The organism is Arenimonas maotaiensis, assembly GCF_014638745.1.
Classification (GTDB): domain Bacteria; phylum Pseudomonadota; class Gammaproteobacteria; order Xanthomonadales; family Xanthomonadaceae; genus Arenimonas; species Arenimonas maotaiensis.
Map to the genome: position 1 here is coordinate 1 of NZ_BMFO01000002.1, position 53,627 is coordinate 53,627.

Consider the following 53,627-nt stretch of genomic DNA (forward strand, 5'->3'; position numbering starts at 1 on the left):
GCTGACGTATCAAATTAACCGCTTCGCGTTTAAACTCTTCGCTGTACTTCTTTCGTTTTGCCATGACACTCCTCCTGCCCCATTTTGAGGCTTTTTTGAAGTGTCCGCATTAACGGGGTAGAACCCACCTAATGATCCACATGCAGAGCACGTAGTGCTCCACATGTCGGGCTCGGTGCCACCCCTTATTCCCTGCACGTTCAATTGGTTCGCCACAACTCTTGTCAACTATTTGCGCTTAGTAGCCCTAGTTGACCTAATGGCCACGCAGAAATGGAAGTCAGCAGCCCTTACAGATCCGTCTAATCGCCAATCCATTAAGACCCATTGCTCCAATTTCGTAAAAAACTCCACTCCTGAGGTATACCGCTGGCGCAACAAAGTTGCTGCACACTTTGCTGCAACTGACCCATTCCACGATGACAACCTCGGAACTATCGAGCAGTCCATCATGAACCCTGTGACGTACCGCTATCCGCACTACTACGTGGGGCTGATGCAATGGAACACTCAGGGGCAAACTTCAGATTTACCCGCTTGGGCACTCACGAAGACCTACGAGGACCTCGCTCCACGCTTCTGGCCAGAGTTCAAGCTCAAGCCGGTCAAGGATGAGGTCTAGCAAATCATTCAAGCCGAACCCGCTTCGCGGCGCGGCTTAATTCTGGTGTTACGGCCACACGGCGTGCTTGGAAACGTTTCCTTACCCAATCCTCCGGCAACTCCTGATATTCCACCGGCTTGATCCGCGGCATCGTGGGGCATGGCCTTCCATCCCGACCTCCACCATCGCCGCAGCATCCGGCTCAAAGGCCACGATTACGGCCAGGGCACGTATTTCATCACCGTCTGCACGCACCGCCGCGCGCCGGTATTCGGACATATCGCCGCCGGCCAGATGCAATTGAGCGATGCTGGCCGGATGGTGCAATCCGTTTGGGAGCAGATGGACGCGTTCTACCCCAACATCCGCACCGACGCCTTCATCGTCATGCCCGACCATATCCATGGCATCCTGCATGTACGGGCGGCCCCCCGTGGCCGCCCGGCCCCCATCGTCGATTCCATGGTCGGCCGTCCGGCTTCAATGATTTATTCCCTCGTCGGTCGTCCGGATTCCATCATCGATTCTATGGTCGGTCGTCCGGATTCCATCATCGATTCTATGGTCGGTCGTCCGGATTCCATCATCGATTCTATGGTCGGTCGTCCGGATTCCATCATCGATTCAATGGTCGGTCGTCCGGATTCCATCATCGATTCAATGGTCGGTCGTCCGGATTCCATCATCGATTCAATGGTCGGCGGCCCGGATCCTGTAATCGATTCCCCCATCAGCCGTCCGTATTCCATGTTCGGTTCCCCGGATCCCATGATTGACCGCCCGAATCGAAACGCGGAGGATTTGTCGTTGCCGGATACGGGGCAATCGCAAGGTTCGGGGCAACCACAGGGGGTTGCCCCTTCGGTTGCCCCTGCCCCGGGGTTGTCGTTGCCGGATGCCGTGCACCGGTTCAAATCACTCACGTGCAAACGCTACCGGGATGCCGCGTCGTGCGGCCGCTTGTGGCAACGTAATTATTGGGAGCGGATCGTGCGCGACGCGGCGGCCTTGCATGCCATCCGCCGCTATATCCGCGATAACCCGATGAACGGATAGCGTGCTGTCCTTCCCGGGATTCTTGCACTATTATGGTGCAATGAGCGTCATCGAAACCGCCGCCTTCGATCATCTCGCCACGCCAATCCTGTGGCTGGACGGACAGGCCCGCGTGCGCGATTGCAACGTCGCGTTCAGCGGTTGGCTGTCGGTCGGCAAGCGCCGCCTGCAGGGCGTCGACATCGACGTGCTCGACCGCGAAGCGCCGCGCCTGCGCGATCTGTGCGGCCAATGCCGGTTGCCGGAAGAGCGCATGCAGGCGTTGCGTCTGCAGCTCGGTTTCGCCGGCGTCAAAGACCGCTTCGCCGACGCCATCGTGGTGCGCGAGGCCGAGGGTTGGCGCATCGAATGGCATCCGCGCGCCGAGTTCGAGGGCGAGGATCCGGCGCTGGCCTTGCCGGCGGCGTTGTCGGTGGCGTTCAAAGGTCTGGCGCACGAGCTGCGCAATCCGTTGGCCGGGCTGAAAGGCGCGGCCCAACTGTTGCAGAAGAAGTTGGCCGACCAATCCGGCACCTTGCCGTTGGCGCGCCTCATCGAAAACGAAGTGGACCGCCTGACCCAGCTGATCGACCAGTTCATGCATCCGGCGCCGCCGAAGGCGCATGTGCCGGTCAACATCCATGGCGTGCTGGAAACCGTGCGCCAGTTGGCCGATGCCGAAGCCGGCTGGTCGGTGAAGCTGGTGCGCGACTACGACCCGAGCCTGCCGGAAGTGATGGGCGACGCCGATCGCCTGACCCAGGCCGTGCTCAACCTGGTGCGCAACGCGTTGCAGTCCGGCGCCGGTCAGGTGGTGCTGCGCACGCGCGCCGAGCACCAGGTGCTGATCGCCGACCAGCTGTCGCGTCTGGCCATCCGGGTCGAGATCGCCGACGACGGCCGCGGCGTGCCGGACGACTTGCAGGAGAACATCTTCCTGCCGCTGGTGTCCGGCCGCGCCGAGGGCACCGGCCTGGGCCTGCCGCTGGCGATGCGCATCGCGCGTGAGCACGGCGGTTCGCTCGGGTTCCGTTCGCGTCCCGGCCATACCGTATTCACCCTGCTGTTGCCGGCGCCGGAGGAAACCGCATGAGCGCACACGAAATCTGGCTGGTCGACGACGACGCCAGCATCCGCTATGTGATGGCCGAAGCCCTGCAGGACGCCGGCTACTGCGCGCGCGGCTTCGAGTCGGCCGCGGCCGCGATGGCCGAATTGCGCGCCGGCGCGTTGCCGGCGCTGCTGTTCACCGACATCCGCATGCCCGGTGCCAGCGGCATCGAATTCCTGGATACGCTCAAGCAGGCGCACCCGCAGTTGCCGGTGATCGTGATGTCGGCGTTCACCGATATCGCCGCCACTGCCGGCGCCTACCGCGGCGGCGCGTTCGACTACGTGGCCAAGCCGTTCGACCTGGACGAGGTGTTGGCGTTGGTGGCCAAGGCGCTGCCGAAACCGGCGGCGCCGGAGCCGGCGCCGGAAGCGCCCGTACCGGAGGCGACCTTGCTGGGCGATACGCCGGTGATGCGCGAGCTGTTCCGCCAGATCGGGCGCATGGCGCAGTTGCCGCTGGGCGTGTTGATCACCGGCGAGACCGGCACCGGCAAGGAGCTGGTGGCGCGCGCCCTGCATGCCGAATCGCCGCGTGCGCGCAAGCCGTTCGTGGCGCTGAACACCGCCGCCATTCCGTCCGAGCTGCTGGAGTCGGAGCTGTTCGGCCACGAGGCCGGCGCCTTCACCGGCGCTACCGCGCGCCGTCTCGGCCGCTTCGAGCAGGCCGACGGCGGCACGCTGTTCCTGGACGAGATCGGCGATATGCCGGCGGCGCTGCAGACGCGTCTGCTGCGGGTCTTGGCCGAGGGCGAGTTCTACCGCGTCGGCGGCCGCGAATTGATCAAGGTCGACGTGCGCGTGATCGCCGCCACGCACCAGCCGCTGGAGGCGCTGGTGGCCGACAAACGCTTCCGCGAAGATCTGCTGCACCGGCTGAACGTGTTGCGTCTGCGTCTGCCGCCGCTGCGCGAACGCCCGGCCGACATCCCGCTGTTGGCCGCGCACTTCTTCGCCCGCGCCGCCGCACAGCTGGGTGCGCCGGCCAAGCGCGCCAGCCCGCGCCTGTTGGCCGCGATGCAGGCCTATGCCTGGCCGGGCAATGTGCGCGAGCTGGAGAACGCGTGCTGGCGTCTGGCCTCGGGCACCGCGCACAACCGGCTCGATCTCGAGGATTGGCAACCGGCGACGGCGGCGCCTGCGCCGGCCATGGCCGGCGGCGGATGGGAATCGCAGTTGGCGCACGAGGCCCTAGCGCTGCTGCAGCAGGGTCGCAGCGAAATCCATCCGGAGCTGAAGGCCCGTTTCGAACAGGCTCTGCTCGAGGCCGCCCTGCAGTTCACCCGCGGCCGCCGGCAGCAGGCCGCGCAGCTACTCGGCCTGGGCCGCAACACCCTCACCCGCAAACTGGGCGCCAAACGCGCGCCGAAGGACGAGACATGAGCATCCGCATCCGGGACGCCGCCGCCGCCGATGCGCCCTTGCTGGCGCGCTGGGCGCAGGCGATGGCGTTCGAGACCGAAGGCAAGCGGCTGCCCGACGGCGACATCCTGCCCGGCGTGGCGCGCGGTATCGCCGAGCCGGGGCTGGCGCGCTATTTCGTGGCCGAGATCGACGGCAAGCCGGTCGGTACCCTGATGCTGACCACGGAATGGAGCGACTGGCGCAACGGCCTGTGGTGGTGGATCCAGAGCGTGTACGTGGCGCCGGAAGCGCGCCGCCGCGGCGTGTACCGCGCGCTGTACGCGCACGTGCGCGCCTTGGCCGAGGTCGATCCGGGCGTGTGCGGCCTGCGCCTGTACGTGGAGAAGGAGAACCTGGCGGCGCAGCGCACCTACGCCGCGCTCGGCATGCGCGACGCGCATTACCTGATCTACGAGGACGGCCTCGCGCGCGGCTGAATCAGCCGCGCAGCACGGTACGCGCGGTGTCCGCGTCCGGGCAGAAATCGAATTCGACCGTAAGGCCGTGCGCGGTCAGCAGCGCGGCGATCTGCCGTTGGCGCATTTCGAACATCTGGAAACGGCGCTCGAGCTGTTCGCAGTCCACGCCATCCAGCGCCGGTTGCAGACGCGCCCACTGATGCGCGTCCAGCAGCGCGATGTGCGCGGTGCCGCGCGCCAGATACACCAGCGGCTCCGGCGCGGAATCCAGCCAAGCTTCGCGTTCGGGCGCGAACAGCGCGGTTTCGATCAGTGGCCAGACCGGTTCCAGGCCGTTGTGGCCGTACTGCATGGCCATCATCGCCACGCCGTCGTGCAGGGTCATCAGCCGCGCGTGTTCGATGGCGGTGTCGAATGCTTCCTGCGCGAACAGCGCGGTGCCGGCGCCGGCCATGCCGCGCTCCATCAGCTCGGCTTCCATCCGGTCCTGCACCGGACCGAGCGCCGAGGCCGGGCCCGACAGCACGTAGGGAATCCAGCGCAGCGGGCCGTGCAGGAAGTCCGGATCCGGTTGCAGGCCGGGCGGCATGGCGCCGTCGTGGCTGCCCAGGCACAGCAGGCGCGACTCCGGCGACTTCGGTGCCAGATGCGCCAAGCGCGCGATTTCGGCGTGCAGCGGCCAGCCCGGACGCAGCACCTCGGTCGGGTCGAAGGCGGCCGCGGCCAGGCTGATGTCGATGTCGGTGCGCGCGCCCAGCCAGGGCTTCAGATCGGCCGCCAACAGCTCGCCCAGGCGGCCGGCAGCGGCCACATCCAGGGCCGGACGGCCCAGATGCCGGCCGGGGCAGAGTTCCAGGGCCAACAGGCCGTAGCTGTAAATGGTCTCAGGCATGCGTTACCATACTCGGGAGTTTGGAGAGATTCCAGCGCCAGGCCGGCGCGGCCTATGCCGCGTTCGCCGATTTTACACCCTTAAGGAGCCGTTCTATGTCCGCACCGCGTCGCGTCGCCATCCTCGGCGGCATCCGAATCCCGTTCTGCCGAAACAACACCGCGTACTACGACCTCGGCAACCTGGGCCTGTCCACGCTGGTGCTCGGCGGTCTGGTCGAGAAATTCCAGCTGCAGGGCCAGACCTTGGGCGAAGTGGCGATGGGCGCCGTGCTCAAGCACTCCAGCGACTTCAACCTGGCGCGCGAAGCCACGCTGTCGTCCGGGCTGTCGCCGTACACGCCCGGCATCACCATCACCCGCGCCTGCGGCACCGGCCTGGACGCGCTGATCACCGTCGCCAACAAGATCGCGCTCGGCCAGATCGAGGCCGGCATCGGCGGCGGTTCCGACACCACCTCGGACGTGCCGATCGCGGTCAACAAGAAACTGCGCCGCCGGCTGCTCGACCTCAACCGCGCGCGCAGCCTGGGCGAGCGCATCAAGGCCGCGCTGAAAGGCTTCTCCTTCGGCGAATTCAAGCCCGAATTTCCGGGCGTGGCCGAGCCGCGCACCGGCAAGAGCATGGGCCAGAGCTGCGAGGACATGGCCAAGCAGTGGCAGATTCCGCGCGAGGCGCAGGACCAGCTGGCCTTCGAATCGCACCAGAAGGCCGCCGCCGCCTATGCGCGCGGTTTCTACAGCGACCTGGTGATGCCGATCCGCGGCCTGGAACGCGACAACATCCTGCGCCCGGACACCAGCTTGGAAAAATTGGCGACGCTGAAGCCGGCGTTCGACAAGCGTTCCGGCAAGGGCACGCTGACCGCCGGCAACTCCACCAACCTGAGCGACGGTGCCTCGGCCGCGCTGTTATCTTCGGAAGACTGGGCCAAGGCCAACGGCAAGGAGATCCAGGCCTATCTGGTCGACGCGCAGGTGGCCGCGGTCGATTTCGTCGGCGGCGACGGCCTGCTGATGGCGCCGGCCTGGGCGGTGGCGCAGCTGCTGAAGCGCAACAACCTGAAACTGCAGGATTTCGATTTCTACGAAATCCACGAAGCGTTCGCGGCGCAGGTGCTGTGTACGCTGAAGGCCTGGGAGTCGGAGGAGTTCTGCAAAACGAAGCTCGGCCTGGACGGCGCGCTCGGCAGCATCGACCGCAGCAAGCTCAACGTGGTCGGCTCCTCGCTGGCGCTCGGCCATCCGTTCGCCGCCACCGGCGCGCGCATCGTGGCCACCGCCGCCAAGCTGCTGAAGGAAAAAGGCCAGGGCCGCGCGCTGATCTCGATCTGCACCGCCGGCGGCATGGGCGTGGCGGCCATCGTCGAACGCTGAGTTCCCGTTCCCGGCAAGAAAAAAGCGGCCATTCGGCCGCTTTTTTCATTCCCGGCAGGTGCTGGGCAGGTATTTCTTTTCGATGTCGGGGCTGAAGCAGGTCCACTCGATGCCGCCGTCGGCGCCTTCGGACGGTTCCAGCACGAGGGCGCCGCCGTCGATCGGATCGACCGCCATCTGCACGCGCACCACGCCGCCCTGTTCGACGCGGATGTCGCGTACTTCCGGCAATGCGGCGTCGAACACGTAGCCGGCCTGGGCATTGTCGGCCGGCACGGCGCCGGTCGCGGCGTAGGTTTCGGCTACCGCCAGTTTGGCGTCCGATGCGGCGTCCATGCCCTGCGCGATCTTGGCGCGCACGGTGTAGTCCTGATAAGCCGGAACGGCGATGGCGACCAGGATGGCGAGCATCATCAGCACGCCGAAGCCGAGCAGGATGAAGATCGCCACGTTGCTGGTGCCGCCCTTGCCGGCCAGTTCGCCGAGTTGGCGTTCGGGGCTGCCGCCGGCCTGCTTGGCTTCCGCGATCTTGGCCTTGCAGTGCCGGTAATACAGGGCGTTGCCGAACAGCGGTGGCAGCAGCATGAACGCCGCGATGTACAGCAGATAACCCGTCGCGAACACCGCCACGCCGGCGTCCTCATTGCCGGCCAGCACCATCGCGGCCACCAGCGGCACCATCAGCACGTACGGCGAGAGCCAGTACAGGAAGGCGTTCAGCCACATCTTGCGGTACAGCAACCAATAGAAGGTGATGAAGAACGCCGGCCAGTGCCAGCCGATGCCGGCCTTACCGCGGCGGTCGAATTCGGCGAAGCGCTGCAGGTAATACGTGGTGTTGTTCGGGCCGATCGCGGCCTTGTAGAAATCGGCGTCGCCGATGACGGACGCCTCGAGCGGCTGCCCGCAGTCGCGGCAGAAGCGGGCCTCGGTACCGGCCTCGTGGCCGCAGTGCGTGCAATGCATGGGGTGTCCTTCAGGTGGGCGTGCGGCTCATTCCGGCAACAGCGGAATGCCGTGTTCGTTGCGTTGCTCGGGCACCGCCTGCGCGGCGATCTTCTGCTGCAGGCTGATGCCGGTCATCGGCAGCGGCGTATCGCCGTTCAGCACGCGGCGGGCGTTGTTCTCGGCGATGTAGGCCGGCTCGAATTCGCCGCGCGCGGCATGCGCCATGCCCAAGCGGTTCCAGCTTTCGGCGCCGCCGCCCTGGGCCACGGCGCGTTGCCAGAAGCCGATCGCCTGCTCCGGCTTGCCGCAGGCCTCGTGCCAGGCGCCGAGCGCGTGCAGCAGGTCGGCGTCGGCCGGATGCGCCGGCAGCAGGGCCGAGAGCCGCGCGAGCAGGGCCTCGTCGCGGTGCGCCAGCACGGCCAGTGCCTGCGCGGTATCGGCCTGGTAGCGCGACTCCAATGATTCAAGCAGCGCGGCCGCGGCCGAGGCCTGCATGCCGAGCGCGTAGGCGCGCGCGGCGAAGGCGGCCGACGACGCCATGCCCTGGCCGTCGCCGTTCAGCTCCTGCCAACGCTGCCAGAGGGTGTCGGCGGAATCGGCGGCCTCCAGATAACGGCTTTGGTACAGCGCGCGCAGCTGCGCCGATTGCTTCGCGCTCAAGCCGCTGCCGCGGGCGTTCAGCCAGTTGCGCGCCAAGTCGAACTGGCCGAGCGCGACCGCGGCTTCGATGGCGATGCCGCGCGCCACCGGCGACCATTCCGTGGCCGGCCGGGTCAGCATCACGTCCAAGGCCTGTTGCGGTTTGCCGTCCTTCAGCAACAGGCGCGCGTTGTTGGAGGCCGCCAAGGTCGGGTTCGACTGGTTCAGCCGTTCCAGCAACTGCGCCGCATCGACCCAGTCCTCCAGCGCCAAGGCCGCCTGGCGCGCGCCGAGCAGGGCCAGGTCGCGCACGTTGCGGTCTTCGGCGGCCTTCAGCAGCAAGATCCGCGCCCGCGCGTGGCGGCCTTCGTAGAACGCAGTCAGGCCGTTGGCCAAGCGGTTGCGCGCCTGCCGCTGCGCATAATCCTGCCAGGCCCGTACCGGCAGGCGCAGCAGGGTCCACAGCAGCCAGAGCGCGAACAGCAGCAGCACGCAGCCGAACAGGAACACCGCCACGCTGGTGGTGACGGTGGTGCCATGCCAGCGGATGACGACCTCGCCGAAATCGGGTTGCAGCAGATCCCAGGCCAACGCGCCGAGCGCGGCCAACAGCAGCCACCACAGGAAGCTGCGGTACAGGCTCACGGCGCGGCCCCTTGTTTCAGGCGCTGCAGTTCCGACAGCGTGCTGCCGGCCAGCGGCAGGGCCGGCGTCAGCGGCGCGTCGGCGGCCATCTGCAGGCGTTGGCGCCGCTCGCGTAGCTGCGGCGTGTCGGCGTACAGGCGCTGCAGCCACTGTCCGATGCGGCCGACGCTGGCCTTGAATTCCGCGCCTTGGCGCAATTGCAGCGCGATGCGGGCGTTGGCGATTTCCAGCGCCAGCGCGGTCTTGGCCGCCTGCCGTTCGCCGGGCGCGATCAGGGTCTGCTGGCCGGTCGGCTGGATCTGCACCAGAGCTTCGAGCAGGCGCTGCAGGCCGCTGGCCGAGGGCTTGCTCGACGCGGCGGCGTCGGCCGCCGGCAATTGCGGCAACAGGGCTTCCAGAGCGTCCAGCTCGCCGCGTGCGATGGCGCCCGGATCGGCTTCGACGGCCCGGTAGGCCGCCAGTTCGCGGGTCACGGTCTGGCGCAGGTCCAGCCATTGCGGATCGGTCAGGCCGCCGAGCGCGGTGGCGGCCAGTTCGGTCGCTTGGATGGCGCCCGACAGGTCGCCCGACAGCGTCCAGCGTTCGCGCGCGATGATCAGCATCAGTTCCGCTTCGTGGATACGCAGGCCGTCCTGGGCGCTGCGGCCGGTGCGGCCGAGTTCGCGCACGCTGTCCTCGATCAAGGCCGCGCGCTCGCCGATGCCGAGCACTTCGTCGCGCAGTAGATTGGTGCGGTTGGCCGATTCGTTCAGGCGCTGCTGCCAGGCGGCGCGTTCGCGCGTCAGCTTGGCCAGTTCCTGTTCGGTCGACAGTAGCCGGCGGTCCAGCGCCTGCGGACTCAGGTCGGGCGCCGCGTCCGCCAGCGTCGGCGCCGCCGGCGTGCGGACGAATTGCCAGTAGGCCAGACCGGCGATGGCGGCCAACCCGGCGATCGCCAGGATCAGCGTGCCACGGCGCGCGGGTGCGGGACTCGGGTTTGCGTTCATGGTCTGCTCCTCGTGCGGTCCGTGCCGGCGCAGGCCGCCAGCGCCGCCAGCATGGCCGGCGGGTGCGTGCTCTCGGCTTGCGCCAGCTGCCGGAAGCCCTGTTGCCGCAGGTATTGTAGCAAGCGCGCGCTGCTGGCGATGCAGGGCCGTCCGCGCCAGACCGCGCGCGTTTTTTCGTCGAGTTGGCGCCAGAATTGGCCGAATGCCGATTGGCTGCTGACCAGCAGGGCCGCGCGCGGACCGAGCGCGGCCAGCGCCTGCAGGCGCGCCGGCGCCAGCGGAACCGGTTCGCGCACATAGACATGGGCGACGTGCAGCCGCGCGCCGCGGGCCGGCAGTTCGCGCTCCATCAGGCCGCGGCCGTCCGGCGCGGTCACCAGGCCGACCGCTTGGCCGCGCAGGTCGCGCAGGGACGGCAACGCCAGCAGGCCGTCGGCGTTCTGCGGTTCGGCGATTTCGATGCGCGTGGCGCCGGCCGCGCGCAAGGCGCGGGCCGTGCCGTGGCCGACCGCCCACCACGATCCGCGCAGCGGCCGCAGCGCGGCGGCGAAGCGGACCGCTTCCGGCGAGCTGACGATACGGATCGGGCAGGCCAGGGCCGCATCCAGGGCGGCGCGGTCGCCGGTCGCGCGCAGGCGGAACGGCGAGGCCGCGAACATCCGCGCACCCTGCGCCGCGGCCGCGCGGCGCAGGGCATCGTGGCGGTTCTGCGGACGCAGGGAAACCACGGTCCAGCCGGCGAGGGAGGGCGTTGGAGGCATCGGAATCGTCGGTAACGGCCGTTTATGGCAGAATCCAGTGTAACTGAGCGATTCGGGAAAGAAAGCATGTCGATCAACGCATTCGCCCTGGGCTTGCTCCTGGCGCTCCTTCCCGGCTTGGCCGATGCGCGCGCCGACAAGGCCGACAAGGCGCTGCAGGCCAGCCTGAAAATGTACGCGCAGGCCGTGCGTTGGAACGACTTCGCCGCCGCCGCGGAGTCGTTGGATCCGGCCCTGCGCGCGCCGGAAGGCTTCAGCGAAGACGACGAGGCCTATTACACGCGCTTCCAGATCAGCGGCTACAGCCTGAAATCCGGCGTCCGCAGCGGTCCGGCCGATTACAGCCAGCGCGTCGAGCTGCGCATCATCGACGTCGCCTCGCAGACCGAGCGGGTCAAGACCGACCGCCAGATTTGGCGCTACGATGCCGCCGCCAAGCGCTGGTGGCTGACCTCGGGCCTGCCGCGCCTGGAGTGAGTGGCGCAAAGCGGGCCGGCGCGCGATAATACCGGCTTTCCCCGAGTTGGATCCTGCATGTCCCTTGCCGAATTGCTGGCTTTCGCCGGCCAAAGTCCGCTGCTGTCGGCCCTGTTCGTGGTGCTGACCGCGGCCATCGTCTATACCGAGATCGCCCGCCTGTTCACCGGCTACAAGCGCGTCACCCCGGCGCAGCTGACCGACCTGATCAACCGCGAGTCGGCCCTGGTGGTCGACGTCAGCGCCATCGCCGACTTCGAGAAAGGCCATATCCTCGGCTCCAAGCATGTGGCGATGAGCCAGTTCGATCCGGAAAACAAGCTGTTGGCCAAAGCCAAAGAGCTGCCGGTGGCGGTGGTCTGCCGCAGCGGCCAGACCGCCGGCGGCGCCGCGGCGCGCCTGCACAAAGCCGGTTTCACGCGCGTGTATCTGCTCGAGGGCGGCATCAACGCCTGGACCCAGGCCGACCTGCCGCTCACCAAGGGCCGCTAGGACTTGATATCATGGCCCATGGCCCCACTTAAACAGGGTTAGTCCCTGAATTTCCGCGGATTTCCGCATCCTTTTCCGGAGTTTTCCATGTCTGCCAATCTGACCGAAGGTGCCGCGCAAGACGGCGCGCAAGCCGCCGCTTCCTTCAGCGTGCAAAAGATCTACCTGAAGGACGCCTCCTTCGAAGCCCCGAACGCCCCGATGGCGTTCAACGAGCAGGGTCAGCCCGAGCTCAACATGAACCTGAACCAGAAGGTCGGCAAGTTGGCTGACGGCGTGTTCGAAGTGGTGTTGGGCGTGACCCTGACCTGCACCATCGAAGACAAGACCATCTACCTGGCGGAAGTGGCCCAGGCCGGCCTGTTCGGCCTGGCCGGTTTCGACGACGCCACGCTGGACGCCATGCTCGGCATCCACTGCCCGAACGTGCTGTTCCCGTACGCGCGCCAAGCCGTGTCCGACCTGATCGGCCAAGGCGGTTTCCCGCCGTTCTATCTGCAGCCGATCAACTTCGAGGCCATCTACGCCGAAGGCCTGCGCCGCCGTGCCGAACAGGTCGCCGGCGCCAGCGACGGCAGCACGATGGTGGCCGAGGGCGGCAACGCCTGAATCCGGCCATGACGGACGCGCCGATCACGGTCGCGGTCCTCGGTGCCGGTTCCTGGGGCACCGCCTTGGCTTCGCTGTTGGCCCGCAACGGTCACCGCACGGTGATCTGGGGCCGCGACGCCGAACAGGTCCGCGCCATCAACGAGCGGCATGAGAATACCCGGTACCTGCCGGGTATTCCTTTGCCCGAAAGCCTAGGCGCCAGCACCGATCTGCCCGCCACCGTGCGCGCGGCCAACGTGGTGCTGGTGGTGACGCCCAGCCATGCCTTCGGCGACACGGTACGCGCGCTGGCGCCGCATCGTCGACCCGGCACCGGCGTGGCTTGGGCCACCAAGGGCTTCGAGCCCGGTTCCGGCCGGTTCCTGCATGAGGTGGCGGCCGAGCTGCTCGGCGATGACGTGCCGTTGGCGGTGGTTACCGGTCCGTCCTTCGCCAAGGAAGTGACCCAAGGCCTGCCGACCGCGGTGACCGTGCATTCGGACGATCCCGATTTCGCCCAGACGGTGGCCGAAGCCCTGCATGGCCCGGCCTTCCGCGCCTATACCGGCAACGACATGCTCGGCGCCGAGCTCGGCGGCGCGATGAAGAACGTGCTGGCGGTGGCCACCGGCGTCGCCGACGGCATGAATCTGGGCCTGAACGCCCGCGCCGGCCTGATCACCCGCGGCCTGAACGAGATGCTGCGGCTGAACCAGGCGCTCGGCGGCCGTGCCGAGACCCTGATGGGCCTGGCCGGCTTGGGCGACCTGGTGCTGACCTGCACCGGCGATCTGTCGCGCAACCGCCGTCTGGGTCTGGCGCTCGGCCAAGGCCAATCCATCAAGGACGCGGTGGCGGCGATCGGTCAGGTGGTGGAATCGATCCAGACCTGCGATGAAGTGATGCGCCTGGCCGGGCGTTTCGGCATCGATCTGCCGATTTCCGCCTTGGTGCGGCGCGTGCTGCACGAGGAAATCACGCCGCAGGAAGGCCTGAAGCTGCTGCTGGCGCGCGAGCAGAAGCCGGAATATCCGCAAGGCCTGTTCCACTGAGATGCAAAAACCCCCGCCGAAGCGGGGGTTTTTGTTTGTCGCGTAACCGCGGCTTCTCAGAAGCTGATGCGGGCGCCGACGTTCCAGCCGTTCAGGTCGCTGTTGTCGCGGTCGGCGTAGTCGTAGCCGGCGGTGATGCCGAAGGTGTCGTTGACGTGGTACACGGCGCCGACCGAGGCGCCGAAGCCGTTGCCGAAGTCGCCCACGTCGGTGTAGTTGACCTTGCCGTTCAGTTCGAACTTGTCGGACACCATGCCGCGCAGGCCGGTGGCGACGCGGTAGCCGTTGTCGCTGAAGCCGCCCAGGCCGGAGTCGACCTTGTTGCGCACGAACGACAGTTCGCTGACCCAGTCGGTCTTGTCGTTGACCGACTTGATGAAGCCGGCACCGGCGGTGGTTTCGCTCAGTTCGACGCCGTTGCTGTCGTACTTCTCGTAACCGGCGATGCCGTAGAAGCTGTCGTTGAACTTGATCGAGCCGTCGATGCCGAAGCCGTCCAGGTCGGCGCCGTCGAGGTCGACTTCGCCGTAGGTGCCCTGCACGTAGTTGTAGTTGATGTCGGACGCCTGGGCGGACAGCGCGGCGGCGGACAGGACGATGGCCAGTACGGTACGTTTCATAGGATTCTCCAATGGTTTTTCATGTGTGTGCGGAAATGCATTTCGCATTCCTTCCTGCATTCCAGCAGACGCATTCTGCATTTCGCAGATGCACGACTTGGAGTGCCGATGGTCACGCAAGTTCCGCGACGGACATGCCGCGTTAACCTTTGGTTAAGTTTCCGGATCCGTCGGCGGACTCAGGCCGCGCCGTCATACGCGCGCTGGCGCCAGACTTCGAATACCGCCACCGCCACCGCGTTCGACAGGTTCAGACTGCGCTGCCCGGGCCGCATCGGCAGGCGCAGGCGCTGTGTTTCCGGCACCGTCGCCAACACCTCGGCCGGCAGGCCGCGGGTTTCCGGGCCGAACAGCAGCGCGTCGTTGTCCCGATACGCCGGCGCATCGAAGCGGATGCCCGCCTTCGAGCTGAACGAGAACACGCGCGGTTGCCCCAAGTGCGCCAGGCAGGCGGCGAAATCGGTGTGGCGTTTCACCTCGGCGAACTCGTGGTAATCCAGGCCGGCGCGCTTCACGCGCGCGTCGTCCCATTCGAAGCCGAGCGGTTCGACCAGATGCAGGCGCGCGCCGGTGTTGGCGCACAGGCGGATGACGTTGCCGGTGTTCGGCGGGATTTCCGGCTCGAACAGAATGACGTCGATCACGACGCGTCCCTGGATCAGCTGAGTTGGCAGGATTTTAGCAAAGTGCGGCGCGCGCGGTCTTCATCGTCGGCGCCGACCACGCGGTCGCTCACCGGAAATTCGATCAGTGTCTTCAGCGGTTTTTCGCCGGCGTCGTCCAGGATGTTGCTCAAGCCCTTGAAGCGCAGCAGGCGCCGGCTGTCGCGGCCGTAGGTGACTTCGATCTCCGGCGCGACCAATCCCGCCAGGCCGTCCAGGCCGAGCCGGAAGGTCTGCGCCGGCTGTTCGCGGTAGCGCACCGCCGCGCTGCGGCGCAGGTTGAAGCCGTAGCTGGACAGCCGCGACGGCACCGCGAAACGCAGGCTCTGCCGCTCACCGGCGCTCAACTGCGGCCAACGGCTGCGGATGAACACGTCGAAGCCGGCGTCGGCCACCAGGTCGGGCCGGTTGGCCAGCGTCTGCGCACGCTCGCCGTCGCGGCCGCTGGTCCACAGTTCCGGCCGGCCCTCGCGCCAACGCAGACCCTCTTGATAGCCGAGCCGGACGTCGGTGAAGCGGAACGTCGGCGCCAAGGGCGATGGCGCATACGAGATCTCCTTGCGCGCGAAGGCGGTGCCGTCGGGGCAGCGGTACAGCACGGTACGCCGTACCGGCGCCCCGGACTCGAGGCGCGTCCAGTGCGACTCGGTGTACAGCAGACGGCGGCTATCCGGGTCGCGGGCCTGGCCCTGTTCGTAGCGGATGCCGTCCGCGGCCGAGCCGCCGCCGGCGAACAGCAGCATAAACAGCGCAGGCAGCAGGCGGTGGACGGGGAATGTTTTCACGCCGCCACTATGACCTCCGGCCTAGTGTAGGGGGCGTCAATATGGCTTACCATTGGGTTCTTTTCTCCCGCAACCGTATAAGGAAGCACCATGCGTTCAGGTACTTACACCGCTCTCGCGCTCGCCCTCGGCCTGGCTTTGTCCGGCTCCGCCGCCTACGCCCCGACCGCCGCGGCCAAGGCGCCGGCCTCGCTGGCCGTCGACATCCCCTACGAGCAGTTCACCCTGCCCAACGGCCTGCGCGTGGTGGTGCACACCGACCGCAAGGCGCCGATCGTGGCGGTCAACATCTGGTACCACGTCGGCTCCAAGGACGAGACCCCGGGCCGCACCGGCTTCGCGCACCTGTTCGAACACTTGATGTTCCAAGGTTCGGAGAACTACCGCGACGAATTCTTCGGTCCGTTCGAGCGCGTCGGCGCCACCGACCAGAACGGCACCACCAACAGCGACCGCACCAACTACTTCCAGAACGTGCCGACCACCGCGCTCGACATGGCGCTGTGGATGGAATCCGACCGCATGGGCCACTTCCTGGGCGCCGTCGACCAGGCCCTGCTCGACGAGCAGCGCGGCGTGGTGCAGAACGAGAAGCGCCAGGGCGAGAACCAGCCGTACGGCGTGCTGCGCGAGCCGCTGTCGAAGGCGCTGTTCCCGAAAGGCCACCCGTACAGCTGGACCACCATCGGCTCGATGAACGACCTCAACGCCGCCTCGCTGGAGGACGTGAAGAGCTGGTTCCGCCGGGCCTACGGCCCGAACAACGCGGTGCTGGTGCTGGCCGGCGACATCGACCTGGCCACCGCCAAGGAAAAAGTCGCCAAGTATTTCGGCGACATCCCGGCCGCGCCCGACTTCAAGCAGCCGGCGGTCGACGTCGCGCCGCTGAAGGCCGATGCCCGCCTGGTGCTGACCGACAAGGTGCCGCAGGTGTCCTGGAACCGCCTCTGGAACGTGGCGCAGAGCGGCGCGCCGGAAGAGGACGACCTTGATCTGTTCGCCCAGGTGCTCGGCGGCAGCGGCAGCTCGCGCCTGGACCGCCGTCTGGTGCACGAGGAGAAGCTGGTCGACAGCATCTCCACCAGCTATTACGGCCAACAGCTGTCCGGCCGCTTCTCGATCAGCGCCGCCATCAAGCAGGGCGTCGATCCGAAGAGGGTCGAAGCCATCGTCGACGAGGAGCTGAAGAAGCTGCTGGCCGACGGCCCGACCCAGCAGGAGCTGGACCAGGCCAAGGTCGCCATCAAGTCCGGCTTCATCCGCCAGATCGAGCGCATCGGCGGCTTCGGCGGCAAGGCCGACGTGCTGGCCGCCTGCGCCGTGTACCGGAACGATCCGGGCTGCTTCCGCACATCGTTGGCCAATATCGAGAAGGCCACGGTCGCTTCGGTGAAGGCCGCCGGCAACAAGTGGCTGAACAACGCCAGCCTGTACGCCGTGGTCGAGCCGGGCGAGCGCAAGCCGGCCGCGGAAGAGCCGTCGGTCGCGCGTAGCGCGGCGCCGGCGGTCGGCGCAGTCGACACGAAATTCAAGACCCTGCCGGCCGGCGTCGACCGCAGTCTGGGCGTGCCGAAGACCGAAACCTTCCCGGACCTGAGCTTCCCGGCCCTGCAGCGCGCCACCCTGTCGAACGGCCTGAACGTGGTGCTGGCTTCCCGCCCGGGCATTCCGGTGGTGCAGATGAACATGCTGTTCGGCGGCGGCTTCAGCACCGATGCCGGCAAGAAGCTCGGCACCGCCAGCTTCGCCACCAATATGCTGACCCAGGGCGCCGGCGAGTACGACGCGCTGGCCTTCGCCGCCAAGCAGGAAAGCCTGGGCGCCAACATCGGCAGCGGCGCCGGCCTGGACGGCGCCAGCGCCTCGCTGTCGGCGATCAAGGAAAAACTCGAACCGTCGCTGGCGCTGTACGCCGACATGCTGCGCAAGCCGCGCTTCGACGCCAAGGAAATCGAGCGTGTGCGCGCCCAGTGGCTGGCCACCATCAAGCAGGAGAAGGTGCAGCCGCAGGGCGTGGTCAACCGGGTGTTGCCGGGCCTGATGTACGGCGCCGGCCATCCGTACGCGATTCCGTCCAGCGGCACCGGCACCGAAGCCGACATCGCCGCGCTGACCCGCGACGACCTGCTGGCCTACCACAACGCCTACATCCGTCCGGACGCCGCCACTTTGGTGGTGACCGGCGACACCACGCTGGCCGAGATCGTGCCGCTGCTGGAGAAGCACCTGGGCGATTGGAAAGGCGCGGGCGCCAAGCCGGCTGCGCCGGCCGTGGCCGCCGTGCCGCTGCCGAAAAAGCCGCGCGTGTTCCTGATCGACCAGCCCGGTTCGGTGCAGGCCAACATCTTCGCCGGCCAGCTGGTGCCGTCCAGCCGCGATCCGAACGTGGTCGATCTGGACGTGGCCAACGGCGTGTTCGGCGGCACCTTCACCTCGCGCTTGAACATGAACCTGCGCGAGAACAAGCGTTGGTCGTACGGCGCCCGTTCCGGCCTGCAGAACGCCCAGGGTCCGCGTCCGTGGATCGCGTCGGCCGGCGTGCAGATCGACAAGACCGCCGAGTCGATGGCCGAAATGGACCGTGAGATCCGCGAGTTCGCCTCCGGCAAGAACCCGACCAAGCCGGACGAGCTGGCCAAGATCCAGAACTCGTTCACCCTGCGCCTGCCGGGTTCGCTGGAAACCAACAGCGCGCTCGGCGGCTCGATCGCCGACATCGTGCGCTACGACCGTCCGGACGACTACGTGCTGCAGCGCAGCGCCCGCATCAAGTCGATCACCCTGGGCGACGTGCAGCGCGCCGCCGCCGGCATCCAGCCGGACTCCCTGACCTGGGTGGTGGTCGGCGACCTGTCCAAGATCAAGGACAAGATCGCGGCGCTGAACATCGGCCCGATCACCGTGCTCGACAACGACGGCAAGCCGGTCAAGGCGGACGGCAAGCAGGCCAAGTAAGCGCTGCCTTTGATGGCGGAGCGTGGAAGGGGCCCGGATGGGCCCCTTTCGCGTTTCAGTCCGGGATGTGGATGCGCGCCTTGATGTGCTTCAGGTTGGCCACGATGGTGAAAGTCATCACCACCAGCAGCGCCCAGGAGCTCCATTTGCCCAGATGCACCACCGACCAGGCGCCGAGCTGGTCGGGGTAGCGCCAGATGCCGAAGAAGGTGCTGATGTTCTCGGCCAGCCAGATGAAGAAGCCGGTCAGCACGAAGCCGAGCAGCAGCGGCATCCGGCGGTCGCGGTCGTACGGGCGGAACACCACCGTGGTGCGCGAGTACAGGCCGAGCACGCAGGCCGCCAGGTACCAGCGGTAGTCGCCGATGTAATGGTGGGTGAAGAAGTTGGCGTAGATCAGCAGCGCCACCAGGCCGGCCATCCAGTACGGCGGATGGTGCAGCACACGGATGTCGAGCAGGCGCCAGGCCTGGATGATGTAGCTGCCGACCGCGGCGTACATGAAGCCGGAGAACAACGGCACGCCCAGCACCTTGCTGAAGGCCGGATCGGGATAGCTCCAGGATTGGATGCTGCCGGACACCTTGAACGCCTCCAGCGCGAAGCCGACCGCATGGAACAGGCCGATGGCCTTGAACTCGTCCCAGGTCTCCAGCTTGGTCCACAGCATCAAGGCTTGCACCGCCAGCGCGAACAGCAGCAGCAGGTCGTAGCGCGGGATGCCGAACAGGCCGGCACGCGGGCACAGGAACACGGCCAGGAAGAACAGGCCGGCGAACAGGCAGGCGCGCGCTTCCTTCACGCCGAAGTACAGCAATTCGACCGCGAACCGGCGCATGCCGGTCAACGCCGGCGCTTCGGGCAGGGCGGTCAGGTGGCGGTCCAGCAGAGTGATCATGGCGCGCTCATCCGGCGAGGCATGCCCTGCCGGTGCATCGGCAGGGCGGATGGGAGGTGGATCATGCGGTGCTCCGGCGTAGAGGTCTAGTTGGCGATAGCATAAACGCAGTCCTGACAATCAGGACTAAGCCTTTGTTTCCGAAGCCGGCTTGCGCCGGAAAACGGCATTTGCGGGGCAGTTATGGCAGAATAACAGGCTTGGGCCGCGCCGTTCGGGCGCCGGCCGTTACCTTGGAATCCGTCATGCTCTTCAAAAACGTCGCCATCGCCGGTCTGGCCCACATCGATGCCCCGGTCACCCTGACTTCCGACCAGATCAATCTGGAGCTGAAACCGACCATGGATCGCCTCGGCATCCGCACCGACGTGCTGCAGGACATCGCCGGCATCAAGGCCCGCCGCCTGTGGGACGGCGACCTGCAGGCCTCCGACGTGGCCACCATGGCCGCCGAAAAGGCCCTGGCCGACGCCGGCATCGACCGCAGCAAGGTCGGCCTGCTGGTCAACACCTCGGTCAGCCGCGACTTCCTGGAGCCGTCCACCGCCAGCATCGTGTCCGGCAACCTGGGTTTGGCCGATACCTGCATGAACTTCGACATCGCCAACGCCTGCCTGGCCTTCCTGAACGGCATGGACGTGGCCAGCCGCATGCTGGAGCGCGGCGAGATCGACTACGCCCTGGTGGTCGACGGCGAGACCGCCAACATGGTCTATGAGAAGACCTTGGCGCGCATGAAAGCGCCCGATCTGACCGAAGAGCAGTTCCGCAGCGAGCTGGCCTCGCTGACCCTGGGCTGCGGCGCCGCCGCCATGGTGATGGCCCGCGCCGAACTGGTGCCGGACGCGCCGCGCTACCGCGGCGGCGTCTCGCGCGCGGCCACCGAATGGAACACCCTGTGCCGCGGCAACCTCGACCGCATGGTGACCGACACCCGCATGCTGCTGATCGAGGGCATGAAGCTGGCCGCCAAGACTTTCGCGGCCGCGCGCCTGGCCATGGGTTGGGCGGTCGAGGAGATCGACGAGTTCGTGGTGCACCAGGTCAGCCGCGTGCACACCGACACCATGATCAAGGCCTTCAACATCGACCCGAACAAGGTCATGACCATCTTCCACGAGCACGGCAACATCGGCCCGGCCTCGGTGCCGATCGTGCTCAGCAAGCTCAAGGAAATGGGCCGTCTGAAGAAGGGCCAGCGCATCGCGCTGCTCGGCATCGGTTCGGGCCTGAACTGCTCGATGGCCGAAGTGGTCTGGTAATCCGTGGCCGAGCTGCCGCTGTATCCGGATTATCCGTTCCTGCCGAAACGCTTCGACCGCGGCGGCGGCATCGGCCTCAGCTACCTCGACGAGGGCCCGGCCGACGCGCCGCCGGTCGTGATGCTGCACGGCAATCCGTCCTGGAGCTACTACTGGCGCCATCTGGTGGCCGGCCTGAAGGACGGCTACCGCTGCATCGTGCCCGACCACGTCGGCATGGGCCTGTCCGACAAACCCCGTGACGCCGACTACCGCTACACCTTGGCCTCCCGCGTCGAGGACCTCGACCGGCTGATCGCCTCGCTCGACCTGAAAGGCCCGATCACCCTGGCCGTGCACGACTGGGGCGGCATGATCGGCTTCGCCTGGGCGCTGCGGCATCCGGGCCGCGTAGCGCGTCTGGTGATTCTGAATACCTCGTCCTTCCCGTTGCCGGAAAGCCGGCGCTTGATGTGGCAGATCGCGGTCGGCCGCATCCCGCTGCTGGGCGCGGTACTGATCCGCGGCTTCAATTTCTTCGCCCGCGGCGCCGCCGATCTGGGCGTGGCGCGGCCGATTCCCTCGGCCAGCCGCAAGGCGCTGCTGGCGCCGTACGACAGCTGGGCCAACCGGCGTGCGGTGCACCGCTTCGTGCAGGACATCCCCCTCAAGGCCGGCGATGACGCCTGGGCGCTGGTCCAGCAGGCCGAGGCCGCGCTGCCGTCCTACCGCGACGTGCCGACCTTCATCGGCTGGGGCCTGCAGGATTTCGTGTTCGACCAGGACTTCCTGGCCCGTTTCGTCAAGGAACTGCCGAACGCCACCCAGAAGATCTATGGTGACGCCGGCCATTACGTGCTGGAAGACAAGCACGAGGAACTGGTGCCGGCGATCCGGCAGTTCCTCGACCGCCATCCCATCGGCTGAGGACCCGCCGCGATGCCCGAGTTGACCAACATCGCGGACATCCTGCCGTCGCGCGCGGCCGAGCTCGGCGATGCCGTCGCCATCCGCTGCCCCGGCGGCAAGTGTTCCGGCGGTTTCGCCCGTTACGACCAGACCATCAGCTACCGCGCGCTCGACGCGCGGGTGACCGAGCTGGCGCGCGGCCTGCAGGCCTACGGCATCGGCCGCGGCACGCGCGCGGTGGTGATGCTGAAGCCGTCCATCGACTTCTTCCTGGTGATGTTCGCCCTGCTGCGCAACGGCGCGGTGCCGGTGCTGATCGATCCGGGCATCGCGCGCTCCGCACTCAAGCAGTGCCTGCGCGAAGCCGAGCCGCAGGCCTTCATCGGCATTCCGCTGGCGCAGCTGGCGAAAGTGCTGCTGCGTTGGGCGCCGGGCGTGCGCCGCAAGGTCACCACCGGGCCGCTGCCCTGGTTCGGCGGCAAGACCCTGGCTGCCGTGGAGGCCCTCGGCCGCGCCAGCCGCGCCGAACTGCCGGTCGTCGACGGTGAGGACGAGGCCGCCATCCTGTTCACCTCCGGCTCCACCGGCGTGCCCAAGGGCGTGCTGTACCGGCACCGCCACTTCACCGCGCAGGTGCGTCTGCTGCAGCAGGCGTTCTCGGTCGAGCCCGGCGGCGTCAGCCTGCCGACCTTCCCGCCGTTCGCCCTGTTCGATCCGGCGCTCGGCCTGACCAGCGTAATCCCGGACATGGATCCGCGCCGCCCCGGCAGCGCCGATCCGCGCAAGCTGCTGCACGCCATCGAACGCTTCGGCGTCACCCAGCTGTTCGGTTCGCCGGCGTTGATGGCGGTGCTGGCCACGCACGGCCAGCCGATGCCCGGCCTGCGCTGCGTGATTTCCGCCGGCGCGCCGGTGCCGGCCGCCACGGTCGAACGCATCCGCGCCCTGTGCGCGCCCGAGGCCCGGTTCTGGACGCCGTACGGCGCCACCGAATGCCTGCCGGTGGCGGTGATCGACGGCGCGCAGCTGGAACTGACCCGCGCCGGCACCGAGCAGGGCTTCGGCACCTGCGTCGGCTGGGCCTTGCCGGAAAACCAGGTGCGCCTGATCCGCATCGACGATGACGCCATCGAGGCCTGGGACGACGCGCTGTGCGTGCCGCCGGGCGAGATCGGCGAAGTCACCGTGGCCGGGCCGAGCGCCACCGACAGCTATTTCCGCCGTGATGGCGCCAACCGGCTCGGCAAGATCCACGAAACCCTGCCCGACGGCGGCACGCGCGTCGTGCACCGCATGGGCGATCTGGCCTGGCAGGATTCGCAGGGCCGGCTGTGGTTCTGCGGCCGCAAATCGCAGCGTCTGCAGACCCTGCAGGGCCTGCTCGGCACCGAGAACGTCGAGCCGGTATTCAACCGCCATCCGGCGTTGAAGCGTAGCGCGCTGGTCGGTGTCGGCGAGTACGGCCGGCAGAAGCCGGTGCTGTGCCTCGAGCTCGATCCGGCGCAGCCGATGCCGCGCGAGATCCTGTTCGAGGAGCTGCGGCAGATCGCGCGTGCGCACCGGCATACCCAGCACATCGACACCTTCCTGGTGCATCCGGGCTTCCCGGTCGATATCCGCCACAACGCCAAGATCGGCCGCGAGCAGCTGACGGCTTGGGCCACGCAGCAGCTGGAGCGCACGCGGTGAAGGTGCTGGTCACCGGCGGTAGCGGCTTCCTCGGCCTGGCGCTGTGCCGGGCGCTGCGCGCGCGCGGCGATACGGTGGTCAGCCTGCAGCGCAATCACTCAGGGGCCTTGGACGCGCTCGGCGTGATCCAGGTGCTGGGCGCATTGGACGATGCCGAAGCCGTGCGCCGGGCCGTGGCCGGCGTGGACGCGGTGCTGCACAACGCCGCCAAGGCCAGCGGCTGGGGCGCGTGGGACGATTTCTACCGCACCAACGTCACCGGCACCGAGGTGCTGTTGGCCGAAGCCCGCGCCGCCGGCATCCGCCGTTTCGTGTATACCTCCACGCCGAGCGTGGTGCATGCCGGCCGCCGCGCGGTGGCCGGCGGAAACGAAATCGACACGCCCTACGGCACGCGCTTTTCCGCGCATTATCCGCACACCAAGATGCTGGCCGAACGCGCCGTGCTGGCCGCCGACGCGCCGGATTTCGCCACCGTGGCGCTGCGGCCGCGGTTGATCTGGGGTCCGGGCGACACCCAACTGCTGCCGCGTCTGGCCGAACGCGCGCGCGCCGGCCGTCTGCGTTTCATCGGCGACGGCGGCAACCGCATGGACTGCACCTACGTCGACAACGTGGTGCAGGCGCATCTGCAGGCGCTGGACGCGTTGGCCCCGGGCGTCGCCTGCGCCGGCAAGGCCTACTTCATCTCCAACGCCGAGCCCAAGCCGGTGCGCGAGATCGTCAACGGCCTGCTGGCTGCCGCCGGCGCGCCGCCGGTGACGCGCAGCCTGCCGTATCCGCTGGCCTACGGCTTGGGCGCGCTGTGCGAGGCGTTGTGGACCGTGCTGCGCCTGGGCGGCGAACCGCCGATGACGCGCTTCCTGGCCGAACAACTGTCGACCGAGCATTGGTATGATGTCTCGGCAGCCCGCCGCGATTTCGGTTACGTGCCGCAGGTGTCCTTCGCCGAAGGACTGCGCCGTCTGCAGGACAGCTGCCGGAAGCCCGAATCATGAATACGCCCGCTTCGCCCTTCGATGCCGTCAAACCGCTCGCCGGCCGTGTGCTGGAACAGGCCTTGAACCGCCTGCTCGCGCTCGACGAGGCCAGCCGCGACAAGCTGCGCACGCTCGACGGCCGCCGCATCGAGGCGCATCTGCAGTCGCCGGACATCGCCCTGGCCATCGACGTGCGCGAAGGCCATCTGCACATCGGCCCGGTCACGCCCGGTGTCGAAGCCGACGTCAGCGTCAAGAGCCGGTTGTCCGGCCTGCTGCAATCCCTGCCGCTGCTGGCGCAGGGCAAGACCGCCGTCGGCGCCATGCGCATCAGCGGCGACGTCGAGCTGGCGCGCGTCCTGCAGGATCTGGTCAAGGGCTTCGATCCCGACTGGCAGGCGCCGTTCGTCACCGCCTTCGGCCCGGTGCTCGGCCCGCAGGTGGCCAAAATGCTGCGCGAAGGCCTGCGCCACGCGCGCGTCAGCGCCGCCAATCTGGCGCGCTCCGGCGCCGAATACGCCACCGAGGAAGCGCGCGTGGTGGTCGGCCGCGCCGAGCTCGAGGCCTTCCACGCCGATGTCGACCGGCTGCGCCAGCGCGGCGACCGCCTGCAGGCGCGGGTCGATCGCCTGTTGGACGGCCTGCGATGAAACCGATGCTGCGCGCGTTGGCGATCGTGCGCACCGCCTCGCGCTACGGCCTGGACGAATGGCTGCCGGCTTCGCGCGCCACGCCGTTGGTGCGCCTGTTCAAGCTGTTTTCGCCGACCGCCAAGGCGCACCGCGAGCAGCCGCGCGGCGTGCGCCTGCGGCTGGCGCTGCAGGAGCTCGGCCCGCTGTTCGTCAAGCTCGGCCAGGTGCTGTCCACCCGGCGCGACCTGCTGCCGGGCGACATCGCCGATGAATTGGCCGGTCTGCGCGATCAGGTCAAACCCTTCGATTCCAGCGAGGCCAAGGCCATCGTGGCCGAGGCCTTGGGCAAACCCCTGGCCGAGCTGTTCGAGCGCTTCGACGACGAGCCGCTGGCCTCGGCCTCGATCGCGCAGGTGCATGCCGCCTGGCTGCCGGACGGCCGCGCGGTGGTGGTCAAGGTGCTGCGGCCGGGCATCGAAGACCGCATCGGCAAGGACATCGCGTTGATGCGCCTGCTGGCCGACGGTATCCGCCGCCTGCACCCGAACGCCGACAAGATCCGCCCGCACGACGTGGTGGCCGAACTGGAGACCACGCTGCTGGCCGAATGCGACCTGCAGCGCGAGGCCGCCAACGCCAGCCTGATGCGCCGGCTGTGGCAGGACGGCGCCGAACTGCAGGTGCCGGCCATCGAGTGGAACCTGACCCGCGAACGCGTGCTGGTGATGGAGCGCGTGTACGGCGTGCCGGCCGACAGCATCGACGAGCTCGACCGGCTCGGCGTCGACCGCCGCGCGCTGGCCGCGCAGGCCGTGCGCATCCTGTACCGGCAGGTGTTCCGCGACAACTACTTCCACGCCGACGCGCATGCCGGCAACATCTGGGTCGACGTCCGCGAGCCGGCCAAGGCCGGCTTCATCGCGCTCGATTTCGGCATCGTCGGCCAGCTCAGCGAGCAGGACCAATACTACCTGGCCGAGAACTTCATGGCCATCTTCCGCAAGGACTACCGCGCCATCGCGCGCCTGCACGTGCAGGCCGGCTGGATGCCGGCGCATCTGCGTCTGGACGAGCTGGAGGCGGCGGTGCGCGCGGTGTGCGAGCCGTACTTCACCCGGCCGCTGTCGGAGTTCTCGATCGCCGAGGTGATCGGCAAGCTGCTGCGCACCGCGCAGAAATACGAACTGACCCTGCAGCCGCAATTGATCCTGCTGCAGAAGACCCTGCTCAACACCGAAGGTCTGGCGCGCACGCTCGATCCGACGATCGACCTGTGGGCGGTGGCTCGGCCGGTGCTGGAGGACATCCTGCGCACGCGTTACAGCCCCAAATCCGTGGTCGAACGCCTGCGCGCGCGTTGGCCGGAACTGGCGCGCGACGCCGCCGACTTGCCGGCGCTGCTGCAGGCCTTTCTGGTCAAGCAGGTGCAGGGCGAATCCGATATCCGCATGCGCTCCGAGGACATCGCGCGCCTGGTCGCGGTCAGCCAGCGCAACCAGCGCCAGCTGTTCGCGTTGGTCTTGGGCGTGACCGCCGCGCTGGCCGCTGTGGCGTTGCATGTGTTCGGCGCCGAAGCGTCCTGGCGTTACGCCAGCATCGCCGTCGCCGTGCTGGCGTTCGCCGCCGCCTGGCCGCGCCGCCTGTGAGCGAAGCCGCCCTGGCGGTGCTGTACCGCGATGACGTGTGCGCGGTGGTCGACAAACCGGCCGGATTGATGGCGCATGCCAGCGGCCTGTCGCGCGGCGAAGACGATTTCCTGCTGCACCGCCTGCGCGAGCAGTTCGATTCGCGCGTGCACCTGATCCACCGGCTCGACCGCGCCACCAGCGGCTGCGTGCTGGTCGCGTTCGATTCCGGCACCGCCGCCGCGCTGGGCAAGGTGTTCATGGGCCGCGAGGTGCGCAAGGATTATTACGCGGTCTGCCGCGGATGGCCGGAAGCGGCCTTCACCGTCGACCACGCGCTGGACGGCGGCCCCGGCAAGCCGGAGAAGAAGCCGGCGGTCACCGAATTCGAGCGCCTGGCCACCGCCGAGCTGCCGGTGCCGAGCGCGGAGCATCCGACCTCGCGCTACGCGCTGCTGCGCTGCATGCCCATCACCGGCCGCTTCCGCCAGATCCGCCGGCACCTCAAGCATGTCTCGCATCACCTGATCGGCGACACCAGCCACGGCGACGGCCGGCACAACCGCGCGTTCCGCATGCTCGGCGTGCACCGCATGCTGCTGCATGCCGGCCGTTTACGCTTCGCTCACCCGGTATCGGGTGAACTGGTCGACGTGCGCGCGCCGTTGGACGCCGAGTTCTCCAAGGCACTGGCTCTACTCGGCATCGCGCCGCCGGCATGACCGATGGCACGCGCTGACGCGCGCCGCCGTGCGTAGGCTGTACCGCAATCCCCGCGAAGGAGTTTCCGCGATGAACCGTTTCCTGTTGATTGTCCTGTTCTGGTCCGCCACCGCCGGCGCGTCCGACGCACCGGCTCCGGCCTCGGCGCTGGACGGCCCCGACGACACCCGCTTCATCGTGCAGTCGCGCAGTTTCCTGGCCAGCCATCCGGATCTGCGCGCGCGCATCCTGGGCATGAAGAGCTACGCCAAGGGCGAACACCGCGAGGCGCTGCGCCAGTTCCGCAAAGGCGCCTACTACGCCGACAAGCCCTCGCAGGCGATGGTGGCCGAGATGCTGTGGAAGGGCGAGGGCGCGGCCACCGACCGCGCCGAGGCCTATGTCTGGATGGACATGGCGGCCGAGCGCCTGTACCGGGACCTGGTGGCCAAACGCGAACAGTATTGGGCCGCGTTGAACGCGCAGGAGCGCGCCCGCGCGCTGGCCATCGGTCCGGGCCTGTACGCGCGCTACGGCGACGCCGCCGCCAAACCGCGCATCGAGCATGTTTTGCAGCGCGACCGGCGCAACATCACCGGCAGCCGCACCGGTTTCGTCGGCACCTTGCGCATCGAAGTGCCGGGCCCCGGCGGCATGCCGATCACCATCAACGGCGAGGATTTCTACCAGGACCGCTTCTGGCAACCGGAAGACTACTGGAAATGGCAGAATGTCACGTGGAAGGCGTTGCCGACCGGCACCGTGAACGCCAGCGAACTGCAGGCGGTTCCGCCCAAGCCCTCCGAAACCGACAAGCCCTGAGGACCTCCGTTTGGCCAAGCTGTACTTCTACTACTCGACCATGAACGCCGGCAAGACCACGACCTTGCTGCAGAGCGCGTACAACTACCACGAGCGCGGCATGCGCACCTTGATCCTGACGCCGAAGCTGGACCACCGCGCCGGCGTCGGCGTGGTCGCCTCGCGCATCGGGCTGAAGGCCAACGCGATGACCTTCACCGGCGACGACGACCTGGCCACGCTCACCCGCCAGGCGCTGGCGGCCAAGGGCAAGATCGACTGCGTGCTGGTCGACGAAGCGCAGTTCCTGAGCAAGGCCCAGGTCTGGCAACTGACCGAAGTGGTCGACGCGCTCGGCATTCCGGTGCTGGCCTACGGCCTGCGCACCGATTTCCGCGGCGAGCTGTTCGAAGGCAGCCAGTACCTGCTGGCCTGGGCCGACAACCTGGTGGAGCTGAAGACCATCTGCCACACCGGCCGCAAGGCCAATATGGTGGTGCGCGTGGACGAACACGGCCGCGCGGTGACCGACGGCCCGCAGGTCGAGGTCGGCGGCAACGAGCGTTACGTGTCGGTGTCGCGCCCGGAGTTCAAGAAGATCATGGCCGGCGAAAGCGCCATCGAACTGCAGCAGGCGGTATTGCCGCTCGACCAGGGCGACTGAACCCGCTGCTGGCCGGTTCCGGCCGCCTGCGCCATAATCGGGCCGTATCCGCCTGCGGAGTGGCCGATGTTCCGAGACCGCCAAGACGCCGCCGAACGGCTGGCCGGCGCGCTGGCGCCGTACGCCGGCCGGCATCCGCTGATCCTGGCCATTCCGCGCGGCGCGGTGCCGATGGCGCGCATCCTAGCCGAGCGCCTGGGCGGCGAGTTCGATGTGGTGCTGGTGCGCAAGATCGGCTCGCCGTTCAATCCCGAAGTCGCGGTCGGTGCGGTCGATGAGGCCGGCCAGGTCTATGTGGCGCCGCACGCGGCGGCACACGGCGCCGACGCCGCCTATCTGGACGAGGAGGCGCGGGTGCAGCGCCGGCTGATGGCCGCACGCCGCGCGCGCTACACCCCGGCGCGCGCGCCGATCGAGCCCGCCGGCCGCACGGTGATCGTGGTCGACGACGGCTTGGCCACCGGCGCCACGATGATCGCGGCGTTGCGCGCGGTAAAGGCACGGCATCCGAAGGAATTGCTCGGCGCGGTGCCGGTGGCGGCCGCCGAGTCGCTGGCCGCGGTGCGCGCGATGGGCTTCACCTGCGTCTGCCTGCACACGCCCGAGGATTTCGGCAGCGTCGGCGCCTATTACCGGGCGTTTCCGCAGGTGGACGACGACGAGGTGGTGGCGCTGCTGTCGGGCTGAACGCTTACAGCCAGCGCCGCACGCGCGTGCGGTAGGCGTCGAACCCGGCGCCGAACAGGCGCGCGAGCATGCGTTCTTCCGGAATGATCTGGAAGCGGGTGATGAACGCCACGAACAGCGCCACCCCGAGCCAGGCCAGCGGCGCGTCCAGATACAGCGCCCACGCCGTCAGGAAGCAGGTCATGCCCACATACATCGGGTTGCGGGTGATGCGGTACACGCCGTCGCATACCAGCGCGCTGGCTTTCTCCGGATGCAGCGGATTGACCGTGGTGCGCCGGCGCCGGAAGGCGTACAGGCCGGCGAAATCGAAACCGATGCCGGCCAGCACCAACGCCGCGATCAGCGTCCAGTTCAGCGCCGCCGGCAAGGCCAGCTGCAGGGTGTTGGCGTCGATCCACGCCATCAGCGCGCCGCACAGCAAGGCCACCAACGGCGGCGGGACTTTCGTTTCCAGGCGCTGCATGGCGCGGGCCTTGACGGAGGCTTATTCGATGACGCCGCAGGCGATGCGCGCGCCGCCGCCGCCCAGCGGCGCCGGATGGTCGGCGTGGTTGTCGCCGCCGGCATGCACCATCAGCGCACGGCCGCTCAGGTCGGCGGCTTTCAGGCGCGGCGCCAACACCGGCTGCGTGGCCGAACCTTCGGCGTCCACGTACAGCGCCGGCAAATCGCCGCGGTGGCCGTCGCCCCAGGGCGAATCGTGGGTGCCGCTCTTGTCCGGATCCCAATGGCCGCCGGCGGCCAAGGCCGCGACCGGCTTGCCGTCTTTATCTTTCGGTGCGCAGCTCGGGTTTTCGTGCAGATGGAAGCCGTGCAGACCCGGTGGCAGACCGCGCAGCTGCGGCGTCAGCACCAGGCCGTAGGCGCTGTCCTGCGCGTTGACCTCGCCGATCCAGGCGTGCTTGCCGTCGGCGTCCACCAGATCCATCGGAACCACGCGTTCGGCGGCGTGCACGGCGGTGCCCGCGCTTGCGAGCAGGAAGGCGGTAAGCAGGGATTTCATGGGCGTCCTCCAAGCGGGAATTCACGTTCCCATAGCCTAACGGATTTGCCCGGCGCGCGCGTCAAGGACGCGTGCGGCTCAACCCATCGCCAGACCGAGCAGGATGATCGACATGCTGCCGACCAGAGTGACCGCCGAAAGCACGGTGCCGACGATGGCCAGGGTCTTGTTGCGGTTCTGCTGCACCAGGCCGCCGATGCCCAGGCCGAGGCCGAGCAGGGCCGCGCCCATGAAGCCGACCAGGAACAGGCCGATCAGAATCGCTTCCGGCGAGTTCTCGTCCATGCCGCCGGGCGTGGCCGATTCCACCATGCCGGCCAGCATGATCAGCACGAAGATGGCCAGGGCCGAGACGATGGACAGGATCAGGGAGGCGATGCCAAGGCCGGACTGGCCCGGCGCAACGGTCGGCGCGGTTTGGTTTTCCATGGGTTCTATTCTTGTAATGGTGGATGTATTCCCCTGCCGCCATTACAGCCCGAACCGGCAGGGCCGTCAATCCTGACTCAGAACGGAAGGCTGTCCTGCCATTCGTCCACCAGCTGCAGCCGGCCGTGCACGGATTCCGCCAGTGCATGCAAGGCCGCGCGCACCGCGGGCGATTCGACCAGCGCATCGCTGATCGAACCGGTGGCGCCGGTCAGGCTCAACACCCATTGCCCGTTGTCTTCGCGCAGGGCGGTCCAGAACGCGCCGACGGCGATCTTGCCGGGTGCAGCCGGCATATCCGGATGTTCGCGCCGGAAGGCGCGCAGCCAGTCGTCCGGTTCGAACGCAAGGCTCAGGCCGTGTTCGCTACCCAGTTCGGCTAGCAACCTCTGCAGATCCGCGCCGTCACTGGGCGCGCACAGCGCAGCCAAGGCCGCCGCCAGCGTCGGCAGTTCGGCGCCGTTGAAGCGCAATTCACAAGTGAGGATGCGTGACATGGTCCAGTATCGCCCGCCGCGTGTCGCGGCTCAATGCCCGGGTAGCGGCCTGATCATCAGCACGTCGCGCTGCGGGTCTTCGCCCAGCACGAACACATGCTCGCCGACCTCGGTGAAGCCGCATTTGCGGTAGAACGCGATGGCGCGCGGATTGTGCTCCCACACGCCGAGCCAGACCGCGTCGGCGTTTTGCCGGCGCAGCTCGCCGGTGCAGGCGTCCATCAATGCTTGCGCCAGGCCTTTGCCGTGCCAGTCGTCGGCCACATACAGGCGCTGGATCTCGCCCGCGCGCGTGGCCGTGATGCAGCCCGGCGCATGGCCCATGCGCAGCTGCGCGAACGCCACCAGCCGGCCGTTGTGCTCGGCCACCAGGATGTGCAGCGCCGGGTCTTCCAGCTCTTCGCGTTGGATGTGCTCGCCGTAGCTGAGCCGGCAGTGCATGTCCATGTTCTCGGCGCAGTTGCTGGCGCCGAAGGTGGAACGGAACGTGGCTTCCTGCAGCTCGGCCAGGGCTTTGGCGTCGGCGGCAACGGCGGGGCGGATATGGGACATGTCAGTGTCCGGCGCGTTCGCGGCTGTTGGGCGTGATGTGCGCGATATGACCGTCGCCGTAGGAGCGCAGCACCTCCGACACCACCACATGGTAGCCCGCGTACCAACGCGCGTACTGGCGCTTGGCCTCCTGGTGTGCCGGATGCGTCGAGAACGCGCGTAGCGTGTCCAGGTCGGTCCAGTAATAGTTGGCGCAGCGGCGCGAACCGTCCGCGTTCTGCCAGGACTCCACGCCCAGATAGCCCGGCAGGGCGACGGCCGCGGCTTCGATGAGGTCGTTGAGCCGGTGGAATTCGGCGTCGTAGGTGCCGGGCTCCCAGATGAACGATGCGCAATACATGGATTGTCCTCCGGCGGCCAAATCGGCGCCTCTCGCCATTAAATGCGAGCCGAGGCGCCCGGTCAATCCATGCTCAGCGTTTGGCGGCGCGGGCCTGCGGCCGGCGTTTGCCGAGCACATCGGCCATGCGCGTCTGCCAGCCCGGACCGCTGGCTTTCCAGGCCAGAAGCACCGACTCGGGCAAACGGATGGTGACTTGCCGGCGCGGATCGGCGGCGAGCGGCCGACCGGCGCGTTTGAAGCGGCCGCGCGCCAACATATCCTCGTCGAGTTCGGGCAGTTCGGCGTATTCGCCGGAACGGACGCGATGCACGTCCACGCGCCGCAGGTCAGACTTCAAGGAAGGCGCCGATGCGGTTTTTTTCACGTTCATTGGCTTTCCTCATGCTGAAGATATGACGAACCTCGCCGCGCTGCGTGTAGCCGACCACCACCAGGCGGCCGGCCAGCGAGCCAAAGCACAGCATGCGCGTTTCGCCGTAATCTCGGCGGGTGTCCTCGACCTCGAACGTCAGCCCCGCGAACACCTCGGGCGCATCCTTGAAATCGAGTCCGCGCTCGTCCAGCGTCTTCCGGCGTTTGGCCGGATCATAGCTGACGCGCATGGTTTATTGTAACTACAGAAAATGGCCGCATCAAGCCTCCGCAGACAAGTCGCCGGCCGGCGGATGCCGGCGCGGATCGTATCTGGGAATTTCAGGCCGGATGCGGGTTCCGGTCTATCGGAGAATTCGGATTCGGGGCTCGGTCAGGCCGCCAGCGCGGCGAATAGCAGTTGCCAGGCCCAGAACAGGCCGATGCCCATTTGCACTGCGAACGCGCTGAAGCGCACGGTGACCGCCACCGGGCTGACGGATGCCAGATGCACCAGCGATTGGATCATGCGGCTGGCCATGAACACATACGCCAGCGGGTCGGTGATGCGGGTTTGGTCGGTGGCGATGGCCACCAGCAACAGTCCGCCGAACACCGGCAGGCTTTCCACGCAGTTGGCGTGCGCCCGTGCCAGGCGTTGCATGAAGGGCGACAGGCCGGCGTTGTCGGACGTGAAGCCGTTGGCTGGCACTTTGCCGCGCACCACCAGTTGCGAACGGATGATTTCCATGAGCAGCAGAAGCAATAACGCCCAAGTTATAAAGCCGGTTAGGACGATTAGGCTTGAAGACATTGATTATTCCTGTCGAAACTATTTTTTCGAAAAATTATCGGGATACGGTGCTGACGCCACCGCTACCGCTTGAAAGACCGAGAATAAATCCTAAGTAATAGAAAAGTCCGGTATTTGGCCTGCCTATTATTTGAATGTCCTCAAATACATGGATATCAAAAAGTGACAGTACCCAAGAAATTATGTTTGCGGCCAATGAAAAGGGAAATATAAATCCATGCCAAATTCCCCAAAAGAATCCATATGGGTCATAGATTGCATCGGGTGTATAGTGACTAGCGCAGCCTGAGATAATGAGAATTGAGATAAGGATAGTAATTTGATACGAGTACGATTTTTTTAATTTGGGTGAATTATTTGAGCTGGACAGATCAGTAAAGGCCATTTGACTTACCCTCGGATTCCTTTGATGATTAATCATTCTGCTTTATGAACCATATTTTCTATACGAAATGTTGTGGATAAAATGCCTAAGGGTAAGCAAGCTCTAATCCTTGCCGGTGGTCATCAGAAATTGAATCAATCAAGGATTGTAGCCAAGATAGAAAATTAGGCCAGGTATTTAACGAATAGATTTTGGTTCCATAACGACTTGGAATGTTAATTCGTCCATCTGCAAGTATGGCTGCCATAGGTTGGTCTACTAACATTACATCTACAAATGGTGAGTAAATAGATACGTGTTTTACATCATTTAGAAATCCCGAAAGTCTTCGTTTAGATTCTTCCAGGTTCTGGTAAGCGCCATTTCTTACTTGCTCTCGAAGAACTGCAAAGATTCGCGAAGATAACCATTCATTTGGAATGTTTGCAAAGTGGTCAGATCTAAAGAAATCATCAATTTGTTTATATTTTTCACCAATCCCGATATTTTTGGGTAATGCTTGAAACAAATTCTGAACAACCATCGACGAAATTGGTGAATCAAATAATGCGTTGTGGTCGCCTCTCGCTATCCTGGTTAGGTATTCATAATAAGTGTTGAGATAAATCTTTGCCGAATCACGCCTTTCAATTTCAACGTGGTCATAGAAAGATTCTTTAGATTTTCGCCATGCAGGAAAAACAGATTTAATTAGGCTTTCTACGCTTTGATTTTTGAGATTACGAATTTGCTCAATATCTCCCCTGTACTCTCTAATGTCGATACGAAAGTAATCTTCCCAGTGATTAATGTCTGAACGAATTGCCAATCGTCGATCAGGATGAAAGTCGCTGGGTTGATTCTGAACAAATGATTCGAATGCTTTTAGAATTTGGTCATGCTCTACTCGATAACTTGGCTCGAACTGATGGCCGCGTGATGTTGCCTTAATAAATTGCATTAAATCATCTTTATTGCGACCATCAAATCCTCGCCATTGGTGTGTTTCATCTTCATGTATTGAAGAAAATGGGGCTATCAAAACTTGGCTTGAAGTGGCGCGTTTGATTAATTCTGCTGCCTCTAGAAATCTAGAGTCTCGCTCACGAAATGCGGCGCTAAAAAAGAATTGGTCTAGATAAATGATTTTCTTGCGTAGTGGTGGAAGAGGAATGTTTTCGGAGTAATCGCAAAACATACATCCTCGTAACAAATGATTTGACTGAACCATGACATTACCGAATGAATCTTGGTTTTTGCACTGTGGACAGGAGCCAATCACTCTTGTAACCAACATTTTTTGTATTCTCCGTTTAGATCTTAGGCGAGAGGCTATAACAGATAGTCTAGAAGGCCATTAAACCACCCCAAATGTTTGGGTCAACCAGAATAATTCTCAGTTGAATTAGATAATCCCACCAATCAACCCCGCCGCAATCAGCACTAACAACGTCGACACCACATTCTGCACGCCGCTATAGGTGACTTTGGGCAGCAGGTGCGTGCCGGCGATGGCGCCTAGCATGGCGGCCAGCATAGCCGCCAACACCAGCGGCCAACGTTCTCAAATAGGGACCGCAATAGGGACGGAGGTGCCTCCATCCCCGATGTGTCAGGTCTGGCAATGCCCGCACCACGCCCCGGCGCGGTTGTTCAGGCTCGGCTCGGCAACGCATGTCAGGGTGGCGGCGGGGTGCTAGCGGGCCAGGTATTGTTCCGAATAGAACTGCCGAAGGAATTCCACGGTCTCCTTACGGCTCATGCCGCCCCTGCGGGCCAGCGATTCCTCCAGCGCCTTGCGGTATTCCTCGGTCTTCTGGAACTCGGCAAACTTGCGTGCGCGGTAGGCTTCGAACTCGGCGCGGCTGAGCGACAGCGCCTCCAGCACGCGTCCGGCGCGGATTCGGTAGATGCGGTAATGCGAATACGTGGAGGCGTAGCCCATGTGCACGTATTCTTCCATCTCGCCGTCAGGAATGATCAGCGCGCCGGTATACCATTCGGCGGGAGCCGGAACGGCCGGAACGAAATCCGCTGAAACGCTCCGTACGCCATACTGCTTGCTGACCTCGTCGTAGGTGGAGATTTTCACATCCGTCAGCAGCAGGCCGCCGTCGCGGATTTCCCAGGACGCCACGTAGCCACGCCAGTTGGCGGTGCTGCGCGTGGCGTCGGTCGGCGGGTTCCAATCGACCAGCTTCGGGTTCTGGCTGAGTGGATTGGTGTTCAGCGCATAGTCTTTGCCGTCGATCCGGATGGAGTCGGGAATCTGGGCGGTGGCATGGACGGCTTGGCCGAGAACAAGGCCAAGCAATAGGGCGAGGGTTTGGATGAGTGGGCGCACTAACCGATTAAACCATCCGATTTTATTTTGTCAACCGGATTTATTCTCAGGTCTGGCAATGCCCGCACCACGCCCCGGCGCGGTTGTTCAGGCGCGACTCGCGCAGCGGCCGTCCGCATTTCTTGCAGGGCTCGCCCTCGCGGCCGTACACGTCCAGTTCCTGCTCGAAGTAGCCGGGCTCGGAATCGGGGCTGAGGAAATCGCGCAAGGTGGTGCCGCCGCGTTCGATGGCGTAGGCCAGGATGGCCTTCACCGCCTCGGCCAGCTTCTCGTAGCGCGCCTTGCTCAGCGAGCCGGCCTCGCGCAGCGGCGAGATGCCGGCGCGGAACAGGCTTTCGGCGGCGTAGATGTTACCCACGCCCACCACCACGGCCTGGTCCATCAGGAAGGACTTGACCGCGGCGGTCTTGCCGCGGCTCTTGCGGTACAGGTACTCGCCGGTGAACTCCGGCGACAGCGGCTCCGGGCCGAGCTTCTGCAGCAGCGGATGGGTTTCGCCGAGCGGTTGCCAGAGCAGGCAGCCGAAGCGGCGCGGATCGGTGAAGCGGATGATGCGCTTGCCGCTGAGCTCGATGTCGACGTGGTCGTGCGTGCCGGCCGGGGTACCGGCCTTCAGCACCCGCATGCTGCCGGACATGCCCAGGTGCCAGAGCGCGCTGCCGGCCTGGGTGTGCATCAGCAGGTATTTGGCGCGGCGTTCGATGTCCAGGATGGTCTGGCCGGGCAGTTGCTCGACGATCTCGAACGGAATCGGCCAGCGCAGGCGGTCGCGGCGCAGCACCACGCCGGTGATGCGCTTGCCCAGGACATGCGGCGACAGGCCGCGGCGGGTGGTTTCGACTTCGGGCAATTCGGGCATGGCGGGGGCGGTTTCGCACGGGGAACCGATACCATACACTAGGGGCCTGTACGACCGCGTGAGAGCGTTTCCCGATGACCGAACTGTTCCCCGTGCCGGCCGAATTCGCCGGCCGTTCCGCCTATGACGCCGCCACCGTGGCGCGCCTGCGCGCCCGGGCCGAAACCGATTCCGAGGGCTTCTGGCGCGAGCAGGCGGCCCGGCTGAATTGGTCCACCCCGTTCACTGTGGTCAAGGACGTCAGCTTCGCGAAAGAAGACTTCCGCATCCGTTGGTTCCCGGATGGCGAACTGAACGTGGCGGTCAACTGCCTGGACCGGCACCTGGCCGAGCGCGGCGACAAGACCGCCATCCTGTGGGAATCCGACGATCCGTACACCCCGTCCGAGGCCATCAGCTACCGCGAACTGCACGCCCGCGTCTGCAAACTGGCCAACGCGCTGGAGCGCCTGGGCGTGGTCAAGGGCGACCGCGTCACCATCTACCTGCCGATGATCCCCGAAGCCGCGGTGGCGATGCTGGCCTGCGCCCGCATCGGCGCGGTGCATTCGGTGGTGTTCGCCGGCTTCTCGCCGGACGCCATCGCTTCGCGCATCGCCGACTGCGGCTCCAAGCTGGTGATCACCGCGTCGGCCGGCCAGCGCGGCGGGCGTTGGCTGCCGCTGAAGGCGCACGTGGATGACGCGCTCAAGCAGAAAGGCACGCACAGCGTGGAGACCGTGCTGGTGGTGCGCCACGGCCCGGACGCGCCGCCGATGCAGATGCCGCGCGACCGCTGGTACGACGTAGTGGTGGACGGCCAGCCGGCCGAACATGCGGCGGCGTCGATGAACGCCGAGGATCCGCTGTTCATCCTGTACACCTCCGGCTCCACCGGCAAGCCCAAGGGCGTGCTGCACACCAGCGCCGGCTACCTGCTGCACGCGGCGTTCACCCACGAAGCGGTGTTCGACCTGCGCGAGGACGACGTGTACTGGTGCACCGCCGACGTCGGCTGGATCACCGGTCACAGCTACGGCGTATACGGCCCGCTGTGCAACGGCGCCACCACGCTGCTGTTCGAGGGCGTGCCGAACTACCCGGACTTCTCGCGCTTCTGGCGGGTGGTCGACAAACACCAGGTCAGCATCTTCTACACCGCGCCGACCGCCATCCGCGCGCTGATGCGCGAAGGCGAGGCACCGGTGCAGGCCGGCTCGCGCAAATCGCTGCGCCTGCTCGGCACGGTCGGCGAGCCGATCAATCCCGAAGCCTGGACCTGGTACCACCGCGTGGTCGGCGAAGGCCGCTGTCCGGTGGTCGACACCTGGTGGCAGACCGAAACCGGCGGCATGCTGATCGCGCCGCTGCCGGCCGCCACCGCGCTCAAACCCGGTTCGGCCACGCTGCCGCTGTTCGGCGTGCATCCGGCCTTGGTCGACGCCGAAGGCAACGAGATCCAGGGCGCCGGCGAGGGCAATCTGGTGCTGCGCGATTCCTGGCCGGGCCAGATGCGCAGCGTGTACGGCGACCACGCGCGCTTCTTCGAGACCTACTTCAGCACCTATCCCGGCAGCTACTTCACCGGCGACGGCGCGCGCCGCGACGAAGACGGCTACTACTGGATCACCGGCCGCGTGGACGACGTGCTGAACGTGTCCGGCCACCGCCTGGGCACCGCCGAGATCGAGAGCGCGCTGGTCGCGCATCCGGACGTGGCCGAGGCCGCCGTGGTCGGCGCCCCGCACGATATCAAGGGCCAGGGCATCTACGTGTTCGTCACCCTGAAAGCCGGCCGCGCGCATTCGGTGGAACTGGGCAAGGCGCTGATCCAGCACGTGCGCGAGCACCTGAGCCCGATCGCCACGCCGGACTGGCTGCAATGGGCGCCGGGCCTGCCGAAGACGCGTTCGGGCAAGATCATGCGCCGCATCCTGCGCAAGATCGCCGAGAACCAGCCCGAGGCCCTCGGCGACATCTCGACCCTGGCCGACCCGTCGGTGGTGGCGCATCTGGTCGAGCACCGGCTGATCCGCGACTGAGCGCCGCATGCAGGACTACAGCGCCATCTTCGCCGTTCGTGCCGCGCAGTACCATCTGGCCATGCGCACGCATCCGCACGCGCGTGACGGCGAGTTCGGCGCCCTCTTGGAAGATTTGCCGGCCGATGCCATCGATGTGCTCGACGTGCCCGCCGGCGGCGGCTATCTGGATGCCTACCTGCCGGCCGGCACGCGCCTGAGCGCCTGCGATTTCAGCGTTGGCTTCGCGGCCGAAGGCGCGACCTTGGCCAGCCCCGAGCACCTGCCGTTTCCCGATGCATCCTTCGATGCGGTGCTGTCGCTGACCGGTCTGCACCATGTGCCGGCGCCGCGGCAGGACGCGTTCCTGGCCGAATGCCGGCGCGTGCTGCGGCCCGGCGGCCGCTTGCTGGTCGGCGAAGTGCTTGCCTGTTCGCCGGTGGACGGTTTCCTCAACGGCTTCGTGCACCGGCACAACAGCCAGGGCCATGAAGGCGTGTTCTTCGATGCCGGTTTCATCCCGCGCCTGCAAGCCGCCGGCTTCGGCGATGTCGCGATGCAGGTGCGGCATTATCCCTGGCGCTTCGACAGCGAGGCGGCGATGGTGTTCTATTGCCGCCATATGTTCGGCATCGACCGCGCCGCCGACGATACGCTGGCGGCCGGCTTGGCCGAGCATCTGGCCTACCGCATCGGGCCCGATGGCGCCGTGGCGCTGCCCTGGCAGCTGGTGTTCTTTCAGGGCGTGAAACGGTAAGCCAGGCCGATCGCGGCCAGGCCGCAGGCAAGGCTCGCCAGCACATACAGCGCCGCCATCGCCATATCGCCGCGTTTCAGCAGGTTGGCGGTTTCCAGCCCGAAGGCCGAGAACGTGGTGAAGCCGCCGAGCAGGCCGGTGAACAGGAACAGGCGCAGGCCGGGCGAGAACGCCGAATGCTTGGCGGCGTACGCGAACAATGCGCCGGCCACTAGGCACCCGGCCACGTTGACCGCGAACGTGGACCAGGGGAAGCGCTGGTTGAGGGTGTGCGGCAACAGCCAGTGCGAGACGGCGAAGCGCGCCACCGCGCCCAAGCCGCCGCCGACGGCCACGATTGCGGCATGGGGCAGGAATGCGTTCATGCGTTTAGGGTAGGCGTGGAACGGCGTGCGGGCAAGCGCGGATTCAATCCGCGAAGCCGACCGCGTCGCCGATGCGCACGCGGCCGGCGCGCCGCACCCGGCCGCAGACCCCGCCGCGCCAATCCGGCGTCAGCGCCGCGGTCAGACCGGCATGCTGCGCGTCCATGCGCGGGCAGGGATCGGTTTCCACCGTCAGCTCCAGCTCCACTTCGCCGATGCGCAGGATGCGGCCGACGTCGGCGGCCGAGAAGCGCAGGCCGTCCACCAGCAGATTGGCGCGCCGGAAAGTCCACGGCAGGTCGGCGCCGAGCTCGGCGCAGGCGTCGCGCCAACTGGGCAGGCTGAGCACGCTCACCTGGCGGCGGCCGGGCTTGCCGCGGGTGTCGGGCACCACGCCGGTCTCGCGGTCGATGTCGACTTCGGCGATTTCCAGCATGCGGCCTTTGGCCTGGCGGCGGAAGGCGATGGCGGCGAGTTCGGGCATGCCGCCGATTATGCACCGGAACGCCCGGCTCAGTCGATGTTGTGGCGGGCCTTGAAGCGCGCGATGTCCTCGCGCACGTCCGGCGCGAGCGTGGCGGCGTCGGCCCGCGCGAAGATGCGCGAGAGCGCGGCGCGCTCCTTGTCGTCGACCACGCCGTCGCCCAAGGCCAGCCGTTTCAGCATGGTCATCTCGTCGGCGTCGATGGTGTCGTCGTTGGCGAATATCCGCAGGAACGAATACTGCATGATCGCGTTCCAGGCGCTGTTTGAGTTGCTCATTGCGATATCCCCTGATTGCGGCCGGGCACTGCGGTTCCCGCCGGTCGGCCATCGGGGAAGATTACGCCGGTCGTGTGACGGTTTTATGACCGGCGGCGCCCGATCAGATACCATGCGCCGCCGATCAGCACCAGCAACAGGGGGATGGCGCCGGGCTCGCTGTCCTCGACGATCTTGAACGCCATCAGGGCGGCACCGACAGCTACGATCAGCAGGGGAATGAGTTTGCGCATGCGGAGTTCCTCCGGAGGTGGCCTACAGGATAACTCCGCGCGGCGGTTTCAGGTGCCGGCCTTGCCCGGCTTGCGGCGCACGTAGATCTGTTTGCGGATGCGCGCCACGGCATCGCCGGCGGCGTCCAGCACGTCCACCGGCAGCCAGCGCAGGTGCTTGTCGCCGTCGGCGGTCTCGGCCCGGATCGCGTCCAGCAGCGCGTCGTCGATGCGGAACTCGGCATGGACCGTGCCGCGCCCGGGTTTGACGAATTCGATCTCGCCGGCCTTGTCCCAGACGATGTAGTCCTTGCCCAGTCCACGCAACACCAGGAACATCCAGAACGGGTCGGTCATGGCGAACAGGCTGCCGCCGAAATGGGTGCCTACGTAGTTGCGGTTCCAGGGCCGCTGCCGCAACTCCACGCGCGCATGGCGGAAATCCGGCGCGAGCGACGTGACGTGGATGCCGGCGGCCAGGAACGGCGGCCACAGGTTGAACAGATGGCGCATCAACGAAGCGTTCATGGTCCGGCTCAGTGTCCGCGCGGTTCTTCTTTCAGCACCACGGCGACCAGCCGGTGCACCAGCGGCGCCACGAAGGTCACGGTCGGGAAGGCCACGACGAAGGCGAAACCCCAGGCCTTCAGCCAGCGCGGAAGCAGGTCGGGCACCAGACCGACGTTGAACAGGGTGATCACCAGCGACATGATGCAGGACATCAGCAGCGCCATGAAGAAGGCGAATACGAAACGGTGGTGCTTGCGGTCGATCAGGGACATGCGGCGGCGGACCTCAGGGGCAGTCCGCTATTATGCGGCGTGCCGCCCGCGCGCGGCAATGCCGATAGAGCCACGTGCCGGCGCTACACGCCGGGCGGCAGCTTGTCCGCCATCCGCTTCCGGCGGTCCAGGGTGCGGCCATCGACGATGAAACGGCCGTCGCCGACGGCGTGCACGCTGCGCCGCTCCCGGCGCGCCGGATTGACCCAGGCCGCCAGCGCTTCCAGCACCACGATGTCGTGCCGTTTGATGATCTCGACCACCCGGCATTCGATGTTGGCCAGGCACTCCTTGATCAGCGGCGCGTCGACCATCCTGCCCGGCAGCGGCGTCAGCCGGAATTCGGCGAACTTGTCGGTGTCCGCGCCGGAGCAGGTGCCGATGCCGACGGCTTTGTCGAGCAGGTCCGCGCCGGGAACCGCGATGACGCATTGCCGGGTCTTGCTCAGCGCCTTGAACGAGTGGTTCCAGGCGCCGGTGGTGAGCGCGAAGCGCGGGCTGAAATCCAGCACCATGGTCCAGGACAGGGTCATGATGTTGTCGCGGCCGCCATCGCGGGTGGTGACCAGCACCAACGGTCCGGGTTCCAGCAGGGTGAAGGCCTTTTCCAGCTTCAAGGACCGCATGGGCACTCCCGTCGCGTGTCGGATGGCCGCAGTCTAGCGCCGTGCGTCCCCGGGCGGCAAGCAGGCCGGCGTTACCGGCGCGCTCTGCAGCGAAACGGTCTTGCCGCCGGACAGGCGTTGGCTGCCGACTTCGGTGAAACCGAAGTCGCGGTGGAAGCGTTCCGAGGCCGGGTTCGGCGGATCGACGTCGAACTCGCAGACCACGCGTCCGTATCCGTGCGCCCGCGCGAAATCGAACAGGTCGCGGTACAGGCGCGAGGCCAGCCCCAGACCGCGTGCGGCCTCGGCCACCACGATGCGGTCGACATACAGGAAGTCGCGGTAACGCACGTCGAACCAGCGGTAGTTGACGCTGTCGTACGGTGCGCCGGGCGCGAACGCCAGCAGGAAGGCGAGCACGCGCCCGTCGTGCTGCGCCACCTTGTGGTAGGCCGCATGCGCATGCAGATGCGCCAGCCGCTCGGGCGTGAGCGGGCTGAGGAAATGCACCGAGGCGGCGTTCAGCGCCAGGATGTCGGCGAAATGGCGGGGCTCGCTCGCCATGGGCGTCGAATGGCCGTCGGCGTCCATCGGTCTGTTCATGCGCCGCCCGATGTATGGGGAAATCCAAGCGCCGCCCGCGCCGGAGCCGATATGCCGAAGATGCCGGTTGCCGATGCGTTCGCCTGTGCCATCACAGTTCCAGCTCCAGCGACTCCCCCACCGCCAGCGCCTGCCATCGGCGGTCGAGTTCGGCGATGCGGCCGCGCACGGCCCGGATGTCGTCGGCGCAGACCGCCAGCGGCGGGCATTGCCGCGCCTCGCAGGTTACCCGGTACAGGGCCAGCATGTCTTCGGGCGGACTGTCGCCGCCGGACCAGGCGTCGCCCTGGAACACCTCCACCAGGCGCTCGACGCCGTCGCTTTCGGCTTCAGGCGCCATACTGAACGCGGCGGTCTCGCCGTCGCGCACGCGCGACAGGAAGCCGCGCGCCTGCAACACGCTTTCCACCGCAAAATGCACCATGTCGTGCGGGATGATGCGCTGCTTCGGGCAGTCCACGGATTCGGTCGCGTCGCCGCGCTGGACCAGCAGGCGGTCGTATTTTCCGCTGCCTTTGACGAACACGAGCTTCACCGCCGTCTGCATACGGCATCAGTCCGCCGGCGTGCCGCGGCCGTTGCCGTCCACGCGCACGCGGATCGATCCGTCGCCGTAGAAATCGGCGCGCGTGCCGAACTCACCGGTGGCCTGCAGGTCGGCTTCGTCCACGCTCCAGCAGATGCCGTCGCGTTCGATCAGCACGGCGTAGCCGTAGCCGCCGTCTTCGTCTTCGGAGCGGCCGAGGATGGCACCGCGCTCGCCGTTGACCTCGGCCAGTTCCGGGTCGGCGGAAACCACGCGCACGTATTCGTAGAACTGGAATTTCGGTTCGGCCATGGCGGTGACGGAGGCGGCAGCGGAGGTGTCCAGTGTAACCGCAGCCGGCTCAGCGCGGCTCCGGCCGGGTCAGCAGGAATACCGCCACGCCGGCGAATAGCAGACCGATGCCGGCCAGCAGCCAGGGATTGTCCAGCCGGTGGTACATCACGACCGCGCTCACCGCCAGCATCGACACCGCGATGAGTTTGCTCCTGCGCGACACCGCCCGCTGGGTTTCCCAGTCGATCAGCAGCTTGCCGAAACGCGGATGGCCGTACAGCCAGGCATGCAGACGCTTAGAACCGCGGGCCGAGAACCAGGCCGCCAACAGCAGGAACGGCACCGTGGGCAGGCCCGGCAGCGCCACGCCGATGAATGCCAAGGCCAGGCAGACGTACGCCAGGACCAGCGCGAGATAACGCGGCATGGCCGCCGGACCTCAGCTGCCCCAGTCGGTGAAGATGCCGACGGCCAGTTCAGCCCAGACGTACAGGAAGCCCGCCGCCACCAGCAGGGCCGCCGGCAGGCGGTGCTTTTCCTTCACCTGCCGGGCGATCAACACGAACACACTGCCGGCGGTGAAGATCAGCCCGCCCATCACGATGAAGTCGGTGGCGTCCCAGTCCACCTCGGCGGTGAACTGCATGGCGACCAGCGGAATCAGCAACAGAACGCCGGTGGCGAGGGCCAGCCAGGCGAACACGCGGTTGTGCATCAGCAATTTGTTGGCGGCGGCGATCATGAGCGTGCCCTCGGCGGTGACGGAGTGCGCGGCGGTGGCCGCGGCTGGTTCCAATTTAAGCAGAAAACGCGGCGCATGTGCGGCCGGCTAGCCGCGTCGGCCGCGTTTGGCCCGGAGCGCGATCACCGCCAATCCGAGCAGCCCAGTCAGGGCGCATGCCAGATGCAGCCGGTCGATGCCCATGAGGTACAGCAAAGGGTTGTCGGTGCGAAACGGCCACCACGGCCGCATGTCGGCGTGCATGACCGCGTCCAAAAAAATGTGCGAAAAACTGCCGAGGAGCGCACCGGCGAAGGACGCCGTCCAGGTCAGCGGCGCATGCGGGATGTTCAGCCGCCGCAGGACCGCCCAGCTGACCGGTTTGCCGATGACGCCCGCCAGCATGCCGATGGCCAACGCGCCGGCAAGCGTGTGGCTCATGCCATGCAACACCGGTGTGTCCTGCAGAATGCCGAGCAACGGCTCGATGTCCATCAGCACCTGGGTGCCGCCGAACACCATGAAACTGACGTGTCGGCCGCCAAGCGCCTTAAGCGCCAGACCCGGGCCGAGATGGATGGGCGTGAACGGCATGGCGTCAGGCGCGCGATGAGCTCAAAGCGAGCGCGAACAGGCCATCGGCAGCGCGAAGACGCCGGCCTTGACCAGGGCGATGCCGTCGGCCGAGTCGAAGGCGATGACGACATCGCTGCGGTTTTCGTCCGCGCGCGACGGATCGGACCAGTCGACCTGCGCGGCGGAAATCAGCAGATGCGGCGGATTCCGGACCGCTTTGCCGGTACCGTCCCAACAGCCGGTGTAGGCGCAGACCGAGAAGCCGCCGTCCGCGTCGAAGCGCACGTCCAGCGGCGTGATGCCGTCCGTTTCCGCCGCGCATTCGCCGGCATGGCATTGCACCTCGACGGTGTTACGGCATTGCCAGCTTTCGGCGTGCAGTGGAGCGGAGGTCAGCATGAGCCATGCCGCGAATGAAGCCATCAGGGATTTGGTCATGCGCCTTGCACCATAGGCGGCGATTGCCGTGGACAGGCCCGATTTAAGCAGAAAACGGCGTGGCCGTCACTTGGCCGTGGTTTTGGCCTTGCGCAGCGAATACAGATTCACGCCCACGGCGACCAGCAGGGTGCCGATGGCGGCGAAGAGCAGGCCGATGGTGAACAGGAACCAGAGCGTACCGTTCCAGCCGGCGAAGTTGAGCGAGGCGTTGCGCGCCAGCGCGACGGATACCGGCAGCCAGAGGATCGAGGCCGCCAGCACGATAGCGGCGATGCGGCCCAATACCTTGCGTTGCTTGGCCAACAGATAGGCGGCGCCGGACAGGCCCAGGAACACGGCGGCGGCCAACACGTTGCCCAGCGGCAATCCGCCGGGAAGCAGGGAGCTCAGGTAATCCGCGCCGGACAGGATGGCGTAGATCGAGAACGCGGCAAGGAGCAGTAGCGCGGTGGCGTAAAGCGGAATTTTGCTAGGAGTTATCACGATTAATGTTCCATGCCTAACGCCGGAGTTAAGGGTGAAGGCGCAATTGGACAAGCGATGAAGGAATCAGGTGGCATAGTCACTCCGATTGCAATGACGCTTCCTCTTGAACGAGTGGTTAGGCTTCAGGCTCGACTAATGGAAGCAAGCGAGAGTCTTCTAATGCTGCAACCCTATGCCCAATGCCTGCCATGCATTCGGCATCAGAAGCGAATGCCATGAACGCGCCAAGGCTTGATTGACGGACCAGCATGGCGGCGTCCCATTTCTCATGCTCCGGCCCAATAAGGAAAGGCCCGCCCTTGCCAAAAAACATCACTTCACCGCCAGAAGCTTCCAGGAATGGCATCGTGTGAGCCATGTAGCGCTGGTACGCAGCTTCTCCCGAAATAGGATGATCCGGCGCAAGTTGAGGGGCAGCTGAGTAGTCGGCTATTTTCCGGAACTTGAGCAGGTTCAGCATGACAACGCTACCGGCGATGCCGCGAGTGAAAAGCTCTCGTCCCGATTCTTGCGTAGGCTCTAAATATGTTTTTTGCTCTTGCTTTTCCATAGAAATTCCACTGGCCTAACGACTGAATTAAGCGGCTGTCACCTCGAACCGCATCAGTTTAACCATGTTCCGGGTCGGCTGTCCGCTTGGACGAGTCGTTAGGTGTCACTAGCGGATTCTGTGTTGCCGCCTACCCACCCTGACTCGACTTCATCAGCTGCGGCGAGAATCTGGTTGGCAAAGGCCCTGGCTTGAGCTATGTCGAATTCAACATGACTCTCATGCGGCATGGCAACGACCTTGATGAAAACGAGGCCTTCTTCTTTGGAGCCGATGCAGTTAATCGTTTCGAGGTGTTGCTCTGGCGAACTACTGTTCATGTATGCCCTAGCTACTGGTAGACGGCTTAGTTGCCGGTTGAGGCCATTAGAAATCAGTTCGGCAGTTTATTCCACAAGAATAATTCTGGGGCGCCGTGTCGGCGGCAGATGGGCTTATTTGCTCCGTGGCGGCACCGGGAACGGTTCTCGCTGGCGGCGGCTGTCGCGGGCAAGTTCAGTTTAATCAAACTTTGGGGCGGCTGTCCGGTCGGGTGAGTTGTTGGGCTTATGGCGGTGAAATGACATAGGCATATATGTCGGAATCGGTCTGTATCGGCTTTGCGCCAATGGACTCATAGAGCCTGATCGCGCCACGGTTGGCTGCCCGGACCCCTTGGATCACGAACTCGCCACACCGCTTCTCGCGAGCCTTGGCGCGAAGCTCTTCGATCATGGCGGTTTCGTAGCCTCTCGACCGCTGCGAACGATCCATCTCGATCTTTTCAAGAACGAATTGGCGGCCTTCCTCAAACCAGCCATGAGCCCGGCCGCTTCGTTGGCCGCCCAGCCATGCCTCGATGACATAGTGCCGGCGTGGACCGTATTCTTCGTAACGCCAGTTGGCGTTGAGATGTAGCTGGCTCTGCGTCACGAATCCGGATCTCACCACAGGGGCCTAACTGCTGATAGGCGGTTTAGTTGCCGGTTAAGGCCATTGGAAAGCACTTCGGCAATTTAGCCGCAAGAAAAATTCTGGGGCGGGATGCGGGCTTACTTGCCCCGCGGCGGCACCGGGAACGGAGTGACCACCTTCTCGCCGGTGGCGGCATCGCGGATGGCCGATTGGCCTTTGTGCGCCACTTCTTCGATGCGGATGATGCTTTGCATGGGCAGGTGCAGGGCGGTGGTGTGCGCGAATTCGTCGCGCAGGCGCTCTTCGGTGGGGTCGATCACCAGGCCTTCGTTGATATCGAACACCAGGTCGCGGATTTCGGTGAAGCCCCACAACGCGCCGGATTCGACCCGGCGCGCGTAGAGCTCATACACCTTGCCGGCGTTGAAGAAGCTGACCTTGTACAGCGTCTTGGCCATCATTCCGGCAGCATCATTCCGCTAGGGTGAGCAGGCTGGCGTTGCCGCCGGCCGCCGTGGTGTTCACGGTGAGCGTGCGCTCGGACGCGAACTTCAGCAGGTAGTGCGGGCCGCCGGCCTTCGGGCCGGTGCCGCTCAGGCCTTCGCCGCCGAACGGCTGAACGCCCACCACCGCGCCGATTTGGTTGCGGTTGACGTAGCAGTTGCCCACGCGCACGGTGCGCGCGATCTTGTTCACGGTCTCGTCGATGCGCGAGTGGATGCCGAGCGTCAGGCCGTAGCCGGTGGCGTTGATCTGCGCCAGGATGTCGTCGAGCTTGTCGGCGTCGTAGCGGATCACGTGCAGCACCGGGCCGAACACCTCGCGGGTCAGCTGCGAGAGCGAGTCCAGCTCGAACGCGTGCGGCGCCACGAAGCTGCCGTTGGCGCAGGTGTCGGGCAGCGCCACGGCCTTGATCAGGCGGGCCTCTTTCTTCATGCGCTCGATGTGCGCCAGCAGGCCGGCCTTGGCGTCTTCGTCGATCACCGGGCCGACGTCGGTGCTGAGCAGGCCGGGGTCGCCCACGCGCAGCTCGTCCATCTTGCCGGCCAGCAGTTCCAGCACGCGGTCGGCGATGTCGCGTTGCACGAACAGCACGCGCGCGGCCGAGCAGCGTTGGCCGGCCGAGTCGAAGGCGCCGACCACGGCGTCGTTCACCAACTGCTCCGGCAGCGCCGAGGAATCGGCGATCAGCGCGTTCTGGCCGCCGGTCTCGGCGATCAGGGTGGCCAGCGGCGCGTTGCGCGCGGCCAGGGCGCGGTTGATGGCCCAAGCGGTTTCGGTCGAACCGGTGAACACCACGCCGGTCACGCGCGGATCGCGGGTCAGCGCCGCGCCCACGGTGGCGCCGTCGCCGGGCAGGAACTGCAGCACCTCGGCCGGCACGCCGGCTTCATGCAGGATCTGCACCGCCAGATGCGCGGTCAGCGTGGTCTGTTCGGCCGGTTTGGCGATCACCGTGTTGCCGGCGGCCAACCCGGCGGCGATCTGGCCCAGGAAGATGGCCAGCGGGAAGTTCCAGGGGCTGATGCACACGAACACGCCGCGGCCGTGCAGCTGCAGCTCGTTCGATTCGCCGGTCGGGCCGGGCAGTTTCTCGGGCGCGCCGAACAGCGTGCGCGATTGCGCCGCGTAGTAGCGGGCGAAGTCGACCGCCTCGCGCACTTCCGCCACCGAGGCCGACAGCGACTTGCCGGCTTCCTTCACGCACAGCGCGATGATCTCCGGCATGCGCTGCTCCATCAGGTCGGCGGCGTGCTCCAGGATCTTGGCGCGGGCGGCGGCCGGGGTGTGGTCCCAGCCGGGGAAGGCGGCGTGCGCGGTGTCCAGCGCGGTCGACACCTGCGCGGCGTCGGCGGCCTGCCAGCGGCCCACCACCTGCCGGCGGTCGGCCGGATTGGTGACTTCGGTGAAGCCGGCGCCGGATTGTGTGCCCGGCACCAGCGGCGCGGCCTGCCAGGGTTTCAGCGCGGCGGCGATGTCGGCCGCCAGGCGGCTCAGGGTTTCGTCGTTGGAGAGCAGGACGCCCATGGAGTTTTTCCTTTCGTCGCCGAAGATGGCGTTCGGAGTGGGGATGTGCGGATGCGGTTTGACCGCGTTGCCGGCCACGGTGGCGACCGGATCGGCCACCAGTTCGGCCGGCGGCAGGCTGGCGTCGGTGATGCGGTTGACGAAGCTGGAGTTGGCGCCGTTTTCCAGCAGGCGGCGCACCAGATACGGCAGCAGGTCTTCGTGCGAACCGACCGGCGCGTACACGCGGCACGGCACGGCCAGCTTATCGGCGCCGATCACTTCCGCGTACAGGTGCTCGCCCATGCCGTGCAGACGCTGGAATTCGAAATCGCGGCCCTCGGCCATGCGGTGGATGGCGGCGATGGTCTGCGCGTTGTGGGTGGCGAACATCGGATACAGCGCGTCGTGCGCGGCGAACATGCGGCGCGCGCAGGCCAGATAGCTCAGGTCGGTGTTGGCCTTGCGGGTGAACACCGGATAGCCGGCCAAGCCATCGACCTGCGCCTTCTTGATTTCGGAATCCCAATAGGCGCCCTTCACCAGGCGCACCGGCATGCGCCGGCCGGCCTTGCGGGCGGCGTCCACCAGGTAATCGATGACGAACGGCGCGCGCTTCTGGTAGGCCTGCACGGCCAGACCGTAGCCGTTCCAGCCGTCCAGCGACGGATCGGAGAACGCGCCGACGATCACGTCCAGCGACAGCTCCAGACGCTCGGATTCCTCGGCGTCGATGGTGAAGCCGATGCCCTGGGCCTTGGCCAGCTGCGCCAGTTCCAGCACCGCCGGGGTCAGTTCGGCCAACACGCGCGCGCGCTGGTTGAATTCGTAGCGCGGATGCAGGGCCGAGAGCTTGACCGAGATCGAGGGCGCGGCGAACACGTCGGGGTAGGGGCCGCCGGCGCCGATGGCGCGGATCGCGTCGCGGTAAGCCTGCAGGTAGCGTGCGGCGTCCTTGCGGGTCAGCGCGCCTTCGCCGAGCATGTCGAAGCTGTAGCGGTAGGCGGCGTTGTCGCCGCTGACCGAGCGCTTCAGCGCCTCGTCGATGCTGCGGCCCATCACGAACTGGTGGCCCATGATGCGCATGGCCTGGCGTACCGCCAGACGGATGGCCGGTTCGCCCATGCGCCCGACCAGGCGCTTGAACGAGCCCATGGCGTTGCGCTGGGTCTCGCCGGCCAGGTTCACCAGCCGGCCGGTCAGCATCAGGCCCCAGGTCGAGGCGTTCACCAATAAAGAGGTGGATTGGCCGAGGTGGGCGTCCCAGTCGGCGTCGCCGAGTTTGTCGCGGATCAGTTTGTCGGCGGTGGCCTGGTCGGGGATGCGCAGCAGGGCCTCGGCCACGCACATCAGCAGTACGCCTTCCTCCGAGCTCAGGTCGTATTCGCGCATGAAGGCCTCGACCATCGCCGGATCGGCGGCGCGCAGGCGGGTGCGTTCCACCAAGGCCACGGCCTGAGTCTGCACGGCCGCGGCATCGGCCGGACCGATGGCGGCCTGGGCCAGCAGTTCATTGACGTGTTCGGTCTCGTCGCGCAGGTACGCGGCGGTGATGCGCTGCATCAATTCCGGCCGTCGGGCCGGCAGTTCGGGAGCGATGATCGGGTCCACGGCGGGGTCCGGAAAGCGGAAGACTGCCAATTTTAGGGGGCTTTTCGGCAAAGCGTAACCCCTTGGACCGTGAAATCGGCGACAATGGCAGGCCTTGCCCAAGCCCGCGCTTGGGCGTTAAAATTGCGTGTTGAGTAAAACTGAGGCCGGATATGAAATTTCCTCGCATGACCCAAGTCGCCGTGGCCCTCGCCGGTCTGTCGGCTTCCCTGCTGGCGTTCGCGCAGGCCGAACCGACCGAACCGGTCCGTTGGCAGCTGAACATGACCCCGGGCGTCACCCAGACCGCCGCTAACGCCTACAGCGCGCACATGATGATGCTGTGGATCTGCGTGGTGATCGGCGTGGTGGTGTTCGGCGCCATGGCCTATGCCCTGCTCAAGTTCCGCAAGTCCAAGGGCGCGGTGCCGGACACCAGCCTGACCCACAGCACCAAGCTGGAGCTGATCTGGACCGTGATTCCGGTGCTGATCCTGCTGGTCTCGGCCTGGCCGGCGACCGAAAAGGTGATCGCCCAGTACGGTGCCGACCACAACGCCGAGAAGGACGAAATGGTCGTCAAGATCACCGGCTACCAGTGGATGTGGCGCTATGAATACGTCGGCGAAGGCGTCGATTTCATCTCCCGCCTCGACCGCAAGTCCGACGACCTGCGCCAGGACAAGGCCACGGCCCAGACCGACATCCACGGCCACACCACCTATCTGCGCGACGTCGACAAGCCGCTGGTCATCCCGGCCGACACCCGCATCCGCTTCGTGATCACCGCCGACGACGTCATCCACAGCTGGTGGGTTCCGGCCCTGGGCTGGAAACAGGACGCCATCCCCGGCATCATCAATGACGCTTGGACCAAGGTCGACAAGCCCGGCACTTACCGCGGCGTCTGCGCCGAGCTGTGCGGCAAGGACCACGGCTTCATGCCGATCGTGGTGAAGGTGCTGCCGAAGGCCGAATACGCCGCCTGGTTGGCCGCCCAGAAGCCGGCCGCACCGGCACCGGCCGAGGCCGCTCCGGCCGCCGAAGCCGCGCCGGCCGATGCCGCCAGCGCCCCGGCCACCGCCGAAGCCGCTACCGCCCCCGCCGCGGCTCCTGCCGTCTAACGCAATCCCGAAATTCAAGAAACGAGGCAAGTCATGGCCGATCATAAGCAAGGTTTCATCGAGCGGTGGTTCTACTCCACCAACCACAAGGACATCGGTACCCTGTACCTGCTGTTCGCCCTGGTGATGTTCTTCATCGGCGGCGCCATGGCGATGGTGATCCGCGCCGAGCTGTTCCAGCCCGGCCTGCAGCTGGTGAGCCCCGAGTTCTTCAACCAGATGACCACCACGCATGCGCTGGTGATGATCTTCGGCGCGGTCATGCCGGCCTTCGTCGGCCTGGCCAACTGGATGATCCCGCTGCAGATCGGCGCGCCGGACATGGCGCTGCCGCGCATGAACAACTGGTCGTTCTGGATCATGCCGTTCGCCTTCACCCTGCTGCTGCTGCCGCTGATCCTGCAGGGCTTCGGCATCGGTTCCGGCGGCCCGGCCGGCGGTTGGACCCTGTATCCGCCGCTGTCGCTGCAGTCCGGCACCAACATCTCGTTCACCATCTTCGCCATCCACCTGATGGGCGTCAGCTCGATCATGGGCGCGATCAACATCATCGCCACCGTGCTCAACATGCGCGCCCCGGGCATGGATCTGCTGAAGATGCCGATCTTCGTCTGGACCTGGCTGATCACCGCCTTCCTGCTGATCGCGGTGATGCCGGTGCTGGCCGGTTCGGTCACCATGCTGCTGACCGACAAGTTCTTCGGCACCAGCTTCTTCAACGCCGCCGGCGGCGGCGATCCGGTCATGTACCAGCACATCTTCTGGTTCTTCGGCCACCCCGAGGTCTACATCATGATCCTGCCGGCGTTCGGCATCGTGTCGGAGATCATCCCGACCTTCGCCCGCAAGCCGCTGTTCGGCTACCAGGCCATGGTGTACGCCACCGCCTCGATCGCGTTCCTGTCGTTCATCGTCTGGGCGCACCACATGTTCACCGTCGGCATGCCGCTGGGCGGCGAGCTGTACTTCATGTACGCCACCATGCTGATCGCCATCCCGACCGGCGTGAAGGTGTTCAACTGGGTCACCACCCTGTGGCGCGGTTCGATCAGCTTCGAGACCCCGATGCTGTTCGCCCTGGGCTTCGTGGTGATGTTCACCATCGGCGGCTTCTCCGGCCTGATGCTGGCCATCGTGCCGGCCGACTTCCAGTACCACGACACCTACTTCGTGGTCGCCCACTTCCACTACGTGCTGGTCACCGGCGCGGTGTTCGCGATCATGGCCGGCGCCTACTACTGGCTGCCGAAATGGACCGGCCACATGTACAGCGAGACCCTGGGCAAGTGGCACTTCTGGCTGTCCACCATCTTCGTCAACGTGTTGTTCTTCCCGCAGCACTTCCTGGGCCTGGCCGGCATGCAGCGCCGCGTCCCGGACTACAACCCGGCCTTCGCCGACTTCAACATGTGGTCGTCCATCGGCGGTTTCGGCTTCGGCCTGAGCCAGCTGCTGTTCGCCTACATCGTGTGGAAGTCGGTGCGCGGCGGCG

The 53,627-nt window shown here is 66.2% G+C and carries 67 protein-coding genes (1 of these 67 running past the window's edge); 25 read left to right on the top strand and 42 right to left on the bottom strand.

All coding sequences use genetic code 11. The annotated features are described in order from the left end of the window. The first annotated feature begins 259 nt into the window (after nt 1–259). The 5 genes from IEV56_RS03930 to IEV56_RS03950 all read left to right on the top strand — a co-directional run bounded on the left by IEV56_RS03930 (nt 260) and on the right by IEV56_RS03950 (nt 4,590). On the top strand, nt 260–622 hold the full coding sequence (locus IEV56_RS03930) for a hypothetical protein (protein ID WP_188448016.1): 363 nt from the start codon (nt 260–262) through the stop codon (nt 620–622). A 141-nt stretch (nt 623–763) separates the two neighbouring features. Next, nucleotides 764–1,660, top strand: coding sequence for a transposase (locus tag IEV56_RS10590; RefSeq protein WP_229730172.1), 897 nt, complete (start codon nt 764–766; stop codon nt 1,658–1,660). Nucleotides 1,661–1,700: 40 nt separating this feature from the next. After that, nucleotides 1,701–2,732, top strand: coding sequence for a two-component system sensor histidine kinase NtrB (locus IEV56_RS03940; protein ID WP_188448018.1), 1,032 nt, complete (start codon nt 1,701–1,703; stop codon nt 2,730–2,732). Beyond that, a complete protein-coding gene (gene ntrC, locus IEV56_RS03945; RefSeq protein ID WP_188448020.1) occupies nt 2,729–4,132 on the top strand; it encodes a nitrogen regulation protein NR(I) in 1,404 nt (467 codons plus the stop codon). The genes IEV56_RS03940 and ntrC overlap by 4 nt, the downstream gene beginning before the upstream one ends. Further along, nucleotides 4,129–4,590: a GNAT family N-acetyltransferase gene (locus IEV56_RS03950; RefSeq protein ID WP_188448022.1), complete on the top strand. Its 462-nt coding sequence runs from the start codon at nt 4,129–4,131 to the stop codon at nt 4,588–4,590. Before ntrC ends, IEV56_RS03950 begins: the two co-directional genes overlap by 4 nt. A 1-nt stretch (nt 4,591) precedes the next feature. Here the strand turns inward: IEV56_RS03950 and IEV56_RS03955 are convergent, their stop codons facing one another. Continuing rightward, the gene (locus IEV56_RS03955; protein WP_188448024.1) at nt 4,592–5,464 is read right to left on the bottom strand and encodes a hypothetical protein; all 873 of its coding nucleotides are present in this window, start codon (nt 5,462–5,464) and stop codon (nt 4,592–4,594) included. A 95-nt stretch (nt 5,465–5,559) separates the two neighbouring features. On the opposite strand from IEV56_RS03955, the gene IEV56_RS03960 reads away from it, so the two are divergent. Continuing rightward, on the top strand, nt 5,560–6,840 hold the full coding sequence (locus IEV56_RS03960; RefSeq protein WP_188448026.1) for an acetyl-CoA C-acetyltransferase: 1,281 nt from the start codon (nt 5,560–5,562) through the stop codon (nt 6,838–6,840). 45 nt (nt 6,841–6,885) lie between these two features. On the opposite strand, the gene IEV56_RS03965 is transcribed toward IEV56_RS03960, so the two are convergent. From IEV56_RS03965 to IEV56_RS03980, 4 genes are read right to left on the bottom strand one after another with little or no spacing between them, the layout of a single operon-like run. Further along, nucleotides 6,886–7,806 (bottom strand): pilin, encoded by a 921-nt coding sequence (locus IEV56_RS03965; protein ID WP_188448028.1) that lies wholly within the window; start codon nt 7,804–7,806, stop codon nt 6,886–6,888. 27 nt (nt 7,807–7,833) lie between these two features. After that, nucleotides 7,834–9,072 carry a heme biosynthesis HemY N-terminal domain-containing protein gene (locus IEV56_RS03970; protein WP_188448030.1) on the bottom strand — a complete coding sequence of 413 codons (1,239 nt, stop codon included), beginning with the start codon at nt 9,070–9,072 and terminating at the stop codon, nt 7,834–7,836. Then, a complete protein-coding gene (locus IEV56_RS03975; protein WP_188448032.1) occupies nt 9,069–10,058 on the bottom strand; it encodes a uroporphyrinogen-III C-methyltransferase in 990 nt (329 codons plus the stop codon). The genes IEV56_RS03970 and IEV56_RS03975 overlap by 4 nt, the downstream gene beginning before the upstream one ends. Further along, nucleotides 10,055–10,819: a uroporphyrinogen-III synthase gene (locus IEV56_RS03980; RefSeq protein WP_188448034.1), complete on the bottom strand. Its 765-nt coding sequence runs from the start codon at nt 10,817–10,819 to the stop codon at nt 10,055–10,057. The genes IEV56_RS03975 and IEV56_RS03980 overlap by 4 nt, the downstream gene beginning before the upstream one ends. Nucleotides 10,820–10,885: 66 nt before the next feature. Between IEV56_RS03980 and IEV56_RS03985 the strand changes: the two genes are divergently transcribed. The 4 genes from IEV56_RS03985 (at nt 10,886) to IEV56_RS04000 (ending at nt 13,431) form a co-directional block, all read left to right on the top strand. Then, nucleotides 10,886–11,296 carry a hypothetical protein gene (locus IEV56_RS03985; protein WP_188448036.1) on the top strand — a complete coding sequence of 137 codons (411 nt, stop codon included), beginning with the start codon at nt 10,886–10,888 and terminating at the stop codon, nt 11,294–11,296. Between the two features lie 57 nt (nt 11,297–11,353). After that, complete coding sequence (locus IEV56_RS03990; RefSeq protein WP_188448038.1) at nt 11,354–11,788, top strand: rhodanese-like domain-containing protein; 435 nt, start codon at nt 11,354–11,356, stop codon at nt 11,786–11,788. Between the two features lie 87 nt (nt 11,789–11,875). Beyond that, the gene (gene secB / locus IEV56_RS03995; protein ID WP_188448039.1) at nt 11,876–12,397 is read left to right on the top strand and encodes a protein-export chaperone SecB; all 522 of its coding nucleotides are present in this window, start codon (nt 11,876–11,878) and stop codon (nt 12,395–12,397) included. 8 nt (nt 12,398–12,405) lie between these two features. Next, entirely contained in the window at nt 12,406–13,431 is a 1,026-nt protein-coding gene (locus tag IEV56_RS04000) for an NAD(P)H-dependent glycerol-3-phosphate dehydrogenase (protein ID WP_188448041.1), read from the top strand. 56 nt (nt 13,432–13,487) lie between these two features. On the opposite strand, the gene IEV56_RS04005 is transcribed toward IEV56_RS04000, so the two are convergent. The 3 genes from IEV56_RS04005 to IEV56_RS04015 all read right to left on the bottom strand — a co-directional run bounded on the left by IEV56_RS04005 (nt 13,488) and on the right by IEV56_RS04015 (nt 15,498). Beyond that, nucleotides 13,488–14,051, bottom strand: coding sequence for an outer membrane beta-barrel protein (locus IEV56_RS04005; RefSeq protein WP_188448043.1), 564 nt, complete (start codon nt 14,049–14,051; stop codon nt 13,488–13,490). Nucleotides 14,052–14,230: 179 nt separating this feature from the next. Beyond that, nucleotides 14,231–14,695 (bottom strand): tRNA (cytidine(34)-2'-O)-methyltransferase, encoded by a 465-nt coding sequence (locus IEV56_RS04010; RefSeq protein ID WP_188448045.1) that lies wholly within the window; start codon nt 14,693–14,695, stop codon nt 14,231–14,233. Between the two features lie 14 nt (nt 14,696–14,709). Continuing rightward, nucleotides 14,710–15,498, bottom strand: coding sequence for a hypothetical protein (locus tag IEV56_RS04015; protein WP_188448047.1), 789 nt, complete (start codon nt 15,496–15,498; stop codon nt 14,710–14,712). A gap of 90 nt (nt 15,499–15,588) precedes the next feature. Here IEV56_RS04015 and IEV56_RS04020 point away from each other — a divergent pair, with 90 nt between their 5' ends. After that, complete coding sequence (locus IEV56_RS04020) at nt 15,589–18,453, top strand: M16 family metallopeptidase (RefSeq protein WP_188448049.1); 2,865 nt, start codon at nt 15,589–15,591, stop codon at nt 18,451–18,453. 55 nt (nt 18,454–18,508) lie between these two features. On the opposite strand, the gene IEV56_RS04025 is transcribed toward IEV56_RS04020, so the two are convergent. Further along, complete coding sequence (locus tag IEV56_RS04025; RefSeq protein WP_188448051.1) at nt 18,509–19,351, bottom strand: DUF817 domain-containing protein; 843 nt, start codon at nt 19,349–19,351, stop codon at nt 18,509–18,511. Nucleotides 19,352–19,596: 245 nt separating this feature from the next. Between IEV56_RS04025 and IEV56_RS04030 the strand changes: the two genes are divergently transcribed. From IEV56_RS04030 to IEV56_RS04075, 10 genes are all read left to right on the top strand, one after another. Next, complete coding sequence (locus tag IEV56_RS04030; RefSeq protein WP_188448053.1) at nt 19,597–20,613, top strand: 3-oxoacyl-ACP synthase III; 1,017 nt, start codon at nt 19,597–19,599, stop codon at nt 20,611–20,613. Between the two features lie 12 nt (nt 20,614–20,625). Beyond that, the gene (locus IEV56_RS04035; RefSeq protein ID WP_188449318.1) at nt 20,626–21,519 is read left to right on the top strand and encodes an alpha/beta fold hydrolase; all 894 of its coding nucleotides are present in this window, start codon (nt 20,626–20,628) and stop codon (nt 21,517–21,519) included. 12 nt (nt 21,520–21,531) lie between these two features. After that, nucleotides 21,532–23,190, top strand: a complete 1,659-nt coding sequence (locus IEV56_RS04040) for a fatty acid CoA ligase family protein (protein WP_188448055.1) — start codon at nt 21,532–21,534, stop codon at nt 23,188–23,190. Continuing rightward, the gene (locus IEV56_RS04045) at nt 23,187–24,188 is read left to right on the top strand and encodes an NAD-dependent epimerase/dehydratase family protein (protein WP_188448057.1); all 1,002 of its coding nucleotides are present in this window, start codon (nt 23,187–23,189) and stop codon (nt 24,186–24,188) included. The genes IEV56_RS04040 and IEV56_RS04045 overlap by 4 nt, the downstream gene beginning before the upstream one ends. Continuing rightward, nucleotides 24,185–24,820 carry a ubiquinone biosynthesis accessory factor UbiJ gene (locus IEV56_RS04050; protein WP_188448059.1) on the top strand — a complete coding sequence of 212 codons (636 nt, stop codon included), beginning with the start codon at nt 24,185–24,187 and terminating at the stop codon, nt 24,818–24,820. The genes IEV56_RS04045 and IEV56_RS04050 overlap by 4 nt, the downstream gene beginning before the upstream one ends. Further along, nucleotides 24,817–26,448 (top strand): 2-polyprenylphenol 6-hydroxylase, encoded by a 1,632-nt coding sequence (gene ubiB, locus IEV56_RS04055; protein ID WP_188448062.1) that lies wholly within the window; start codon nt 24,817–24,819, stop codon nt 26,446–26,448. Before IEV56_RS04050 ends, ubiB begins: the two co-directional genes overlap by 4 nt. Further along, nucleotides 26,430–27,149, top strand: a complete 720-nt coding sequence (locus IEV56_RS04060; protein WP_229730208.1) for a pseudouridine synthase — start codon at nt 26,430–26,432, stop codon at nt 27,147–27,149. Before ubiB ends, IEV56_RS04060 begins: the two co-directional genes overlap by 19 nt. 70 nt (nt 27,150–27,219) lie before the next feature. Next, a complete protein-coding gene (locus tag IEV56_RS04065) occupies nt 27,220–27,951 on the top strand; it encodes a sel1 repeat family protein (protein ID WP_188448064.1) in 732 nt (243 codons plus the stop codon). Nucleotides 27,952–27,961: 10 nt separating this feature from the next. Further along, nucleotides 27,962–28,594, top strand: a complete 633-nt coding sequence (locus tag IEV56_RS04070) for a thymidine kinase (RefSeq protein WP_188448066.1) — start codon at nt 27,962–27,964, stop codon at nt 28,592–28,594. Nucleotides 28,595–28,660: 66 nt separating this feature from the next. Next, entirely contained in the window at nt 28,661–29,281 is a 621-nt protein-coding gene (locus IEV56_RS04075; RefSeq protein WP_188448068.1) for a phosphoribosyltransferase, read from the top strand. Nucleotides 29,282–29,285: 4 nt separating this feature from the next. On the opposite strand, the gene IEV56_RS04080 is transcribed toward IEV56_RS04075, so the two are convergent. The 13 genes from IEV56_RS04080 to mutM form a co-directional block, all read right to left on the bottom strand. Beyond that, on the bottom strand, nt 29,286–29,747 hold the full coding sequence (locus IEV56_RS04080; protein WP_188448070.1) for a methyltransferase family protein: 462 nt from the start codon (nt 29,745–29,747) through the stop codon (nt 29,286–29,288). A gap of 21 nt (nt 29,748–29,768) precedes the next feature. After that, entirely contained in the window at nt 29,769–30,287 is a 519-nt protein-coding gene (sodC, locus tag IEV56_RS04085; protein ID WP_188448072.1) for a superoxide dismutase family protein, read from the bottom strand. Nucleotides 30,288–30,365: 78 nt separating this feature from the next. Next, entirely contained in the window at nt 30,366–30,716 is a 351-nt protein-coding gene (locus IEV56_RS04090) for a hypothetical protein (RefSeq protein WP_188448074.1), read from the bottom strand. Between the two features lie 77 nt (nt 30,717–30,793). After that, the gene (locus IEV56_RS04095; RefSeq protein ID WP_188448076.1) at nt 30,794–31,213 is read right to left on the bottom strand and encodes a hypothetical protein; all 420 of its coding nucleotides are present in this window, start codon (nt 31,211–31,213) and stop codon (nt 30,794–30,796) included. Between the two features lie 30 nt (nt 31,214–31,243). Continuing rightward, nucleotides 31,244–31,765, bottom strand: a complete 522-nt coding sequence (locus IEV56_RS04100) for a GNAT family N-acetyltransferase (protein ID WP_188448078.1) — start codon at nt 31,763–31,765, stop codon at nt 31,244–31,246. A 1-nt stretch (nt 31,766) separates the two neighbouring features. After that, nucleotides 31,767–32,105 (bottom strand): antibiotic biosynthesis monooxygenase family protein, encoded by a 339-nt coding sequence (locus IEV56_RS04105; RefSeq protein ID WP_188448080.1) that lies wholly within the window; start codon nt 32,103–32,105, stop codon nt 31,767–31,769. Between the two features lie 73 nt (nt 32,106–32,178). Further along, nucleotides 32,179–32,445 carry a BrnA antitoxin family protein gene (locus IEV56_RS04110; RefSeq protein ID WP_229730173.1) on the bottom strand — a complete coding sequence of 89 codons (267 nt, stop codon included), beginning with the start codon at nt 32,443–32,445 and terminating at the stop codon, nt 32,179–32,181. After that, nucleotides 32,435–32,710 (bottom strand): BrnT family toxin, encoded by a 276-nt coding sequence (locus tag IEV56_RS04115; RefSeq protein ID WP_188448083.1) that lies wholly within the window; start codon nt 32,708–32,710, stop codon nt 32,435–32,437. Before IEV56_RS04115 ends, IEV56_RS04110 begins: the two co-directional genes overlap by 11 nt. Nucleotides 32,711–32,853: 143 nt before the next feature. After that, nucleotides 32,854–33,273 (bottom strand): MAPEG family protein, encoded by a 420-nt coding sequence (locus tag IEV56_RS04120; protein ID WP_188448085.1) that lies wholly within the window; start codon nt 33,271–33,273, stop codon nt 32,854–32,856. Between the two features lie 470 nt (nt 33,274–33,743). Further along, complete coding sequence (locus IEV56_RS04125; protein ID WP_188448087.1) at nt 33,744–34,868, bottom strand: hypothetical protein; 1,125 nt, start codon at nt 34,866–34,868, stop codon at nt 33,744–33,746. A gap of 174 nt (nt 34,869–35,042) precedes the next feature. Beyond that, nucleotides 35,043–35,174 (bottom strand): hypothetical protein, encoded by a 132-nt coding sequence (locus IEV56_RS10665; protein WP_268235750.1) that lies wholly within the window; start codon nt 35,172–35,174, stop codon nt 35,043–35,045. Nucleotides 35,175–35,333: 159 nt separating this feature from the next. Then, a complete protein-coding gene (locus IEV56_RS04130) occupies nt 35,334–35,981 on the bottom strand; it encodes a hypothetical protein (RefSeq protein WP_188448089.1) in 648 nt (215 codons plus the stop codon). Between the two features lie 46 nt (nt 35,982–36,027). Then, nucleotides 36,028–36,840, bottom strand: coding sequence for a bifunctional DNA-formamidopyrimidine glycosylase/DNA-(apurinic or apyrimidinic site) lyase (gene mutM, locus IEV56_RS04135; protein WP_188448091.1), 813 nt, complete (start codon nt 36,838–36,840; stop codon nt 36,028–36,030). Nucleotides 36,841–36,914: 74 nt separating this feature from the next. Here mutM and acs point away from each other — a divergent pair, with 74 nt between their 5' ends. Both acs and IEV56_RS04145 read left to right on the top strand, forming a co-directional pair. Beyond that, a complete protein-coding gene (gene acs, locus IEV56_RS04140; protein WP_188448093.1) occupies nt 36,915–38,861 on the top strand; it encodes an acetate--CoA ligase in 1,947 nt (648 codons plus the stop codon). A gap of 7 nt (nt 38,862–38,868) precedes the next feature. After that, nucleotides 38,869–39,597, top strand: coding sequence for a class I SAM-dependent methyltransferase (locus IEV56_RS04145; protein WP_188448096.1), 729 nt, complete (start codon nt 38,869–38,871; stop codon nt 39,595–39,597). Here the strand turns inward: IEV56_RS04145 and crcB are convergent. From crcB to putA, 20 genes are all read right to left on the bottom strand, one after another. After that, a complete protein-coding gene (gene crcB, locus IEV56_RS04150; RefSeq protein WP_188448098.1) occupies nt 39,579–39,962 on the bottom strand; it encodes a fluoride efflux transporter CrcB in 384 nt (127 codons plus the stop codon). The genes IEV56_RS04145 and crcB overlap by 19 nt on opposite strands. 43 nt (nt 39,963–40,005) lie before the next feature. Beyond that, nucleotides 40,006–40,446: an MOSC domain-containing protein gene (locus IEV56_RS04155; protein WP_188448100.1), complete on the bottom strand. Its 441-nt coding sequence runs from the start codon at nt 40,444–40,446 to the stop codon at nt 40,006–40,008. A gap of 29 nt (nt 40,447–40,475) precedes the next feature. Continuing rightward, on the bottom strand, nt 40,476–40,724 hold the full coding sequence (locus tag IEV56_RS04160; protein WP_188448102.1) for a hypothetical protein: 249 nt from the start codon (nt 40,722–40,724) through the stop codon (nt 40,476–40,478). Nucleotides 40,725–40,807: 83 nt separating this feature from the next. After that, nucleotides 40,808–40,957: a hypothetical protein gene (locus IEV56_RS04165; protein WP_188448104.1), complete on the bottom strand. Its 150-nt coding sequence runs from the start codon at nt 40,955–40,957 to the stop codon at nt 40,808–40,810. Nucleotides 40,958–41,005: 48 nt separating this feature from the next. Beyond that, nucleotides 41,006–41,464, bottom strand: a complete 459-nt coding sequence (locus IEV56_RS04170) for a DUF4442 domain-containing protein (protein WP_188448106.1) — start codon at nt 41,462–41,464, stop codon at nt 41,006–41,008. Between the two features lie 8 nt (nt 41,465–41,472). Then, on the bottom strand, nt 41,473–41,718 hold the full coding sequence (locus IEV56_RS04175; RefSeq protein WP_229730174.1) for a DUF2798 domain-containing protein: 246 nt from the start codon (nt 41,716–41,718) through the stop codon (nt 41,473–41,475). A gap of 83 nt (nt 41,719–41,801) precedes the next feature. After that, nucleotides 41,802–42,344: a flavin reductase family protein gene (locus IEV56_RS04180; RefSeq protein WP_188448108.1), complete on the bottom strand. Its 543-nt coding sequence runs from the start codon at nt 42,342–42,344 to the stop codon at nt 41,802–41,804. A gap of 33 nt (nt 42,345–42,377) precedes the next feature. Beyond that, on the bottom strand, nt 42,378–42,926 hold the full coding sequence (locus IEV56_RS04185; RefSeq protein WP_229730175.1) for a GNAT family N-acetyltransferase: 549 nt from the start codon (nt 42,924–42,926) through the stop codon (nt 42,378–42,380). Between the two features lie 91 nt (nt 42,927–43,017). Next, nucleotides 43,018–43,473, bottom strand: a complete 456-nt coding sequence (locus IEV56_RS04190) for a hypothetical protein (protein ID WP_229730176.1) — start codon at nt 43,471–43,473, stop codon at nt 43,018–43,020. A 6-nt stretch (nt 43,474–43,479) separates the two neighbouring features. Beyond that, the gene (gene imm31 / locus IEV56_RS04195; RefSeq protein WP_188448110.1) at nt 43,480–43,764 is read right to left on the bottom strand and encodes an Imm31 family immunity protein; all 285 of its coding nucleotides are present in this window, start codon (nt 43,762–43,764) and stop codon (nt 43,480–43,482) included. 49 nt (nt 43,765–43,813) lie between these two features. After that, nucleotides 43,814–44,173: a YbaN family protein gene (locus IEV56_RS04200; protein WP_188448112.1), complete on the bottom strand. Its 360-nt coding sequence runs from the start codon at nt 44,171–44,173 to the stop codon at nt 43,814–43,816. A gap of 12 nt (nt 44,174–44,185) precedes the next feature. Beyond that, nucleotides 44,186–44,542 (bottom strand): hypothetical protein, encoded by a 357-nt coding sequence (locus tag IEV56_RS04205; RefSeq protein WP_229730177.1) that lies wholly within the window; start codon nt 44,540–44,542, stop codon nt 44,186–44,188. A 33-nt stretch (nt 44,543–44,575) separates the two neighbouring features. Then, nucleotides 44,576–45,061, bottom strand: coding sequence for a metal-dependent hydrolase (locus tag IEV56_RS04210; protein WP_188448114.1), 486 nt, complete (start codon nt 45,059–45,061; stop codon nt 44,576–44,578). A 21-nt stretch (nt 45,062–45,082) separates the two neighbouring features. Beyond that, on the bottom strand, nt 45,083–45,481 hold the full coding sequence (locus IEV56_RS04215) for a hypothetical protein (RefSeq protein ID WP_188448116.1): 399 nt from the start codon (nt 45,479–45,481) through the stop codon (nt 45,083–45,085). A gap of 66 nt (nt 45,482–45,547) precedes the next feature. Next, entirely contained in the window at nt 45,548–45,967 is a 420-nt protein-coding gene (locus IEV56_RS04220) for a hypothetical protein (protein ID WP_188448118.1), read from the bottom strand. A gap of 118 nt (nt 45,968–46,085) precedes the next feature. After that, the gene (locus IEV56_RS04225) at nt 46,086–46,520 is read right to left on the bottom strand and encodes a DUF1330 domain-containing protein (RefSeq protein ID WP_188448121.1); all 435 of its coding nucleotides are present in this window, start codon (nt 46,518–46,520) and stop codon (nt 46,086–46,088) included. A gap of 98 nt (nt 46,521–46,618) precedes the next feature. Beyond that, on the bottom strand, nt 46,619–46,840 hold the full coding sequence (locus IEV56_RS04230) for a hypothetical protein (protein ID WP_188448123.1): 222 nt from the start codon (nt 46,838–46,840) through the stop codon (nt 46,619–46,621). Nucleotides 46,841–47,066: 226 nt separating this feature from the next. After that, nucleotides 47,067–47,432: a GNAT family N-acetyltransferase gene (locus IEV56_RS04235; protein ID WP_188448125.1), complete on the bottom strand. Its 366-nt coding sequence runs from the start codon at nt 47,430–47,432 to the stop codon at nt 47,067–47,069. Nucleotides 47,433–47,551: 119 nt separating this feature from the next. Continuing rightward, complete coding sequence (locus IEV56_RS04240; RefSeq protein WP_188448127.1) at nt 47,552–47,872, bottom strand: DUF1820 family protein; 321 nt, start codon at nt 47,870–47,872, stop codon at nt 47,552–47,554. Between the two features lie 13 nt (nt 47,873–47,885). Then, entirely contained in the window at nt 47,886–51,062 is a 3,177-nt protein-coding gene (putA, locus tag IEV56_RS04245; RefSeq protein WP_425488560.1) for a bifunctional proline dehydrogenase/L-glutamate gamma-semialdehyde dehydrogenase PutA, read from the bottom strand. 137 nt (nt 51,063–51,199) lie between these two features. Here putA and coxB point away from each other — a divergent pair, with 137 nt between their 5' ends. Further along, a complete protein-coding gene (gene coxB / locus IEV56_RS04250; protein WP_229730178.1) occupies nt 51,200–52,135 on the top strand; it encodes a cytochrome c oxidase subunit II in 936 nt (311 codons plus the stop codon). A 33-nt stretch (nt 52,136–52,168) separates the two neighbouring features. Further along, on the top strand, nt 52,169–53,627 hold the 5' portion of the coding sequence (gene ctaD / locus IEV56_RS04255; RefSeq protein ID WP_188448131.1) for a cytochrome c oxidase subunit I. It continues 137 nt past the right edge of the window; 1,459 of the gene's 1,596 nt are visible here — the first part of the coding sequence; it begins with the start codon at nt 52,169–52,171; the stop codon falls past the right edge of the window.

Excerpts from the sequence above, each read along its gene's own strand:
- IEV56_RS03930 (WP_188448016.1), top strand. The coding sequence starts at position 260 with ATGGCCACGCAGAAATGGAAGTCAGCAGCCCTTACAGATCCGTCTAAT.
- IEV56_RS10590 (WP_229730172.1), top strand. The coding sequence starts at position 764 with ATGGCCTTCCATCCCGACCTCCACCATCGCCGCAGCATCCGGCTCAAA.
- IEV56_RS03940 (WP_188448018.1), top strand. The coding sequence starts at position 1,701 with ATGAGCGTCATCGAAACCGCCGCCTTCGATCATCTCGCCACGCCAATC.
- ntrC (WP_188448020.1), top strand. The coding sequence starts at position 2,729 with ATGAGCGCACACGAAATCTGGCTGGTCGACGACGACGCCAGCATCCGC.
- IEV56_RS03950 (WP_188448022.1), top strand. The coding sequence starts at position 4,129 with ATGAGCATCCGCATCCGGGACGCCGCCGCCGCCGATGCGCCCTTGCTG.
- IEV56_RS03955 (WP_188448024.1), bottom strand. The coding sequence starts at position 5,464 with ATGCCTGAGACCATTTACAGCTACGGCCTGTTGGCCCTGGAACTCTGC.
- IEV56_RS03960 (WP_188448026.1), top strand. The coding sequence starts at position 5,560 with ATGTCCGCACCGCGTCGCGTCGCCATCCTCGGCGGCATCCGAATCCCG.
- IEV56_RS03965 (WP_188448028.1), bottom strand. The coding sequence starts at position 7,806 with ATGCATTGCACGCACTGCGGCCACGAGGCCGGTACCGAGGCCCGCTTC.
- IEV56_RS03975 (WP_188448032.1), bottom strand. The coding sequence starts at position 10,058 with ATGAACGCAAACCCGAGTCCCGCACCCGCGCGCCGTGGCACGCTGATC.
- IEV56_RS03980 (WP_188448034.1), bottom strand. The coding sequence starts at position 10,819 with ATGCCTCCAACGCCCTCCCTCGCCGGCTGGACCGTGGTTTCCCTGCGT.
- IEV56_RS03985 (WP_188448036.1), top strand. The coding sequence starts at position 10,886 with ATGTCGATCAACGCATTCGCCCTGGGCTTGCTCCTGGCGCTCCTTCCC.
- IEV56_RS03990 (WP_188448038.1), top strand. The coding sequence starts at position 11,354 with ATGTCCCTTGCCGAATTGCTGGCTTTCGCCGGCCAAAGTCCGCTGCTG.
- secB (WP_188448039.1), top strand. The coding sequence starts at position 11,876 with ATGTCTGCCAATCTGACCGAAGGTGCCGCGCAAGACGGCGCGCAAGCC.
- IEV56_RS04000 (WP_188448041.1), top strand. The coding sequence starts at position 12,406 with ATGACGGACGCGCCGATCACGGTCGCGGTCCTCGGTGCCGGTTCCTGG.
- IEV56_RS04005 (WP_188448043.1), bottom strand. The coding sequence starts at position 14,051 with ATGAAACGTACCGTACTGGCCATCGTCCTGTCCGCCGCCGCGCTGTCC.
- IEV56_RS04020 (WP_188448049.1), top strand. The coding sequence starts at position 15,589 with ATGCGTTCAGGTACTTACACCGCTCTCGCGCTCGCCCTCGGCCTGGCT.
- IEV56_RS04025 (WP_188448051.1), bottom strand. The coding sequence starts at position 19,351 with ATGATCACTCTGCTGGACCGCCACCTGACCGCCCTGCCCGAAGCGCCG.
- IEV56_RS04030 (WP_188448053.1), top strand. The coding sequence starts at position 19,597 with ATGCTCTTCAAAAACGTCGCCATCGCCGGTCTGGCCCACATCGATGCC.
- IEV56_RS04040 (WP_188448055.1), top strand. The coding sequence starts at position 21,532 with ATGCCCGAGTTGACCAACATCGCGGACATCCTGCCGTCGCGCGCGGCC.
- IEV56_RS04050 (WP_188448059.1), top strand. The coding sequence starts at position 24,185 with ATGAATACGCCCGCTTCGCCCTTCGATGCCGTCAAACCGCTCGCCGGC.
- ubiB (WP_188448062.1), top strand. The coding sequence starts at position 24,817 with ATGAAACCGATGCTGCGCGCGTTGGCGATCGTGCGCACCGCCTCGCGC.
- IEV56_RS04065 (WP_188448064.1), top strand. The coding sequence starts at position 27,220 with ATGAACCGTTTCCTGTTGATTGTCCTGTTCTGGTCCGCCACCGCCGGC.
- IEV56_RS04075 (WP_188448068.1), top strand. The coding sequence starts at position 28,661 with ATGTTCCGAGACCGCCAAGACGCCGCCGAACGGCTGGCCGGCGCGCTG.
- IEV56_RS04080 (WP_188448070.1), bottom strand. The coding sequence starts at position 29,747 with ATGCAGCGCCTGGAAACGAAAGTCCCGCCGCCGTTGGTGGCCTTGCTG.
- sodC (WP_188448072.1), bottom strand. The coding sequence starts at position 30,287 with ATGAAATCCCTGCTTACCGCCTTCCTGCTCGCAAGCGCGGGCACCGCC.
- IEV56_RS04090 (WP_188448074.1), bottom strand. The coding sequence starts at position 30,716 with ATGGAAAACCAAACCGCGCCGACCGTTGCGCCGGGCCAGTCCGGCCTT.
- IEV56_RS04095 (WP_188448076.1), bottom strand. The coding sequence starts at position 31,213 with ATGTCACGCATCCTCACTTGTGAATTGCGCTTCAACGGCGCCGAACTG.
- IEV56_RS04100 (WP_188448078.1), bottom strand. The coding sequence starts at position 31,765 with ATGTCCCATATCCGCCCCGCCGTTGCCGCCGACGCCAAAGCCCTGGCC.
- IEV56_RS04105 (WP_188448080.1), bottom strand. The coding sequence starts at position 32,105 with ATGTATTGCGCATCGTTCATCTGGGAGCCCGGCACCTACGACGCCGAA.
- IEV56_RS04115 (WP_188448083.1), bottom strand. The coding sequence starts at position 32,710 with ATGCGCGTCAGCTATGATCCGGCCAAACGCCGGAAGACGCTGGACGAG.
- IEV56_RS04120 (WP_188448085.1), bottom strand. The coding sequence starts at position 33,273 with ATGTCTTCAAGCCTAATCGTCCTAACCGGCTTTATAACTTGGGCGTTA.
- IEV56_RS04125 (WP_188448087.1), bottom strand. The coding sequence starts at position 34,868 with ATGGTTCAGTCAAATCATTTGTTACGAGGATGTATGTTTTGCGATTAC.
- IEV56_RS10665 (WP_268235750.1), bottom strand. The coding sequence starts at position 35,174 with ATGCTGGCCGCCATGCTAGGCGCCATCGCCGGCACGCACCTGCTGCCC.
- mutM (WP_188448091.1), bottom strand. The coding sequence starts at position 36,840 with ATGCCCGAATTGCCCGAAGTCGAAACCACCCGCCGCGGCCTGTCGCCG.
- acs (WP_188448093.1), top strand. The coding sequence starts at position 36,915 with ATGACCGAACTGTTCCCCGTGCCGGCCGAATTCGCCGGCCGTTCCGCC.
- IEV56_RS04145 (WP_188448096.1), top strand. The coding sequence starts at position 38,869 with ATGCAGGACTACAGCGCCATCTTCGCCGTTCGTGCCGCGCAGTACCAT.
- crcB (WP_188448098.1), bottom strand. The coding sequence starts at position 39,962 with ATGAACGCATTCCTGCCCCATGCCGCAATCGTGGCCGTCGGCGGCGGC.
- IEV56_RS04155 (WP_188448100.1), bottom strand. The coding sequence starts at position 40,446 with ATGCCCGAACTCGCCGCCATCGCCTTCCGCCGCCAGGCCAAAGGCCGC.
- IEV56_RS04160 (WP_188448102.1), bottom strand. The coding sequence starts at position 40,724 with ATGAGCAACTCAAACAGCGCCTGGAACGCGATCATGCAGTATTCGTTC.
- IEV56_RS04165 (WP_188448104.1), bottom strand. The coding sequence starts at position 40,957 with ATGCGCAAACTCATTCCCCTGCTGATCGTAGCTGTCGGTGCCGCCCTG.
- IEV56_RS04170 (WP_188448106.1), bottom strand. The coding sequence starts at position 41,464 with ATGAACGCTTCGTTGATGCGCCATCTGTTCAACCTGTGGCCGCCGTTC.
- IEV56_RS04175 (WP_229730174.1), bottom strand. The coding sequence starts at position 41,718 with ATGTCCCTGATCGACCGCAAGCACCACCGTTTCGTATTCGCCTTCTTC.
- IEV56_RS04180 (WP_188448108.1), bottom strand. The coding sequence starts at position 42,344 with ATGCGGTCCTTGAAGCTGGAAAAGGCCTTCACCCTGCTGGAACCCGGA.
- IEV56_RS04185 (WP_229730175.1), bottom strand. The coding sequence starts at position 42,926 with ATGAACAGACCGATGGACGCCGACGGCCATTCGACGCCCATGGCGAGC.
- IEV56_RS04190 (WP_229730176.1), bottom strand. The coding sequence starts at position 43,473 with ATGCAGACGGCGGTGAAGCTCGTGTTCGTCAAAGGCAGCGGAAAATAC.
- imm31 (WP_188448110.1), bottom strand. The coding sequence starts at position 43,764 with ATGGCCGAACCGAAATTCCAGTTCTACGAATACGTGCGCGTGGTTTCC.
- IEV56_RS04200 (WP_188448112.1), bottom strand. The coding sequence starts at position 44,173 with ATGCCGCGTTATCTCGCGCTGGTCCTGGCGTACGTCTGCCTGGCCTTG.
- IEV56_RS04210 (WP_188448114.1), bottom strand. The coding sequence starts at position 45,061 with ATGCCGTTCACGCCCATCCATCTCGGCCCGGGTCTGGCGCTTAAGGCG.
- IEV56_RS04215 (WP_188448116.1), bottom strand. The coding sequence starts at position 45,481 with ATGACCAAATCCCTGATGGCTTCATTCGCGGCATGGCTCATGCTGACC.
- IEV56_RS04225 (WP_188448121.1), bottom strand. The coding sequence starts at position 46,520 with ATGGAAAAGCAAGAGCAAAAAACATATTTAGAGCCTACGCAAGAATCG.
- IEV56_RS04230 (WP_188448123.1), bottom strand. The coding sequence starts at position 46,840 with ATGAACAGTAGTTCGCCAGAGCAACACCTCGAAACGATTAACTGCATC.
- IEV56_RS04240 (WP_188448127.1), bottom strand. The coding sequence starts at position 47,872 with ATGGCCAAGACGCTGTACAAGGTCAGCTTCTTCAACGCCGGCAAGGTG.
- coxB (WP_229730178.1), top strand. The coding sequence starts at position 51,200 with ATGACCCAAGTCGCCGTGGCCCTCGCCGGTCTGTCGGCTTCCCTGCTG.